Genomic DNA, 57034 nt, shown 5'->3' with positions numbered 1-57034 from the left:
CCATGAAAAACACCCCAATCGTTGGATGAGTGTCCAACTTTTGGGGTGCAGTTCACAAGGCGGGGTTCTTGATGACGTTAGGCGTCAGAGCGGTAGGCTCAGGGGTGCATCACATCATGCCGCCCATGCCACCCATTCCGCCCATGCCACCCATGTCTGGAGTGGCTTCTTTCTCTTCCGGATCGTCAGCGATCATGCACTCGGTGGTGATCATCAGACCGGCAACAGAACCCGCAGACTGCAGCGCAGTACGCGTTACTTTAGCTGGGTCAAGAACACCCATCTCGAACAGGTCGCCATACTCACCCGTTTGAGCGTTGTAGCCGAAGTTGCCTTCGCCGTCTTTGACGCGGTTGATCACAACAGCGGCTTCTTCACCAGCGTTGGTAACGATCTGACGCAGCGGTGACTGCATAGCGCGCAGTGCCATGTTGATACCGTGGTTCTGATCTTCGTTATCGCCAGTCAGGCCTTGCACTTTGGCCATGACGCGAACCAGAGCGGTACCGCCGCCAGGTACAACACCTTCTTCTACGGCAGCGCGAGTAGAGTGCAGCGCGTCTTCAACGCGAGCTTTCTTCTCTTTCATCTCTACTTCGGTAGCAGCACCAACGCGGATAACGGCAACACCGCCTGCCAGTTTGGCAACGCGCTCTTGCAGCTTCTCTTTGTCGTAATCAGAAGAGGTGTCTTCGATTTGCGCGCGGATCTGGTTAACGCGTGCTTCGATATCGTTTTCTGCACCAGCGCCATCGATGATGGTGGTGTTCTCTTTGGACATGGTCATGCGCTTGGCGGTACCCAGGTGATCCAGGGTCGCTTGCTCAAGTGTCAGGCCAACTTCTTCAGAGATAACGGTACCGTTGGTCAGGATAGCGATATCCTGCAGCATGGCTTTACGACGGTCGCCGAAGCCTGGCGCTTTTGCAGCGGCTACTTTAACGATGCCGCGCATGTTGTTCACGACCAACGTTGCCAGCGCTTCGCCTTCGATATCTTCAGCGATGATGGCCAGCGGCTTGCCTTGCTTGGCAACGGCTTCCAGTACCGGTAGCAGCTCGCGAATGTTGGAGATCTTCTTATCCACTAGCAGGATGTAAGGATCTTCAAGTTCAACTGCCATGGTGTCCTGGTTGGTAACGAAGTAGGGCGAGAGGTAGCCGCGGTCAAACTGCATACCTTCTACGACTTCCAGCTCGTCTTCGAAACCACGGCCTTCATCGACAGTGATAACGCCTTCTTTACCGACTTTTTCCATCGCTTCAGCGATGATTTCACCGATGCGCTTGTCGCCGTTGGCAGAAATAGTACCGACCTGAGCGATAGACTTGGTGTCGGTGCAGGGCACAGACATTGCCTGGATTTCTTTAACCGCTGCAGTAACCGCTTGGTCGATGCCGCGCTTAAGGTCCATCGGATTCATGCCAGCAGTGACGCCTTTCAGGCCTTCTGCAACAATGGCTTGAGCCAGTACGGTAGCTGTCGTAGTACCGTCGCCTGCAGCGTCAGAAGTTTTAGAAGCAACTTCTTTCACCATTTGTGCGCCCATGTTCTCGAACTTGTCTTTCAGTTCGATCTCTTTGGCAACCGATACACCGTCTTTAGTGACGGTCGGCGCACCAAAGGATTTGTCGAGCACAACGTTACGGCCTTTCGGGCCCAGAGTAACTTTTACCGCGTTGGCCAGAACGTCAATACCATGCGCCATACGCTTGCGTGCGTCATCAGAAAACTTAACTTGTTTAGCTGCCATGTTCGTTACTTCCTAGAATCGAATTATAAAAGGTGAAAGTAAGTAGTCGAGGCGATGATTAGCCTTCAACGACCGCCAGGATGTCGGCTTCGCTCATAATCAAGACTTCTTCGCCGTCGATTTTTTGCTTCTCAACGCCGAAACCATCTTTGAAAATTACGTTGTCGCCAACTTTAACGTCTAGCGGACGTACTTCGCCGTTATCGAGAATGCGACCATTGCCTACTGCAAGAACTTCGCCACGTGTGGGCTTTTCTTGTGCATTGCCTGGCAGAACGATGCCACCAGCAGTTTTCTGTTCTTCTTCCACGCGGCGAACTACGACGCGATCGTGCAAAGGACGGATTTTCATGCTCACGTTCTCCTGAGTATCGTCAAGGCCCGTATAGGGCAGATAGCTAAAACAAGGTTCTCGAGGAAATCCCATCGAGAAATGAAGGTTCGCGACCTTCGTTGTTAATGGTGGCAATGTCACCATCGCCACCGAATTTGTATGCTGGTTCAAAAGTGGGGGCTTCAGTAGCCCTTTCAAGGGGGTGGCAGTGAAAAAAGTGTCTTTTGTTGGATTTTTTCTTGCTAATGCAGGCTAGCGTCGCCGGGTAGTTTCATCACGGCTAATAAAATCGCCTTCCAGGGGAGCTTCTTTATGCGAGGTATTAGCATTGGAGTGGCTATTTTCATGATAAGCCGTGCCTTGATGACGATGCGTTTTGGTAGATTCGCCTTGCTCGCTATTCACACTGGTTTTTAAACCCAGCCACATTAATGCGTTGTACATAAGCTGTCGGGCAGTGGGGAGCAAGCAAGCGATGCCCAGCAGGTCGGAGAGAAAGCCGGGCGCCATCAGTAAAGCACCGCCGAATATAAGTGCCGCGCCTGTTAGAAGCTCACTGGAAGGTAGCTCCCCTGCTTGCATGCGCTGGCGGGCACGGGAAAAGGTAGCCACACCCTCTTTACGAATAAGATGAAGGCCGATAACACCGGTTGCCAACACGAGCAGTAGGGTGGTTAATAAGCCTATTTGACTGCCAATCGAAAATAGCAAAATAAAGTCGAGTAAGGTAAATAAGGAAATAAAGACAAGAATAGGCATGGCGGGCTCCGTAACAGGCGTAATCGCTCATTATTGTGTCAAATATGCAAAAAACAAGCGGCAGAGGATCTTTGCTGGAAAGCCCTTTGCTGATAAGGGTGCAAACTTGGATAAACTCGAATTTTGAATGCGCGCTTACTATGCTGCAGTGCAGAATGGTGGGGTAGTGAAAGGTCTTCGCAGCAATGAGCAGGACTTGGAAGTAGAGCATGAACTCAAGACAGAAGGTTCGTCATCGAAAAATCAGTTATTGAACAACAGTGCTTCTGAAGGAGTAACGGATGCAGTTAACCGATAAAGTCATTGCAGTAACGGGCGGGGCGCGGGGATTAGGCTATGCCATCGCAGAGCGTTTGGGTCAGCAAGGTGCCGCGCTTGCACTGCTTGATAGGAGTGCTGAAGCGTTGGACCAAGCGGCCTCAACCCTTAAGTCACAAGGCATTCACGCCGAAGCGTTTGTTGTCAATGTTGCCGATGAGTCGTCAGTCATCACGGCGTTTGATGATATTGTGAAACGCATGGGTGCCATTAGCGGTTGCGTTAATAATGCGGGTATTACCGAAGATGCCTTGCTGGTAAAAGCACGTGATGGCCAGGTCGAAAAGCGCATGTCGCTAGAGAGTTGGCAGAAAGTCCTCAATGTTAATCTAACCGGCGTATTTCTATGCGGCCGTGAAGCGGCGACGCAGATAATCAAGGCCGGACATGAAGGGGTTATTGTCAATATTTCGAGTATTTCCCGGGCTGGCAATGCAGGGCAAAGCAACTATGCCGCCGCCAAGGCGGGCGTTCATGCGTTAACCGTCACTTGGGGTAAAGAGCTTGCGCGCTATGGTATCCGCACTGGCACCGTGGCACCGTGGCACCTGGGTTTATTGCGACTGAAATGACGGCGTCCATGCGCCCTGATATGTTAGAGCGGATCTCTTCAAGCGTGCCGTTAAAGCACTTGGGGGAGCCTGATGATATTGCCAAAAGTGTCGCGTTTATATTTGATAACGACTATTTTAGTGCGCGTATTATTGAGTGCGATGGCGGCTTGCGGCTTTAGTATCACCTGAGCTATTACCTGGCCTTTTGCATCATCCTCTATTGCCTGCCCAGTGGCGTCCTGGCGACTGCCCAGCTATCAATGCGCGTGGCACCTGCTTGTTGGGCAGCGTTCGCTAATGCATTGATGGTCGCACCGGTAGTGATTACATCATCAATCAGCGTTATATGTGCTGGAAGTGGTGCTTTGATTGAGAAGGCTCCGTGCAAATTAGCCGCCCGCTCGTGTCGGTTTAAGCTACGCTGGGAAGCGACCAGCTTATTGCATTGAGCTTCCAGCACGACAAGGCCTGTGCGCTTTGCCAGTTGCTCCGCCAGCCATTGCGCTTGATTGAACCCACGCTCACGTGCTCGCTTGCGATGCATGGGGACTGCTACCAAGGCGGTGCCAGGGTCGTCGGGTATGCTCGCCAGCATAAGCTCTATCAGCAGCATCCCAGCACGAGGAGACGCCTTAAATTTAAAATCATGCAGCAGCTCTTTAATCGAAGCTTGAAAAAGCAGGCCGACGTGAGTGTGAGTAATCAGTGGCGGATCAAGTAAGCAGTACCCACACAGTCGCTGTTCAGCGTGATCCAGGGGCTCGGCACATTGTTCGCAACCTGAAACGTTCCAGGGTAATTCAGCAAAACAAGCTTGGCACCACCCTAGGCCTTGATCGGCAGGCATTAGGCAGAAAGCGCAGTAGCCCGGTAATGCCTTTTGTAACTCTTTATGGGCAGCCTGCTGCCATGTTGGCTTTAAGCGCATACAGCTCCTGCACGAATGCTTTGTGATAATTATAGTGCTTGTTGGCGTTGACTTTTGATCAGTATATATATAATATACGTCTCGTCTTCTGCGGATGTGGTGGAATTGGTAGACACGCTAGATTTAGGTTCTAGTGCCGTAAGGTGTGGGAGTTCGAGTCTCCCCATCCGCACCAATTACTTGTTATCTCATAGTTTTTGCTTAAATATCAATCGGCCAGCATCTGCTTGCCGATTTTTTTGTGTCTATTTTCCGCTGCCCTCTTTCCTGCCCCGCCTGGCTTTTGTTCGCTGTTGCGCTAACTTGGCATTTCATTATTGCTTTGAGATGGATCTCAATCATGGAAATGAATACGCACAAGTAGTTTCCGCTACTGCCAGTATTCTTACCCTGTTTGTTTGGGCTTTCTATGCCCAACTTCTTGCATCAGAACGCCGCGGTGCAATAGTTGATAAGATAGGCGCCCCGTTATGCAGGAGCGATCAATGTCACATCCTTTCAGTGCGCTTTCGCCCGACACGGTTATGTCGGCGGCCGAATCGGTTGATATTTGGCCCGCAGGCGAGCCTTTTGCGCTCAACAGTTATGAAAACCGTGTATTGATGTTTCGTGATGATGATGCCCGTAACTGGGTAATCAAGTTTTACCGTCCCGAGCGCTGGTCGGATGCTGCGATTCAAGAGGAGCATGATTTTTTAAAGGAATTAAGAGAGGCCGGAGTGTCGGTTGTCGCACCTTGGCGTAATAGCGCAGGGCAGTCATTGCATCATTACGCAGCGTTTCGCTTTGCTCTTTTCCCCCAGTGTGCAGGCCAGGCGCCTGAGCTTGATAATCCTGAACACCTCTTTGCGCTGGGCGAAGTGTTAGGTCAGCTGCATAAAGTGTCGCAGCGCAAGGCATTTCAACACCGCCCGCGCTTGGAGCTGGAAAGCGGTATAGAAGAGGCACGACAGCGAGTTGTGGGCAGCCAATGGCTCGACAAGTTTCAGCTTCGGGCGTATGACGCGGTGATTCAAAAGCTGCAGCATCGGTTGGCGCCCAAGGCGTTGGACCCAGCATCGTTAATACGTTGCCACGGTGATTGTCATTTAGGGAACGTACTGGGCCGAGATGAGCATTTTTCCCTTGTCGATTTTGATGACTGTGCGATGGCGCCCGCCATACAGGATATATGGATGTTGCTGCCCACTGATGAGCCGGATAGCTGGCGGGCGCAGCTAAGTGAGATTAGTGAAGGCTATGAGGAGTCACTAGCGTTTCCTCATGAGCAGATGTCGCTCATTGAGCCGCTAAGGGCTTATCGCTTGATTCGGCATAGCGCCTGGTTGGTTTCGCGCTGGGACGATCCGGCGTTTCCGCGTGCTTTTCCCTGGATGGCAGATAGCGGCTACTGGGATCAGCATATCCGTCAGTTAGAACAGCAGTGTTTACAGCTTGAGCGTCCTGTTTGGTTGGCTTAATAGATCTTTTGTAGTGGCATAGTGAATTTGACCCCTCTGTTGTCGTAAAAATTATACGTTGAGCGCCTTAAAAGTCGTTGCGACGCTGCCACCGAGTGGTCAGGTACGTTAAAATAAGCGCATAAATCGCCTTTGGTACGTTTAGTGGTTTCTGTATGCTTGGGCATTGTTTTGTAAGGTTGTTTTGCTTGCGTGCTGGTTACTTGATAAAGCAATAACGAGCGAGTGAGCGGGCACCGCTTTAATGAGAATGACTATGACCGACGATATCGCCCAGCACTATCGCCAAATTATTACCGCCCTTGGCGAAAACCCGGACCGCGAAGGGCTACGGGATACACCAAAGCGTGCAGCAAAAGCTATGCAGTTTTTGAACGCAGGCTATCAACAGTCGCTGGAAGAAATTATCAACGGCGCGGTGTTTGAATCGAAGACCGATGAAATGGTGTTAGTAAAAAACATTGAGCTTTACTCAATGTGTGAGCATCACTTATTGCCGTTTATTGGGAAGTGTCATATTGCCTACTTACCCGATGGCAAGGTGTTAGGGCTTTCCAAATTTGCGCGTATCGTTGATATGTATGCGCGGCGTATGCAAATTCAGGAAAACCTGACCCGTGAAATTGCCGATGCCGTCCAGCAGGTAACCGGTGCGAAAGGAGTGGCGGTTGTCGTTGAGGCGCGCCATTTATGCATGATGATGCGCGGTGTTGAGAAGCAGAATTCGAGTATGTCTTCATCGGTAATGCTGGGTGGATTCCGGGACAACCCCGCGACGCGCCAGGAATTTCTAACACTTATTAACTAAACGAGTTTCTCCACGGGCAGGGTGACCATATTTGCCAAACACTTGGTTAAATACGTCGTTTCGTCTTAGCATGAAAGCGTAAATATGAGCCCACAGGGCCATCATTTGGCCAGGAGTCTGTCATGGAAGCGCTAAAAGAGACACAGCTGTATTGCCCCTTTGCCTATATCGACGGCAGTTGGGTAGCCGCTGAAAGTGGAGAACAAATTAACGTTATTAACCCCGCCACAGGTAAACCGGTGGGGGATATGCCGCGATTAGGTAAAGCTGAAACTGAGCGTGCCATTGACGCGGCCGATGCCGCTTTGCCTGCCTGGCGGTCATTGACCGCTCAAGAGCGGGCTGACATGTTGCTTAAATGGCATGATCTGATGCTTGAGCATCAGCACGACCTTGCCCTGCTGATGACCTATGAGCAGGGCAAGCCGGTTAAAGAGGCTGAGGGCGAAATTGCTTACGCCGCCAGCTTTCTGCGTTGGTTTGCCGAAGAGGCGCGGCGTGTATACGGCGAAACCATTCCTGCAGCAAAAGCCAACCAGCGTATTATTGTAACCAAGCAGCCAGTGGGCGTTGTAGGAGCGATTACTCCGTGGAATTTCCCCGCAGCGATGATTACGCGTAAAGCAGGTGCAGCGCTAGCAGCAGGTTGTACCATTATCGTTAAGCCCGCTAGCCAAACGCCTTTCTCGGCAACGGCGCTGGCGCTATTGGCTGAGCGAGCAGGAATACCCCGCGGCGTCTTTAATGTGGTGCCTGGCAGCGCCGCTGAAATTGCTGAAACGCTAACCCAGTCGCCCAAGGTGCGCAAAATTACCTTTACCGGCTCCACTGAAGTAGGTCGGACGCTGATGGAAAAAGCGGCGAAGCATGTGCAAAAAATATCGCTTGAGCTGGGCGGAAACGCGCCGTTTATCGTGTTTGAAGATGCTGACCTTGATGCCGCCGTTGAGGGCGCGATGGCAGCCAAGTTCCGCAATGCAGGCCAAACGTGCATTTGCACCAATCGGTTTTTAGTTCAGTCCAGTGTGATTAACGCGTTTTGCGAAAAGCTCGCGGTTGCCATGAACAGTGAGCTGCATGTTGGCGATGGTGCTCAGCCAGGCAACAATATTGGCCCGCTCATTGATGAAAATGGGGTCAAGAAAGTCAGCGAACACGTTCAGGACGCTATTGATAAAGGTGCTGAGTTGCTGCTGGGCGGTCATCCGCATCCGTTAGGCGGTAACTTCTTCACACCTACGTTAATCAGCTTTGCCGATGCCAGCATGAAGGTTGCTCAGGAAGAGACGTTTGGCCCGCTAGCGGCGGTATTTCCTTTCGACGACGAAGAGACCGCTATCGAAATGGCCAATGATACGCAGTATGGGCTGGCGTCCTATTTCTACTCCCGTGATCTCTCTCGTGTATGGCGTGTGGCTGATGCGCTTGAATACGGCATGGTGGGCATTAATACCGGGGCTATTTCCAATGCGTCGGCGCCGTTTGGCGGTGTCAAGGCATCAGGGCTTGGCCGTGAAGGTGGTCATCAGGGGCTGGAGGAGTATCTGGAAACCAAGTATTTATGTATTGACCTTGGCTAGTGCCGGCTAAGGTATTCTGAGTGTTATGCTCATAAAAAACCTCGCAAGCAGTGCTTGCGAGGTTTTTATGGTTCTAGCGCTAAAGCACTGCTTAGTGACGGAAGTGACGCATTCCGGTGAAGACCATGGCAATGCCCGCTTCGTTGGCAGCATCAATCACTTCCTGGTCGCGCATGGAACCACCAGGCTGAATAACGGCGGTAATGCCCGCAGCGGCGGCGGCGTCAATGCCATCACGGAAGGGGAAGAAGGCATCAGACGCCATAACGGAACCGGGTACAGAAAGGTTTTCGTCGGCCGCCTTGATGCCCGCAATTTTAGCGGAGTACACGCGACTCATTTGGCCTGCGCCCACGCCAATCGTTTGACCTGATTTGGCATACACAATGGCGTTGGATTTAACGAATTTGGCGACGCGCCATGCGAACGCCAAATCGCGCAGCTCCTGTTCTGAAGGGGCACGCTCGCTGACCACAGTAAGCTCGTTGCGAGTCACCATGCCTTGGTCGCGCTCTTGTACCAGCAAACCTCCGTTAACCCGCTTGAAATCAAAGGCGGGCTGGGGTTTGCCTGGCCAATGAGCGCTGACATCCAGCAGGCGGACGTTTTTCTTTTCAGCGATAATCGCAACGGCCTCATCGCTTACCCTGGGTGCAATAATGACCTCAACAAACTGACGGTCAACAATTGCTCGCGCGGTATCGGCTTCAAGCGGCGTGTTGAAGGCAATAATACCGCCGAAAGCACTGGTAGGGTCGGTTGCAAACGCTTTGTCATAAGCCTCAAGCGCCGTAGCGCCGATGGCAACGCCACAGGGGTTAGCGTGTTTGACAATCACGCACGCCGTTTCATCAAACGCCTTGACGCACTCAAAAGCCGCATCGGTATCGGCAACATTGTTAAACGAAAGCGGTTTGCCTTGCAGCATAGTGGCTGTCGCAACACCGGGTTCAGACGCCGCAGGGTCAACGTAAAAGGCGGCCTGCTGATGCGGATTTTCGCCGTAGCGCATGTCCTGCTTTTTATGCAACTGAAGATTAAATGTACGCGCGAAGGTGGCATCGCTCTCGCTGACTTTACGACCCAAGTACTCGGCAATAGCGCCGTCGTAGCTCGCGGTATGCTCAAACGCTTTAACCGCAAGGTCAAAGCGTGTAGCGGTGCTCACCTGGCCATTATTGGCGGCGAGTTCTTCAAGCACGCGAGTGTAGTCGTCGGCGTTAACCACGATGGTGGTGTACGCGTGGTTTTTAGCGCAGGCACGGACCATAGTGGGGCCGCCGATATCGATATTTTCGATGGCGTCTTCCAGGCTGCAGTCCGGTTTGGCAACGGTGGCTGCAAACGGGTAGAGATTAACCACGACCATATCAATCGGGGTGATATCGTTGTCAGCCATTACCGCGTCATCCTGACCACGGCGCGCCAGGATGCCGCCGTGAATTTTAGGATGCAGCGTTTTCACTCGGCCATCCATGATCTCTGGGAAGCCCGTATGCTCGGATACTTCGGTGACCGGGATGGCGTTTTCCTGTAGCAAGCGGAAGGTGCCGCCCGTGGACAGTAGCTCAATGCCGCGCTCGGTAAGGCTGCGGGCAAACTCAACAATACCCGTTTTATCGGACACGCTTAACAGCGCGCGGCGAACAGGAGTAGCGGTACTATCAACCATGAATAAGCTCGTGTGCAGAGTGGAACAATAAAAACAACAACGCCCCATGGTTATGGGGCGTCACCTTCGATAAGACCGTAAATCTTGAGTTTCTTGCGCAGCGTACCGCGGTTTAATCCCAGTACATCAGCGGCGCGTGTCTGGTTGCCTTCGGTATGCTCCAACACGCAGGCCAGCAGCGGTGCTTCTACTTCGGCCATCACCATGGCGTACAGGTCGGTGGCCTGACTGCCATCGAGATGCTCGAAGTAGCGGCGCATGGCAGACTCCACGGCCTCTCTTAACGGCTGCGGCGGGGCGCTTGCCGCTGGGTCAGCGAGCGTACCCGCTAGTCGCGAGGGTAACTCGCTAGAAAGAAGATCGCGTTCGTTCATGCAGCATGGGTTCCTTTGGCTAATAGACGCTTGTCTGCGTCAAACGCCATGGCGTTGTTAATCCAATCAAATTGTGTTTCAGGTGATGCCAACGCATTGAATTGCTGTTTTAGCTCGCGGCGCTTTGCATCGCAAAAGCGCAGATCACTTTCGAGATACCAACCAATATGCTTGCGCGCAATGCGTACACCCATCGTGTCGCCATAAAAGGCGTGCAGCGCCGCTACATGCCCGGCCAGCACGTGAAGGCGCTCCTCCAGACTTGGCAAAGCCAGCTGCTCGCCATGCTGTAGATAATGGGTTATTTGCTTGAAAATCCAAGGATTACCCTGGGCGCCACGTCCAATCATTACCGCATTCGCGCCGGTATAGCGTAGGACGTCGGCTGCTTTTTCAGGACTTGTAATATCACCATTGGCAATCACTGGGATGGACAGACACGATTTGATATTGGCGATCGTGTCGTACTCCGCCCAACCAGTATAGCGCTGTTCGCGATGTCGGCCATGAACGGCCAGTGCCTGAATGCCTGCATCTTCTGCCAACCGAGCAATTCTCACGCCATTGTTGGATTCGGCGCACCAGCCGGTACGGATTTTCAAGGTAACCGGCACATCCACCGCCTTGACCACCGCATCTAGAATGTCGGCTACCAAGACCTCATCGCGCAGCAGCGCTGAGCCAGCCGCCTTGTTGCAGACCTTTTTTGCCGGGCAGCCCATATTGATATCGATAATCTGGGCGCCCAGTTCGACGTTAAGCCGTGCCGCCTGGGCAAGCATCTGGGCATCACCACCGGCAATTTGCACGACCCGTGGGTCGGGCTCACCCGTATGGTCCATCCGCAGTTGGGACTTTCGGGTATGCCACAGGCTGGGGTCTGAGGTGACCATTTCGCCTACTACCCAGCCAGCGCCCAGCCGCCGGCAAAGCTGGCGAAAAGGGCGGTCGGTCACGCCTGCCATCGGAGCCAGTATGACCTGATTGGGCAAGGTGTAAGGGCCGATAGATGTCGATTGTTGCGTGGCTAATGTCATGGAGTTTGCGCTGCTGGAGAAGCGAGTAGGCGGTTCAAGGGGGCGTATGATACGCCTACTCGGAAGCGGAATGAAGGCTGTTTCGAAGATTAACCGGGTCGATGGCCCGTAAGTCGTACCCAGCCTTCACGAATGACAGGCTCATCCATCATCATACCTTCTGCTTCGTAGGCCTTAAGTACGTCCTGGGCCTGATTGGCAAGAATACCTGACAGCGCAAGAAGCCCCTTCGGCGCGACATGTCCCGCAATCGTCGGCGCCAACTCCACCAGGGGGCCGGCTAAAATATTCGCAGTGACAATCGGGTAAGGGCCGCCCGTTAACTGCTCCGGATAATAGAGCGCGAGATTTTGCTCTGCAATATGATTGCGTTCGGCGTTATCGCGGCTAGCCTGCAGCGCCTGAGGGTCAATATCCGTGCCATCGGCGTGCTGGGCACCCAGCTTAAGCGCTGCAATGGCGAGAATGCCCGAGCCGCAGCCAATATCCAGCACGTTCTTGTTGCCAAGCGTGCCATCAACCGCTAACTGATCAAGCCATTCAAGGCACAGCGCAGTCGTGGGATGAGTGCCAGTGCCGAAGGCTAAGCCGGGGTCTAAAATTAGATTGACCGCGTCTGCTTCAGGCGGCGCATGCCAGCTAGGAACAATCCATAAGCGCTGGCCCATCTGGAGCGGTTTGAAGTCATCCATCCACTCGCGTTCCCAGTCGCGGTCGGCCAGTAGTTCATAGGCAATGGTGGGGCAGGGTTCATCGGGCAGTTGTTGTGCCCAAGCGCTTTCGATGCGGGCTAGCATACCTTCCACGCCCTCTAAATCGTCGTACAGGCCGGTCAGAATGGTGTCCTGCCAAAGCGGCGTGGTGCCGCGTTCTGGCTCAAAAACGGGGTCATCATGGGCATCCTGAAGCCCAATGGCGGTAGCTCCCTCTTCAAGCAGCAGCTCTTCCAGAAGTTCAGCCTGTTCAGGCGCTACGTGGGCTTTGAGTTGAAGCCAAGGCATGGGGAGTCTCCGCGGTAGGCATAATCGATAACGGGGTGGGCTTGGCCACCCCGTTGGGTATTACTCGGCAACACTATTAGACGCTTGCTTGGCACATGGAGCGCTTAACCGGCAAGTTTCTTTTCTAGATAGTGAATGTTGACACCGCCCTGGCGGAATTGGCTATCGCGCACCAGGTCTTTCTGTAGGTCAATGTTGGTTTTGATACCTTCGACCAGCAGCTCATCCAGTGCGTTACGCATGCGCGTTAACGCGATCTCACGATCCGCCCCCCAAGTGATCAGCTTGCCAATCAGTGAGTCGTAGTGTGGCGGAACGGTATAGCCTGTATACAGGTGAGAATCCATGCGCACGCCTAAGCCGCCTGGGGCGTGATACAGCGTCACTTTGCCTGGTGATGGCATAAACGTGCGTGAGTCTTCCGCATTGATCCGACATTCAAACGCGTGGCCGTTAAGCTTAACGTCTTCCTGGCGAATCGACAGTGGCAAGCCTGACGCAATACGCAGCTGTTCTTTGACGATATCCACGCCGGTGACCATTTCCGTTACCGGATGCTCCACCTGAACACGTGTGTTCATCTCGATAAAGAAGAACTTGCCATCTTCGTACAGGAACTCGAACGTACCGGCGCCGCGGTAGTTAATTTCAATACAGGCCTGGCGGCAGGCTTCCAGTACGTCTGCACGTGCTTTCGGGTCGAGGCCGGGGGCAGGTGCTTCTTCCAGTACTTTTTGATGGCGGCGTTGCAAAGAGCAGTCGCGGTCATATAGATGAATCGCATTGCCCTGACCATCGGCAAGTACCTGTACTTCCACATGGCGCGGCTTCTCAAGGAATTTTTCCATGTAAACCGTGCCATCGCCAAACGCTGCCTGGGCTTCGTTTTGGGTAATGCTAATTGCTTCAAGCAATTGGTCTTCTGAATGCACGACCCGCATGCCACGACCACCGCCACCAGCCGCTGCCTTGATAATGACGGGATAGCCTACACGCACGCCAGCCGCCAGGCTTGCGGCTTCATCATCGCCCAAGGGGCCATCAGAGCCAGGTACGGTGGGTACGCCCGCCTTCTTCATGGCTTCAATGGCGCTCACTTTGTCGCCCATTAAGCGAATGGTTTCAGCGCGCGGACCAATAAAGGTAAAGCCGGAGCGCTCAACCTGCTCGGCAAAATTGGCATTTTCAGACAAAAAGCCATAGCCGGGATGAATGGCGCTTGAATCGGTTACTTCCGCAGCGCTAATCAGCGCGGGAATATTCAAATATGACTGGGCCGAAGAGGCCGGGCCAATGCACACCGCCTCATCCGCTAGGCGTACGTGCATCAGTTCGCGGTCGGCCTTGGAGTGTACGGCGACGGTTTTGATACCCAGCTCTTTACAGGCCCGTAGAATACGTAGGGCTATCTCGCCGCGGTTCGCGATAAGTACCTTGTCCAGCATGGGAGAGTCCACCCGTGTTGATGTGAAAGATTAAGCGAGGACGATCATGGGTTGATCAAATTCCACCGGCTCACCATCTTCCACCAGGATGGCTTCAACCACGCCGTCGCGATCAGCTTCAATCTGGTTCATCATTTTCATCGCTTCAACGATACATACAGTGTCGCCTTGCTTAACGGTGTCGCCTACTTCAACAAACGATTTTGCACCCGGTGCCGGGCTGCGGTAGAAGGTGCCCACCATCGGAGAGTTAACGGCTTCACCGCGGAAGCTTGCACCAGCGGGCTCTACGTCAACACCAGGTGCTGCAGGTGCGGCAGCAGCAGGCGGCGCATAAGGCTGGGCATATTGAGGCATTGGCTGGGGCTGCCAGGTAGCGCCGTTAGGATGACGGCTAATGCGTACTGACTCTTCGCCTTCCTGAATTTCAATTTCGCTAATGTTGGATTCTTCGAGCAGTTCGATCAGTTTTTTTACTTTGCGAATATCCATATTGGGCCCCGTAGATAGGTGAAGGTTGCTGTCTAACACGCTAGTGATAACGCTGTAATATCGCAATATTTAGCGCGCAGTAAACCAAGTTAAAAAAAGAAGAGAACGCTGCATGATGGCGAACGTTACCCCTCTAACAGCTTAATAAGCGAGCATTTAACTAATATGGGGGCGGAGTTTGCCGAAAAAACAGGAACATGTCCAGCGCTAGTCCAGTGCAGGGCCTAGGCATAAAACGCGGTATGCCTTGATGGCTATCTTTACCGTTTAGCGAAGAGCACGCTGTTATCGGTACTCAACAATTGCCCCCAGGGTGCAAATAAGGTTCAGGCTTTTAGCTTAATAGCCACTGTTTTAAGGATGAAAGATGCGCTGCAAGCGCGTTGGCTGTGACTTCCCCTTGGATCCGCGCTGGGCGTATTTCTGCGCCTTGATCAAAGAACAGCAGGCTGGGCGGCCCAAAAAGCTGGTACTGGTTAAGTAGCTGCCTACTTTCAGGGGTCGTATCGGTTACATCGACGGCAATTAGCGTGAAGCCTTTCAACGCCTCAATAACACGTGGGTCTGGATAAACTTCACGCTCCATCACTTTGCATGAAATACACCAGTCAGCGGTGAAGTGGACAAAGGCGGGTTGGTGGGCACTGTCTGCCTGAGCAAGAGCTGAACGTAGTTCATCCAGGCTATCCACGGTTGCAAAATCAAGCGCCGTTTCTTGAGTGGGTGTAGCACTATGGGAAAAGTGTAGTGGTTGAAGCGGGTTATTATTGCCTTGAGCTGCACCCAAAACGAGGGCGACCCCCCAGGCAAGCAGCATCAATCCCAGTGTTTGTCGTGCACGCGACCAACCTAACGGTGGGTTTAGACGTAACGCGCCCAGCAGCAGCGCGCTGCCTATCGCCAGTGCTGCCCAGAGCAAGAGACCTACAGGCCCGGCTACAAGACGCTCAATCATCCAAATGGCCACACCCAGCAGCAATAAACCAAAGCCGGTCTTAACGCCGTTCATCCAGGCGCCTGTTCGCGGTAGCAGGGTAACGCCCAGCGTGCCTACCAGTAGCAGCGGCAACCCCATGCCAAGACCCAGCGCAAAAAGAACCGCGCCCCCGATAGCAGCGTCGCCGGTAGAGGAAATAAAGACCAATGCGCCGGCAAGCGGTGCGGTAACGCAGGGCGATACCACCAGTACCGAAAGCGCGCCTGCCAGGGCGAGCCCGCCCGGGCCACTGCGTTGTGCCCGAGCTTGCCACGCCTCGATGCGGTTGGTCATGCGTGACGAGAAACGTAACTCGAATGCGCCAAACATGGCGAGCGCAAATAGCGCGAAAAGTAATCCAAACGCTATTAATACAGGCGCCGACTGAAGGCGGGCCTGCAAGTTTAGGCCTGCCCCAAAGAGTCCCATTAAGACACCGACAACGGCGTAGGTCGTTGCCATGCCCAATACGTAGCTTGCCGAAAGAACAAACGCACGCGGTTTAGTCGGATTCTGACCAACGATGATAGAGGAAAGAATGGGAATCATGGGTAAAACGCAGGGCGTAAATGTTAAACCCAGCCCGGCAATAAAGAAAAGCCCCAAGGCCAGCGGCAGGCTTGCCTCGCTTAGTAAGGCGCTAAAGCGGCTGTCGGCACTTTGCGGCGTGCTCAGCGCCTGACGAGAAGTGTTGAGGTTTTCGGGCTCAGCGCTGCTCGCTGCTTGGGCAGGCGTGGCAATGTCGGTTGATGGGTGGCTGTTTTCGGCTAACCATTGGGCATATTGAGCAGGCGGCTGTGACTCAGCGGCCTGTAGCGGTACCTGTTCAGGTGGGTAGCAAAGCCCGGCATCGGCGCAGCCTTGAAAGGTAAGCTCAATGTCAATGGGGCCTGAATAAACATGCTCAAGCGGTGTTTCAAACACCAGCATGTCGCGAAAGGTGTAGACATCGCCCATAAATTCGTCATTGGTAAAGGTGCCTTCCGGTAGAACAGGGCTACCCAATGTCACAGAAGGCGTTTGGCTTTTAACGTCAAACTGATGTCGGTAAAGGTAATAGCCTTCGGCACTTTGAATGCCGATATAAAGTGTTTCGCCATCGTGCCAAGCGGTAGGCTGAAATGCCTCCATTACGGGCAGAAACTGATCGTTGCTGCTGGATGAAAACCATTGTGCGTGGGCCAATAACGGTAGCCAGCAGAGTAGCCAGAATAAACCTAATCGTTTGACGGATAACACGATACATCCTTAACGGCGATATGGCTGAAAAGCACCCGCATTAACATGGCGCATAATATGGAGCGAGCGCTTGGTAGCACTTGTGAAAGATCCACGCGCAGTGATAAAAAAATGGCTAGTGGGTGTAAATAAGAAGGCCGCCTATTGGCGGCCTTCTTAATAGAGACAAAACAGCGCGTTTAGTTCACTTACGCCTTTTGGTAAGCAGCCGCTGATTTTTCAATAGCTTTACGCGCTGCTTCAACGCCTTCCCAAGACTCAACTTTTACCCACTTGCCTTTTTCAAGGTCTTTGTAGTTTTCAAAGAAGTGAGCGATTTGCTGACGCAGAAGCTCGGGCAGGTCGGTAACTTCCTGTACGTCATCATAAAGCGTGCTGAGTTTGGGGTGCGGTACGCATACCAGCTTGGCATCTTCACCTGCTTCATCGGTCATGTTCAGGATGCCGATGGGGCGCGCACGAATAATGCTGCCAGGCGCTACCGGGTGCGGTGTTACTACTAAGGCATCGAGTGCATCGCCATCATCAGCCAGCGTATGGGGAATAAAGCCGTAGTTGGCGGGGTAGAACATCGGGGTCGCCATAAAACGATCAACCAGTAGTGCGCCCATGTCCTTATCAATTTCGTATTTGATAGGCGAGTGGTTCGCAGGAATCTCGATCGCCACGTAAATATCGTTCGGCAAATCCTTTCCAGCTGGGATGTTATCGAAGTTCATCGTTGAGTCCTTAGAAGTTCTTGGGTGTTGCAGTGGCTAAGCAATTGATGCGTTGCACGAATAGTCGGGAATTATACGAAGATGGCCGGGCGATTGCCAATGCAACATGGGCGCAGCGCCGACGCTATCGCTTAATGGTAGCGGCAATTTGCTTTTATCGCAGTGGTCGCGACGTTTGGTGGGCATCGCATTAAAGCCGTTGCGTGTATTATAGCGGCCATGAAGTTCTGTCATGAAGTTATGTTGAGCGGTTCGCCAAGGAGGATGAGTGGGGCATGCCCAGTTGCTGATCAGTTATGGTCAAGCGTTTGTTGCGCCTGACCGACGTTTGCATCGCAGCTCCATGTCGGTGCGTTTTCCTGATGCACCGCTATTAAAGGTCAAAGGGGGCTGCGCCGTTATCAGCGACTCTGTGTCACGCAATACACTGGCCAAACAGGCGGGTGATTTAAGTGTGCGTGGCTTTTTGGCGGATTACTTTTCTACGCCTGACCATTGGGATACTAAAACGTCAGCAACACGCGTGCTTCGTGCGCTCAATAGCTGGTGTTACAGCCAAAGCCAGCATGTAAAAGAGGGTGGCTTTGTCTCTTCCATGTCGGTGGTTGTCTTTCGTAAGCGCGAAGCGCACCTGTTTCATATGGGAGATACGCTGGTGTTTCGCTTGCGAGGCGCTGAGTTTGAACAGCTGACGCGAGACCATGTGACCGATATTGGCGGTTACCACTATCCTTCCCGGGCGCTGGGGATGGATGGCAGTGTGGACATCGACTATACCCATCTGGGCCTTAAACAGGGCGATATCTTCCTGTTCACCACGCGTGGCGTGCGCGGTACGCTGTTGCCTTCCGACTACGTACGCTTGATTCGCCAGGATGCCAGTGATCTGGATGCCGCCTGCGAACGCCTAGCCAGTGAAGCCAAGCAGCGCGCCCAAGAGCGGGGTTATGGAGGTGATCAATTTTGCTTTCAATTGGTGCGTATTGATGAGTTACCGGAAGAGTCGCCGGACGACCCAGGGCTGATTTACGGTGATTTGCCGATTCCGCCTGAGCTTGCGCCAGGCGAACGGCTTGATGGGTTGGAAGTTATAGAAGTGCTGTCGCGTAATGCACAGTCTCGTGTCTATCGGGTAAGAGACGTGCATACCGAGCGTGAAATGGCAATGAAGGCGCCAAGCCCTGAGCTATCGCTTCGTAATGCCTATCTGGAGCATTTCCTGCTTCAGCAGTGGATCGTCGAGCGGGTTAATTCACCTTTTATCGTTAAGGTCGTAAAGCCCTCAAGACCACGCCGCTATCTTTACTACTTGATGCAGCATGTTGAAGGGGAAACGTTGCGCCAGTGGGCCGAGCGGCATCCTCAAGCCAGCCTTGTCCAGCGCTTGGATATCGCAAACCAGTTGGGTAAGGCCGTGCAGGCGCTGCATCACCGCGACATTATTCATCAGCAGATCATGCCGGATAATATTTTAATTGATAGCCACGGTAAGCTGATGCTCAACGATTTTAGCGCGTGCCATATGCGTGAGGTGGACGGTCACCGGCATTCAGGTGAGTTGTTGCGCCAAATTGGTTTTAACGAACACACCGCGCCTGAGTATGCATTGGAAGATAGCATTGGCCGCCGCAGCGATCAGTACTCCCTCGCTTCAACTGTCTACTGGCTGTTAACCGGAGAGCTACCTTACCAACTTACCCCGAACAAGTTGCGCAGTCATACGGATTTAGAAGAACTTAGCTATCGCAGCTCGCGAACTCATAACCCGGAAATTACCCAAGAGCTGGATGATGCCTTGCGGCGTGCATTGGACCCACAGCGTGCGCTGCGCTTTAGGCGTCAGTCAGAGTTTCTGCATGCACTGCGTGTCCCGCTAGGCCGTTTGCCTGCCCAAGAGGGCACTCGCCAGGAGCCACGTCGTCATTTCTGGCAGGGCGTCGCCGGAGTGTTGCTGCTGCTATTGGTACTTTCGTGGCTATTAAGATGATGTGCTAGCGCGTTAAGCAATGTATATCTGCTAAAAAACGGGCGATGAGATAATCATCGCCCGTTTTGGTTGCCGCCGTTGACAAGCCCGAAAGGGCGGCGCCTTATAGCGTAAACGTGGGGAGTTTTTGGTCCACTTTGGCAAGTTTTAGCTTAGCCACTTTGGGCAAGCCGTTCTCAAAGGGCGGGAAGTCTTCGCCTTGAATCAACGGTGAGAGGTAATCACGGCACGCCTGGGTGATCGCAAAGCCGCTTTCGCTGATAAAGTCACGCGGCATGAACTTTTCCTGGTTGGCAATCTGGGCCAACGGTGCGGAAATGACATCCCACTGATAGGGTGATTGAGAAATACGGCGAATCGCGGGCATCATCGAGTTCTTGCCTGCCAGCGCGAGCGTCACGGCTTCACGGCCAACCGCATAGGCTTGTTCAACGTCTGTTTTCGAGGCCAAGTGGCGAGCTGCACGCTGTAAGTAGTCAGCGACGGCCCAGTGATACTTGTAGCCCAGGTCTTGCTTGATCATGCCTGCAAGCGTAGGCGCAACACCACCCAACTGGCGATGGCCAAAAGCATCGGTATTGCCCGCATCGGCCAGGAAGGTGCCGTCTTCATAACGCGCGCCTTCTGATACCACGATGACGCAGTAGCCGTTCTGTTTCACGCTTTCCTCAACCCGCGCCATGACGGCTTTACGGTTGAAGGCGATCTCGGGGAAAATAATCAAGTGAGGCGGTTCACCTTCGCCTTCACCGGCTAATCCGCCAGCCGCTGCAATCCAGCCGGCATGGCGCCCCATCACTTCAAGCACGAAGACTTTGGTAGATGTTGCGCACATGGAGGCGATATCGAGAGAGGCTTCACGGGTAGAGGTGGCAATATATTTGGCAACGCTACCAAAACCTGGGCTGTTATCGGTAATCGGTAGGTCATTATCCACGGTTTTAGGCACGTGAATAGCGGTTAGCGGGTAGCCCAGCTTTTCTGAAAGTTGAGAGATCTTCAGGCAAGTGTCGGCACTGTCGCCACCACCGTTATAGAAGAAGTAGCGAATATTGTGTGCCTTAAATACCTCAATTAAACGCTCGTACTGAGTGCGATGGGTATCGATATCTTTTAGCTTATAGCGGCAAGAACCGAATGCACCGCCGGGCGTATAGCGTAATGCGGCAATAGCTTCGTCGCTTTCCTGAGTAACATCAATGAGGTCTTCGGTTAATGCGCCAATAATGCCGTTATGGCCCGCGTATACCTTGCCAATTTGTTCGGGAGCTTGTCGGCATGCTTCGATAACGCCGCAGGCGCTGGCGTTAATAACGGCGGTAACGCCGCCTGACTGGGCGTAAAAGGCATTATACTGAGCCATTGAAACGTCTCATCTTTTGAAAAGCGAAAAAGTAAAGCACACAGAAAGCGTTGAACGCTTTCATCAACGGTGCATGAAAGTGGCGAAGTTTAGCGTAAAGCCCACGTCACTGCATCCAGCCAGCGGGTTATTCACCGTCGTCCATGTCCTGCTCTCGTTGGGCCAAGCGCCATCCACCCAGGTCTTTATAACGGTTAACCATGGCGCAGAATAACTCCGCCGTGCGTTCGGTATCGTAGCGTGCTGAGTGTGCTGCCTTATTGTCAAATTCGATACCGGCTGCACGGCAGGCTCGGGCCAGTACGGTCTGGCCGTAAACAAGGCCTGCCAGTGTCGCGGTGTCAAAACTTGAGAAAGGGTGGAACGGGTTGCGTTTAACGTTGCAACGATTAGCGGCAGCGTTAAGAAAACCCTGATCAAACGCAGCATTATGGCCGACTAAAATGGCGCGCGAACATCCGTGGGCTTTTATAGATTTGCGTATAGGGCGGAAAATTTCACCCAGCGCTTCTGTTTCGCTGAGCGCTACTTGGCGGCGTAGCGGGTCATCCAGATTGATACCGGTAAAGTCCAGCGCTGACTGTTCAACATTGGCCCCTTCAAAGGGTTGAATGTGATAAGCGTAGGTCGCATCAGGCAGCAGATTTCCTTCTGGGTCCATGGTGAGCGTGACGGCTGCAATTTCAAGCACGGCATCACTTTGGGCATTGAAGCCACCCGTTTCTAAATCAATGACAACCGGCAGATAACTGCGAAAACGTTGGGCCATTAATTCGCGGGCAATTGCCTCGCTCATGCAGCTCTCCTTAAGTACAGCGAGTAATCGTCAAAAATGGGCGGTAGGCCGCCTCCTGGATGGTGTGATTCTAGCAGCTTTCTGTATAAGGCGTCGCTGACGGTATTCGCTAGCCATAGAGAACGCTATACTTGGCGTTTACTTTAATATGTTGTGCGCTTAAAGGCGCCGTATTCGCTGGTGAGCGTAGTTTCATACACGTGGTTTTTATAAACGGTTTTATATACAAGGAGCAAAGAATGTCCGATGTCAAAAAGGTTGTGCTGGCATATTCAGGCGGCCTGGACACCTCTGTAATCGTTAAGTGGTTGCAAGAAACTTACAACTGCGAGGTAGTGACCTTTACTGCCGACATCGGTCAAGGCGAAGAAGTCGAGCCGGCTCGCGCGAAGGCACAGGCACTAGGTGTTAAAGAAATTTACATTGAAGATTTGCGCGAAGAGTTTGTACGCGACTATGTCTTCCCCATGTTCCGTGCCAATACCGTTTATGAAGGCGAGTATTTGCTGGGCACCTCAATTGCACGCCCGCTAATCGCCAAGCGGTTGATCGAAATCGCCAATGAAACCGGCGCCGATGCTATCTCTCACGGTGCAACCGGTAAAGGTAACGACCAGGTGCGCTTTGAGCTGGGCGGTTACGCACTGAAACCTGGCGTTAAAGTGATTGCGCCGTGGCGCGAGTGGGATCTGACGTCTCGTGAAAAGCTGATGGCTTACTGCGAAGAGCACAATATCCCGGTCGACTTCTCCAGCAAGAAGAAGAAATCGCCGTACTCCATGGACGCCAACCTGCTGCATATCTCGTACGAAGGCGGCATTTTGGAAGATCCGTGGGCCGAAGCTGAGGACGATATGTGGCGTTGGAGCGTATCGCCTGAAGCCGCCCCGGATCAGCCTACGTATGTAGAGTTGACGTTCGAGAAAGGCGATATCGTTGCCATCGACGGCGAAGCGCACAAGCCTCACGAAGTGCTTGAGAAGCTCAATAAAGTAGGTGGCGATAACGGCATTGGCCGTCTGGATATTGTAGAGAACCGTTACGTGGGCATGAAGTCGCGTGGCTGCTACGAAACACCTGGCGGCACCATCATGCTTCGCGCCCACCGTGCCATTGAATCGCTGACGCTTGATCGTGAAGAAGCCCACCTCAAAGATCAGCTAATGCCGAAATACGCAGAAGTGATCTACAACGGCTACTGGTGGAGTCCTGAGCGCCGCATGCTGCAAGCCGCTATCGATGAGACGCAGAAAAACGTCTCGGGCGTTGTGCGCATGAAGCTCTATAAAGGTAACGCCACCGTAGTAGGACGTAAGTCCGAGCAGTCATTGTTCGACGAGTCCATCGCAACGTTTGAAGATGACGCCGGTGCTTACAACCAGAAAGACGCGGAAGGCTTTATCAAGCTGAATGCATTACGCTTACGGATCGCCGCTGGCAAAGGTCGTCAGCAGAGCTAATTCCGATCAAAAGCGGCAGGTTTTCCTGCCGCTTTTTTTCTAACGCCAGGAGCCAGTATGTTTAAAAAGCTCTTTTCAGGACTGTTGGGTGGCGAAAGTAAGTCGGCCACTAAGGCGGTCACCAATGCCTCGGAACCGGTGGAATACAAAGGCTATTCGATCGTTTCTCAGCCCGATCAACAAAGCGGTCAATACCGCGTCAGCGGTTGGATTAGCAAGGCTGACAGCAATGGTGAGCCGCGTGAACTTCGCTTTGAGCGTTCCGATATGCTCCCTGGCCGCGATGCCTGCGACGCCATGATGGTGACCAAGGCCCAGCGTTTTATTGATGAAGTGGGCGATGAAATGTTTAAGCCCGACCCTCGTCATGCGGGCAGTGAGCCAACAATGACGGATAACCAGCAAACGCCAAGCGCCTAAGGAGCAGGATTGCCTTTGTTAGGTTCTGCTTCTGGTAGCGTCAACACAAAACATGCACCCTTGAGCACTTGGGCATCCTCTACCCAAAGCCTGCCACCCAAGTGAACAGCAATTGCCCGGCTGATAGGCAAGCCTAAACCACTGCCTTTAGGGCGACCACCGGTGGACGTATCACCCGGCTGTAGCTGGTGGAATTTCTCGAATACATGTTCACGTGCGCTTGGCTCAATGCCTGCGCCATTATCTTCGACGCATAAATAAATATGTTGATTCTGTTTATACAAGCGCAGCAAGACGTGTGGATCTGCCGGGTCGGCAAATTTGCTCGCGTTATCCAGCAAATTGATAATAATTTGTTCCAGCCGGTCCGGGTCGCCAATAACGTTGGCGGGTCGTTCTAAAATAGTGACCTCAAGGTGGACATTACGTTGCTCTTGTAGTCGCGCAATCGCTTCAAGGCTATGGTCGGTAAGCGCTGCTAGATCCAGCGTTTTTGCATCAAACGTCATACGGCCACTCTCCAGGCGGGCGAGATCAAGAATTTCATCGATCAGCCGTGAAAGGCGCTGGCTCTCAAGTACCATGACGTGCAAAAAGTGCTGTCGCTTTTCCTCGGGGACGGCCTGAGAACCTGACAGGATTTCTGCAAACGCGCGAATGGAGGTGAGCGGGGTGCGCAGCTCATGACTCACCATCGCTACAAACTCATCCTTTAAACGATCCAATTCACGGAGTCGATCATTGGCGCTTTGTAAGTCCTTGCCGATTCGCGTCAGCTCATCCGATTTCTGTTTTAAACGACGGTTGTACTCCAGCGTTTGCGTGGTGATATCCAGCATGTTGAGCAATGACTCAATATCGAGTGCCTCACCGCGAACCACCGAGTTGATCAATACGCGCGCTGACGCATTACCTAGTGAGCCTGCCAAGGCCTGTTCTGCGCGCATGATAAGTTCATCGGCGGCCGGTTGGTCTTTTTGAAAAGTGCTAAGGGTTTGGGTGCGCGTTGAGAAAACCTGCTGTGCCGCTTTTAGCCCTAAGTAGCGCGCTAACAGCTCATGCAGCGCACCCTGAGTCGTTTGGCCACGTCGATGCGAAGTGGTAGGCAAGTTGGGGTGCAGCGCCTCGGTAAACAGGGCCGCCTGGGTTTGTTCAAGCAGAGTGGGGCGTGTAAACAGTGAAATGCCTACCAACAAGCCCACATTGATGAACATGCTCCAGAGAAGGGAATGAGTATAAATATCCCACCCCTCCAACCCAAAAAGCGCATAAGGCGTTAGCCAGCCAATACCCCACGGGCCTTCGATGAGTAGTGCGCTATCCAGCCATCCGGACTGAGCAAAACCTGGTAGAAGCAGGGTGTAACTCCACATGAAAAATCCGCCGATTAATCCATACACTGCCCCCAGCCGGGTAGCGCCACGCCAATAAAGGCCAATAATCAGGGCCGGTGCGAACTGTGCCGCTCCGACGAAAGATACCAGGCCGATAGTGACTAAACTGTAGGAGTCGCCGATGAGCGCGTGGTAGAGATAGCCGAGTAGCAAGATAAGTACGATGGCGACCCGGCGTATTCTTAAAAGCCACCGGGCAAGCCCACCTTTACTGTCTGTATGCAGCGCCTTAAAACGTAACAAGAGCGGCATGATCAGTTGGTTGCTGACCATAGTTGAGAGCGCAATGGTTTCAACAATGACCATGCCCGTCGCCGCAGAAAGCCCGCCAATAAAGACCAGCAGGGGAAGCCCTTCAAGCCCCGCGGAAAGCGGCAAGGTCAGCACAAAGCTGTCTGGGTCTCCTGCATCGAGTAGTAAACCGGCCAGTGCAATGGGGATCACAAATAGATTGATCAGGAGTAAATACAGGGGAAATAACCAACTGGCCCTAGCCAGATGGCGCTCATCGATATTTTCAACCACCAGCACCTGGAACTGACGTGGTAGGGTTAGAAACGCCAGAAAGGCAAGGATCAACATTCCTACCCAGCCGGTTGCTCCACCCGGAACGCTTTCCAGGTGCATTAATTGGCTTAAGGCAGGCGTTTGGGCAACCTGAGTAAACAGCGCACCTGGCCCCTCAAACAGGATAAAAACAACAAAAAGCCCCACCGCTAGAAAAGCCACTAGTTTGACAATAGACTCCAGCGCAATAGCCGCTACCATGCCTTCATGACGCTCGCTGGCATCCAGGTGGCGTGTGCCGAATAAAATAATAAAAACGGCCAGTACCAAAGCAACCCACAAGGACCGGTCCATCCAGAAACGCTCGTTATAGAGAATTGACTCAGCGCTTTGTGGGTAGCTAATGAGTACCGCATGGCTCACTGTAATGGCCTTTAGCTGTAGGGCTATATACGGCGTAATGGTAATCAGCGATATGAGCGCCACCAGCGCGCCAAGACCGGCGCTTTTGCCATAGCGGGCGCTAATAAAGTCAGCAATGGAGGTGAGCCGCTGGCGTGCGGCAATGCGCACCATTTTGCGGATGATAAAAGGCGATAGCATCATCGCAAGCGTGGGCCCTAAATAGATAAGTAAAAAACTTGGGCCAAACTGCGCCGCGCGCCCGACGCTGCCGTAGAACGTCCATGCCGTACAGTAAACGGCAATAGAAAGCGCATACACCGTTGGCGAGTTAATAATGGAGCGGCCTTGCGCCGCCCGACGATCGCCCCAGGCCGCTACTAGAAAAAGCAGGCCTAAATAGCCGAACACCGCACTTAGTATCAGCGCATCCGTTCGCATGATTATCGCCTTTTAGTAGGTTCCATCAGCCACGCGGTCAGGCCAATGATGAACGCCCAGCTGCAGAAAAGATAAAGGGGTAGCCAACCCATACTCACCGAGGGCAGGCGATCAATCACTAGAAGCAGTGGCGGACAGAAAAGCATCAGCGCCAGGGTGACCAGCCCAAGTAAGCGTTCTCGGTAGCGTGAATTTGAAGGCATCATGAGGCGCTGGCATCCTCTTTATCAAACGCACTGGCTTGTAAGGCGAGTAGCTGCTCAAGTGTGGTAATTCCGCGTGCTTCCAAACGAGGTAATAATGCAAGCCAGAGTTCGCCGGTTACGCGAGCATCGCCCAGCGCCGTGTGGCGAAGACCAGGTGGAAGGGTCAAGCCATACCGCTTCACCAAGCTGTCCAGGTCATGGCCATCCAGTCCTTCATCAAGTGCGCGGGAGATTAATAACGTATCCAGTACGGGCATATCGAATAGCACACCTTTCTGGCTAATCGCGAGCATATCAAACGAAGCGTTGTGGGCGAGCAGGACAGCTTCTCCAATATAATCACGAAAGTGCGTTAACACCTGTTCCAGGCGCGGGGCTTCGTTAACGTCGCTATCGGTGATGCCATGAATCGCGGTGCTGGCGGCAGGAATCGGCTTGTGTGGGTTAACGTAGTGATCAAACACATCGCTGGCTAATAAGCGCCCATTCACAATACGACAGGCGCCGAGGCTAATCACCGTATCGCCTCTGCGCAGCTCAAGCCCGGTTGTTTCAGTATCAAAAATTACTAGCTCCAGGCTACGCAAAGGGCAGCTGGCGAGCGTGGTATCGGGAGAGGGTAGGTCTGCGATACCAAAATCATGAAATTCTGGCCGAGGTGGCGCAGAGCGGGGAGCCGCATTTTGCGCCACGCCAAGAAGCGGTAGCCGCAAGCGTGCGTGCTGGCCGTCGGTGTCTTGCGTGCTCCAGGCATCGCTGGAATGCTGGCGTAATACATCCGCCGCACTTGGACTCAAGGGGAGCGTGTTCAGAGGGTGCATCAGCCACTTGGTAAGCTCGCTCTCGGGTATCGGTTTGCCCTTCCATACAAGGTCGAGGTAGGTGTGTTTAGGGCTAAGCGACACTTCGCCTTCAAATACACTACCCGTAATGTAATCACTCAGGTGTTTAACCAGCGATCCAAAAAGAGCCATCAACGCAGGGGCATCGCCTTTAAACCAGACCGGCATCCCAATGGGGGTGATCAGGCGGTGGGCAGGGTCCAGGTAATCATCCAGCATCTGCCAAAAGTCATTGGACCATATTGAGGTAAGCCGCTCACCCTGTTGCTGCATGGCTTCAACAAGTTCACTGACGTTGGCGACTGTTTCACCAAGGGCGCTACTCTCTTCACGCACTACTTGCTCCAGCCGCTGAGCAAGCGAGCCACTTTCATGCGCTGATTGACGCAGTTGGCTTAGTGCATCCGTAGCTGTTACCAGGCTTGCAGTATGTTGGCGCAGAGGTGTGAGCATTCGTGCAAGATCGGCCCGCTCACCCCGTTCACTGGCCCAGGCCGCCGTGGCATCGCTGCAGGTTATCAGTGTTTCACCTTGGCTTTCAGGCACCCGACGGATAATGACTTTTAACCAGCGCTGATCACACGGCACCAAAAGCTCACGCGGAGTGCCATTAGCGGGCAGTTGCTCAAGGAGTTGTTGCAAGCTTGCAAGCGGCAATAGGGCTTCCAGACGCTTACCCAAGCCCAGACCTTGCGTATTCACAAAAAAGCGCTCAGCCGCTTGGTTAAACAGCATTAAACGGCGGTGCTTATCGTAAAGCAGAAGCGGCGTTTCCAGTACCTGCAGCAGCGCCTCAAGCGCTTTACGGATACGGGTTGCGCTTTGGGCGCCCTCGGCACGGGCCTTATGCAATGAATGACGGTCCGAGCGCCAACTCTCTTGCACCCGGCGTAGATCAGGTGCCAAGCCCTTCAGCCAGCCTTGCGGGGGCCAGGTGTCTTCGGTATCAGGGTTGGCGGCCAGTCGGGCAAGCTGTGCTTGCAGGCTGCGTAGCGGCGTAAAAAGCAGACGTTCAAGCAGCAAGCCCACTAAGAAAAGTGTGATGCCGCCTGAAAAGCAACCTGCCCAGAGGATAAGCCGGTAGCCACCATGCACGTTCAACTGGCTTTCCAGCCAAGCAGCAAATAAAGCCCCTCCCAAGAGGCTCAAGCCGCTAAGCAGTAGCCAGGCACCCACCAAACGCTGCCGTTTAGGCAGTGCCTTTGGCGTCATGAGGTTTCCTCACCCAGCAGGGTTTGCACTTTCTCAACTAGCGCCTGTGTTGAAAATGGTTTGGTAATATAGGCGTTAGCGCCCAGCGCAAAGCCCTTTTCACGCTCCGCTTCACGGCCATGGGCGGTGAGCATAATTACCGGCAGCTGTACCGTCGCGGTATGGCTGCGTAGTGCTTCCAATACATCAAACCCGCTAATCCCGGGAAGGCTAATATCCAGTAACACAACATCTGGTTCGTTGGCCGCCACACACTCAAGGGCTTGTTCGCCATCCAGCGCGCTGATGACGTCAAACCCTGCCTGCTCCATTAAAAATTCAATCGACAGGACGATGTTCGGTTCATCATCGACCACTAGCACTTTTGTCATGGAGCCCACCGACTGGTTGTTATTTAAAAACGGTTATCTCACTCACTACGAGTGTAGGTAGCGATGCAAGGCAGGCCAAGACGACCTTGGCCGAATAGAAAGCGAGTGCCAGTTTACAACTTTAGGGTGAATAATCGGTGTCAAAGAGATTTAGACATAGACGTAATCAAGAAGCCGTACCAACATATAAACAGAAACACCTAACCTATACGTGCCTTGGTTTTAATAATAAAGAACAATCTTGCCAAAGGAGCCGCGCATATGAGTGCTGTTATCTTGCTGTTAATCGGACTTGGGGCAATGGCGTTAGGATACGTGTTGTATTCTAAATTTATTGCTCAAAAGATCTATCAGTTAGACCCCGATTTCAAAACCCCTGCCCACGAGTTTGAGGATGGCATCGACTATGTGCCGACCAACCGTTTTGTGCTCTGGGGGCATCATTTTACTTCAGTAGCGGGAGCGGCACCCATAGTAGGCCCTGCCATTGCGGTGATATGGGGCTGGGCACCCGCTTTTTTATGGGTGGTGTTCGGTACCATCTTTTTTGCCGGTGTACACGATTTTGGCGCTATATGGGCCAGCGTACGCAATAAGGCTAAATCGGTAGGCGCCTTAACGGGCGATGTAGTCGGCAAGCGGGCACGCAGCATTTTTATGATCGTTATTTTCCTTGTGCTGCTCATGGTTAATGCCGTGTTTGCCGTGGTGATTGCCGGATTAATGATGAACTTTCCTAGTGCAGTGGTACCGGTTTGGGGAGCGATTTTTGTGGCACTGATCATTGGCCAACTGATCTACCGGCGGATAATGAGTCTAACCGTGGTATCGGTATTAGGCGTTATTGCTCTTTATGCGCTTATTGGTATTGGCCCGATGGTGCCTGTTCAAATGCCTGCTGAAGTCGCTGGGCTGTCGGGTAACGCTATCTGGATTGTGATTTTGTTTGGCTATGCAGCCATTGCTTCGCTATTGCCCGTATGGATGCTGCTGCAGCCACGAGACTATATCAATGGTTTGCAGCTATTTATCGGCCTGCTGATTCTTTATGGAGCGCTGGTGCTGCTGAACCCAACGCTGGTCGCGCCAGCCTTTAACAGCAATGTGCCTGCCGGTACACCTTCGATGATTCCGCTGCTTTTTGTAACGATTGCCTGTGGGGCAATATCGGGTTTCCACGGGCTGGTATCTTCAGGTACTACGTCCAAACAGCTTGATAAAGAAACCGATGCGCGGTTCGTGGGCTACTTTGGGGCGGTAGGCGAGGGGATGCTAGCGCTAGCGGCTATTTTGGCCGCGACGGCAGGGTTTGCGACATTTGGCGATTGGCAGACAATGTACAGCGCCTTTGGCCAGGGCGGCGTTAACGCCTTTGTGGAAGGGGGCGCATTTATTATTCATAACGGTATTGGACTGCCTGAGGCTACTGCCGCGACGCTGTTAACGGTAATGGCCGCGCTTTTTGCAGGTACCACCATGGATACTGGCTTACGCTTGCAGCGCTATATTTTCCAGGAGTGGGGGGATATTTATAACCAGCCGTGGATGAAAAAACCGGCACTTGCGACAGGGCTGGCGGTGGGAACCTGCTTGTTGTTGGCATTCGGGGCTGGCGGCGCGGATGGTTCTGGCGGTTTGATTATTTGGCCGCTTTTTGGCACCACCAACCAGTTGCTTGCCGGGTTAACGCTGTTGATTATTACCGTCATGCTGGTACGTCTGCGGCGGCCCATGTGGTACACCCTGGCGCCCCTGTGCTTTTTGCTGGTAATGACCATATTGGCATTACTCATTCAGCTTCGCACTTTCTGGGACCAAGGCAACATGTTCCTGCTGGTGATGGATATTGTGGTGCTAATGGCAGCCGTTCTAGTCGCGATGGAGTGTGCCGCGGCGCTTAAACGCTCACGCGCCGAAATGGCAGCCCAAGGTGACTAAATAAGAGGGCATCATAATGTCATCCAAACGTGATACGTTGCGGGCCTGGCTAGGGCAGGCCCGCTTCTTTACCGAAGAGGTCTATAGCGCGCGCTATCGTGGGGCGATTGCGCGGGCGCGCCGTGATGAAGATGACCTGTTCATGCTGCTGGTTTTTTCAGAAATGATGGGAGTACCCAACCCCGCCGCCTATTACACGCTGGAGCTTCAGCCGCTGCTGCTTGAGCGTTTTCATGACTGGCATACGCGAATGGGCATGGAGCATTCGCCGCTGGACCATTTTCGCTGTTGCTAGCCCCCTAAACAAGCCCATGGACAGGTAGCCTATGCAATCAGTTCTCAACCGCCGCCTGCTGTGGGTAGGTGGTAAAGGCGGCGTAGGTAAAACAACCGTCGCGGCCTCTTTGGCAATTCTTGCAGCCAGGCGTAACAAGCGCGTACTGGTGGTTTCAACTGACCCCGCCCATAGCCTGGGCGATGTGTTCGATAGAACGTTAGGCGATACGCCGCGTCGCTTGCTGCCTAATCTGGATGCCATGGAGATTGATCCTGATAGTGAGGTTGAAGCGCATTTAAATAGAGTCACCCAACAAATGCGCCGCTTCGCCGCGCCTGAAATGATGCAGGAGCTAGAGCGGCAAATGCGCCTGACGCGTCAATCACCTGGCACTCAGGAAGCGGCCCTGCTTGAGCGGCTGGCGCGGCTGATTCTGGATGACGATGCACCTTATGACTTGGTGATTATCGATACGGCGCCCACTGGACATACGCTGCGCCTTCTAACCCTGCCCGAAGCCATGGCGGCCTGGACGGATGGACTGCTGGCACATAATCGGAAATCGGCTGAATTGAGCGGTGTGCTTAAGCATCTCACTCCATCACGTGGGCAGGATGTGGCCACTCCCTTTGATAACCCCACAGAAGATGCGCTTTCCGGTCTGGATGAGCGTACCCGCGAGGTGGCGGAAACGCTGATCAACCGTCGGCGGCTGTTTCACCAAGCACGGCGTCGTATAGAGGATGCCAAGGCGTGCAGCTTTTTATTCGTCATGACGCCGGAGCGACTGCCTATCCTTGAGACACAGCGAGCCGTCAGCGTCTTGGAAGAGGTTAATATCAACGTGGCGGGCGTACTGGTTAACCGGGTGATACCTAAAGAAGCGGACGGTGCCTTTTTGCAGGCACGACGCGCGCAAGAGGCCACTTATCTTGAACGCATTGATACGCTGTTTAAACACCTTTCCCGGCCCACGCTGCCGTGGTTAGCGACCGATGTACAAGGGATCGACGTGTTAGAATCGCTGGCTGATAAGCTGGAGCACCAGGGTTTTTAATACCAGAGCTTTTAAAACAAGGGTTTTAATGCGCGTTCTACTACTTTCGGCGTACGAAGCGGTGAGCCACCGTTACTGGGCAGACAGTTTAATGGCCAATCTCCCTGAGATAACATGGCAAACATTAAATTTACCGCCGCGTCACTTTGCTTGGCGAATTCGCGGAAACCCGCTTAGCTGGTGGCTAAAAGAGCATGACACACTTAGCCAATCCTATGATGTCGTGTTGGCAACGTCGATGGTGGATCTGGCGACGCTTCTGGGGCTTTTTCCTCATTTGGGCCAAGCCAGAAAAATTGTCTATTTTCACGAAAACCAGTTTGCCTATCCGGAATCGAGCGACCAGATGCCTCAGGTAGAGGCAAAAATGGTGAATCTCTATGCAGCGCTTGCCGCCGATACCGTTGTTTTTAACACTGCCTATAACCGCGATTCGTTTTTTACCGGCGTGCGGGCATTCTTAAAGAAAATGCCCGAAAACCTGCCCGCGGCCAAGCCGCTTGAGGCATTACGCTCACGTGCTCGCGTGCTGCCCGTACCGATTTCACCGCTGGCCGCAACGCATACGGATGGCCGGGTTTCACGGCGTATTGTGTGGAACCATCGCTGGGAGTATGACAAGAACCCGGATGACTTTTTCAATACGTTAATAGCGCTAAGCGAGCAGGGCATTGAGTTTGAGTTAGCCGTATTGGGTCAGCGTTTTCGGCAAACACCGCCTATTTTTGATGTCGCCCAGGAGAAACTAGCCGCGCATAGTGTGGCCTGGGGCCCGCAGCCGGAACCGCAATACCGCGAGCTGTTAGCGACCGCCGGGATTGTAGTCTCGACGACCTGGCATGAGTTTCAGGGCTTGGCCATTATGGAAGCTGCCCAGCGCGGAGCCTTGCCGCTAGTGCCCGATAGGCTCTGTTTTCCTGAGCTATATCCGGATGCTTACCGTTATGATGGTACGCCAGACGGCCTTTATGAGCGTTTGCATGCGTGGCTTAGCACGCCCGATTCGCGGCCAGGGGAGATAAACACGCAGGCCTGGGAATGGCCCGCCTGGCGCGATGCGTACCGCGCACTATTACAGCCAGGCTTATCGCTACCGCGTTAGTCCAGGGAATCCAGCCGTCGGGTTGGCCAGTGAACGACAGCCGTATGGCGGCGCATTTTTTGGGCAAGGTGCGGATGCTCCCGCCGAATGACCTGCTCGGCGAACTCGGATAAAAAACGCGACTTCAGCATCGCCCGGGCACGATCCACACCGCTATGCTGATACGGCGTTGAGGCAAGCAGCATAAAACCATCATCGGGGATCTTGCCGGCCTGCATATTGGCTTCAATAATCGTGGCGGCAGTACCAATCGGTTCAGCCAGGTCGGGCCCGTAAGGCCCAATAATCAGTGCGGTATTAGGCAAGTGCAAAAAGTCGAACCCACGGCCAATACAGATCGCCCACTCGCGATGCTCGATATCCAGTTCGCGTTCAACGCCCTGAAGGTCATTGACATGCGCCAGGTTACCTTTCAATAAAGGCAGTAAATCCCGGCGTATGTCCGCAGGCATATCAGGGAAAATAGCCTGTAGGTGCGCGGTGAGTGCTTCTGTGGGCTGCCCACCCCATTCGCGTACATCCAATACTGCGTTGTCCTGACCGTGAAGGATGAGGGCGTCGCTATCCGTTTCAAAGCCACACACCAACGGGTATACCTGCTGATGATCTTCCCCAAATAGCTGACCGGCTTGGCGGGCAATCGCATACGCGTGCGCTTTGGCGGCTTGGGTGTCGCAATCGAACCCAGCGCATCCACGCGCCGGGTTGCCCTCGGAAAAGTGGTAGGTAATCAATAAAAGCGTGGCTCGCCCAGCGTTCGCGGCTTCAATAACGGTATCGGTGAGTAGCTCACCCAAATATGGCCAACCCAAATCGAAAATCCCGCCAAGGTTACGAAACGGGGTAATGATGCCGAGCGGTGTGCGGGTAGCGTGTGGGATATGGATACGCCCATCCATACATTTCATGACCACAATCGACGTAGGGTGTTGCGCCAGGTAGCGTTGGCGTGAAAGCCAGGCACCTGCACTGCCAAAGTGGTCCGCGTGCTGACGGGAGAGCGCAAATAGCGCGTCAATACGCTGCTCAATGGGTTGGTCATGTAGCAAAGTGGCAGGCATCGGCATAGGAGTCTCCTGTTAACGTAAGCTAGGCGAGTTCGATTTTGTCGGGGTACTCACACAGGTCTTCGATAATACAGCTTCCGCAACGCGGTTTGCGCGCAATGCAGGTATATCGACCGTGGAGAATCAACCAGTGGTGAGCATCCTGTTTAAACTCCCTGGGCACATGGCGTATTAACTTCTGCTCGACTTCAACTACATTTTTGCCTTTGGCGATGCCGGTACGGTTCGATACACGAAAGATATGCGTATCTACGGCAATAGTGGGCTGCCCGAACGCTGTATTCAGAATTACATTGGCGGTTTTACGCCCAACCCCCGGCAGTGCTTCTAACGCACTGCGCGTGTCGGGCACGACGCCGCCGTGTTGGTTGACCAGAATATGGCAGGTCTTCATCAAGTTCTCTGCTTTGGTGTTATACAGGCCGATGGTCTTGATATGCGTTTTAAGCTGATCAATCCCCAAGTCAATAATAGCCTGAGGCGTATTGGCAACGGGGTAGAGCCGTGCGGTGGCTTTATTGACGCCGACATCGGTGGCTTGTGCGGAAAGTAAAACCGCCGCAAGCAGCTCAAAAGAGGTAGTCCAGTTGAGCTCTGTTGTCGGGTGCGGGTCTGCTGCCTGAAGGCGAGCAAAAATTTCATGACGCTTTTGGGCATTCATAGCGTGTCTCTACGGTTACTTGATGATGCCGGTGACCCGGACGCGGCGCTCTGTTCGTGGGGTGGCCGCTGAAGACAAGGCGCGTGCGGCGCGTCGTTGGTCTATCACGTTTTTTAGCGCGATCAGCATCCCGGCCACAAAAAATGCGCCAGGTGGCAGCACGAAAAACAGAAATTGATAGTCGTCTACCAGGGTAAGTTGCCAATTGGCCGCGATAGGACCAAGCAGCAACGCCATATCACTAAATAGCGTGCCTTGGCCCAATAGCTCACGCAGCCCGCCAAGCAGCACTAAAACGCTACCGAAACCAACGCCCATCATCAGGCCATCAAGCGCTGCAAGCCCGACCGGTTGGCGGGAGGCAAACGCATCGGCACGCCCTAAAATGGCGCAGTTGGTGACGATTAGCGGAATAAAAATACCCAGCAGTTGATAGAGCGGATAGGCATAGGCGGCCATCAATAGTTCAGCACAGGTAACAAACGCCGCGATGATCATGACAAAGGCCGGTAGCCGAACGGCATTCGGAACCCGGTGACGTACCAGCGATACGGCGGTGCTGGCGCCTACCATGACAAACAGCGTGGCGATGGCTAACCCTAGCGAGTTAACCACGGTTGTGCTGACGGCCAGCAGTGGACACAGCCCCAGCAACTGGACTAATGCCGGATTATTGCTCCAAAGCCCGTCACGGGTCAGCGCTTGCCATTGGCTCATCGAATCGGCTCCTCAATGTTACCCGGTAGCGGTGTATTGGCGGCGTACTCTAAAGCGTTATGAACGGCCTCAATAACGGCGCGAGGTGTAATGGTTGCGCCGGTAAAACCATCAAACTGGCCGCCCTCTTTTTTAACGGCCCAGGCATTTGGTGGCAGTTCATCAAGGCTTAATCCGTTAAAGCGGGTAATCCAGTCGCTGCGCTGGCGCTCAATCTTATCACCGAGGCCAGGGGTTTCCTGATGGTAGGTCACGCGTACACCGCTAATACGCTGCTGCTCATCTATCCCTAGCAGTAAACCAATTTCTCCGCTGTAACCCTTGCGTGTAATCACTGGCAGAATAGTAACGCGGTGATCCCCACGGCTGATTTGCCAACCTGTCACTGGCGTTCGGTGTCCCAGGGCGGCGGCATTGGGCAAGTTAAAGGCGCTGTCCAGCACTTGATCCGTCGGTGTATTGGCTAATGCTTGGGGCAGTACCGCTTGCAGCTGGCGGAGCTGGTAGGTCTGCTGATGCTGGGTAATACGTTCAGAGGTCAAGGCCCGGGTAACCGCGACGCTACCTGCCGTCACGAGCGCGAAGATACCCAGCGTTAAAGCGCCACGCCGCATGGCGATAATGGGCGTCATCGTAATGCTCCTGGCGCGCCTTTTGAGTGGCCTTGAGGGCGTGGCACGGTGTACAGGTCAATCAATGGGACGCACAGATTCATCAACAAAACGGCAAAGGCCACCGCATCTGGGTAACCGCCCAGGTTACGAATCACAATTATCAGCACCCCAATGCCCATGCCATACAGCAATTTGCCGCGCTGGCTGGTCGCCGCGGATACCGGATCGGTGGCAATAAAGAAAGCCCCAAACAGCGCCGCACCGGTTAGCAGGTGAAAAAGAGGCGATGCAAAGCAGTTAGGGTCAAGTAGATGAAACAGCGTTGCCAGCGCTACCAGGCTACCTAACAGGGCGATGGGGATGTGCCAACTAATAATCCGTTTAAACAGCAGCAGTACCCCGCCCGCAAGCCAAGCCAGGCTGATACTGTACCAGGCAGCAAGCGTTTGTTCGGGTAGCGGTGCGCTTAACCAGAACTGCTCGGCAGAGAGCCCTTCGGCTTTATGTTTGAACGCATCCAATGGCGTTGCGCCGCTAAGCGCATCAAGCTGTGACGTAGGCAGTGTCCCAAGAATTTGCGCCCAAAGCGTATCGCTAATGAGAGGCTGAGGTGGCGCCCATAGCGTCATGTACGTAGGGAATGAGACCAGCAATAGCGCATAGCCTGCCATGGCCGGATTAAATGGATTATGCCCCAAGCCACCATACAGCTGCTTGGCAATCACCACCGCGGCTATCATACCGACCCCAATTAGCCACCACGGGCTTGCCGGGGGGAGCGAGGCACCCAGCAGTACGCCGGTAAGTAGAGCGCTGGTATCCGTTAAGGCTGGTGCGATGGGGCGGTTGCGAAGACGCAGCATGCCCGCCTCCAGAAGAGCTCCCATAATGGTCGCCAGGGCGATATTGCTGAGCACGCCCAAGCCAAAGTAATACGTCATGGCCAACACGCCAGGCAGCGTGGCAATCACCACCCAGCGCATTAATGACGCCGTTGCTGGTGTTGTTGACTTGGCAGAGGAGGCGCTTACTTGTGATGCGTGAAACATGCTCATGGGGTGTCCTCCGCGGTCGGTGCTTTAGCGCTTTCACGCGCTTGCGCCAGCTGAAAATCGGCGGCCTTAAGGTTTTCCTGGGCGGTTGCCAGCAGCGTTTCCAAGTCTTCATGAGGTTGCTGTGGCTCTTGCTGCGCTGCCCGCGCGAGCACTTTTTCCGCTTTTCTAACCGCTGCCTTGGCCGCCGTTTGGGCTATGCGAAGGCTACGCAAGTCGGCTGGAGGCGCGCTGGTGCTTTCGTTACTGGCGTTGCCGTCGGTGGGCTTGTTGTGCGCTAGCCGAGCCTGGCGGCGCGCCTGTTTTTCTGCTTCTTCCCGGGCCAAGCGTGCCTGGCGAAACTCGAAGCGATGCTTGGCATGTTCGGCCTTGGCTGCTTCAATTTGTTGGTAGCGAAGGCGACGTTTGGCGTCGCGGTAATCATCGACCAGCGGAATATGGCTGGGGCAAACATAGCTGCAGGCGCCACATTCGATGCAGTCAAAAAGGTGATGGCTCGTTAGCTTATCGTCGTCCTGGGCGCGGGCGTACCAGTGCAACTGCTGAGGAAGAAGCTGGGCGGGGCATACACTTTCACACGCTCCGCAGCGGATACAGGGTGATTCCACCGGCGCAGGCGGCAGTTCGTCAGGCGTTGCCGCAATCAGGCAGTTGGTGGTCTTTTTGACGGGCGTATTAAGCGTTTCAAGTGAGGTGCCCATCATCGGCCCACCCAGAATTACGCGGCTGAGCCGGGCGTTATCAAGCCCTGCATGGGATAAAAGCGTTTCAATAGACGTCCCCAAACGCACCCAGTAGTTACCCGGTTGAGTAATGGCTTCCCCGGTTAGCGTCACCATCCGCTCGACCAGCGGTTGGCCATCACGCACCGCGTAAAGTGCTGCCAGTAGCGTGCCGGGGTTGTGGCAAAGCACTCCAACATCTGCCGGTAGGCCTTGGCTGGGTACTGTTCGGTTCAACAGCTTTTTAATTAACTGTCGCTCGCTGCCACTTGGATAACGAGTAGGGATAACGGCCAGCGTCACGCGGGCGGGCTGGCTGTCTGGAAGAGTATGCTCCAAGGCGGCAATGGCCTCGGGCTTATTATCTTCAATGCCGATGATGATCTGCTGGGCACCGCATAAGGCAGCGATGAGCTGTGCGCCTTCCAGCACGTCGTTTGGATAATTCCGTAATGTGAGGTCATCGGCCGTAATGTAAGGCTCGCATTCGGCGGCGTTAATCACCAGCGTGTCGATAGCATGCCACTCAATCACGCGAGCCTTGATATGGGTCGGGAACCCAGCACCACCTAACCCGACCACACCGCTCTCATCCAGCCGCATAAGCAGCGTAGGCGCATCCGTCGTGCGCCAATCAAGCGGGGGCAGGTATTGCCGGGTATCCTGACCATCGCTGTCTATGTGAATAGCGTCGCTATCAACATGACCAACCGTGCCACTCACTGTCGCGTGAACATCTGCGGATATCAAACCATCGCGCTTGGCGATCAGGCTGCCAACGCGAACATGATCGCCCCGGGCCACGCAGGGGGTGGCGGGGCGGCCGCTATGCTGGCACAGAGGAAGGATGACCTGCGACGGTAACGGGGCACGTCGCAACGGTGATAGCGTTGAACGGTCCTTTCGCTCCGGTGGGTAGATGCCGCCTGGGAAATCAAATGGGTGTAACATCTGGCCCCCTTGTTGCTGGTGTACGGTCGCTTGCAATGACGCCAGTGGGTAAAACAACGGGCTGCCACTGGCCAAGCGGCGTGCTCCGGGGCAGCATGTCGATACAGTCTACCGGGCATGGGTCAACGCATAAGTCACAGCCTGTGCACTCATCCTCAATCACGGTGTGCATCTGCTTGGCCGCGCCAATAATGGCATCCACTGGACACGCCTGAATGCACTTGGTGCAGCCAATGCACTCAGCCTCGCGGATATACGCCACATTGGCTTCGCTGGGCGCCTCGCCATCGAGTGGCTCAGGCTCACGGCCTAGTAGATCTGCCAAGGCATGAATGGTTGCCTCGCCACCGGGCGGGCACTTGTTGAGTGCGTCGCCCTCATTAACCGCTTCGGCGTAAGGGCGGCAGCCTGGGTAACCGCATTGGCCGCACTGAGTTTGGGGGAGCAGCGCATCAATCTGATCGACAAGCGGGTGCTCATCGCCCTTGAAGCGCTCGCTAACAGCCCCTAAAAGGGCGCCGAAGCCGACCCCCAGGCCAGTGAGTATGCCAATGGCGCTGACAATACCCCAGAGAGAAAACGTATCGCTCATGGTATTGAATTACCCTTGGGTTAAACCGGAAAAACCGAGAAAGGCGAGTGACATCAAGCTGGCAGTGATCATGGCAATAGCCGCACCCTTGAACGGTTTGGGAATATCCGCCCCGGCCAAACGCTCACGCATGGCGGCAAACAGCACCAGAATCAATGAAAAACCGAGTGCCGCCCCAAGCCCATAAAGCGTAGTATGGAAAAAGCTTAACTCGCGGTTGAGCGAGAGCAGGGCAACACCCAACACCGCACAGTTGGTCGTGATCAAGGGCAGAAAGATGCCCAGCACTTGATGCAGCAGCGGGCTTAAATGGCGCACCATAATCTCGGTGAACTGGACAACCGCAGCAATCACTACAATAAAGCTGATGGTGCGCAAATAGGTTACATCCAGCGGCACCAACAAGCCGTAATAGACAACGTAGCTGGCAGCAGAGGCGAGTGTTAACACGAAGGTGGTTGCCAGCGACATGCCCATGGCAGATTCCAGCTTATTGGAAACCCCCATAAACGGACAGAGCCCCAAAAACTGCACCAAGACAAAATTATTGACCAGCGCGGTGCTGATCAAAATGATGAATAACTCACTCATAGCGACGTATCGTGGCTGACAACAGAAAAATCAGCGTTAGGCAGTGTGAATATCTTGACCTGATGATGTCCTGCCGTTTTGGCATTAGAAAGCACTTGATCGGCGATGCTCATCATGACTAACGAGCATAGTGCGAGCAAGAGCACACCACTCAACGCTACTAACAATTGAAAACGCAGTGATTGAGAGAAGTGCCGATGCATAATCAGGCCTAAACGGAGAGTCTTTTAAAAGGTTTATTAAGCAATACACGTAAGAAGGGGGTAGAACTTGGTCGTCTCTACCCCCCGGAAGTGCTTGAAGGTCGGCTACATTACACGTTGGCCGGGTTCGGCACCAGCGTCAGGTGAAAGCAGATAAATGCCGTCTTTATTGGCGGAGGCAAGCACCATGCCTTCGGAAAGACCAAAACGCATTTTACGCGGCGCAAGGTTGGCTGCCATGACGGTAAGACGTCCCTCAAGCGCCTCAGGCGCATAGGCGCTGCGAATGCCGGAGAAAACGTTGCGGGTTTCACCGCCTAAATCCAGCGTTAATTGCAGCAGCTTGTCCGCGCCCTCTACGTACTGTGCCTTAGTAATCCGGGCAATGCGCAGATCTACCTTGGCAAAGTCGTCAAAGCTAATTTCGGCGGCAATGGGGTCGTCTGCTAGAGGCCCTTTGGGAGCTTCTTTAAGCTTTTGCTCTTCCACCAGATCCTCCTTGGAGGCTTCAATCATGGCGTCAATTTTGTCACGCTCTACGCGGGTCATAAGAGGTTTGAATTTCTCCACCTCATGATTAACCAGCACATTATGACGGCTTTCCCAGTTAAGTGAATCAAGCTTCAAGAAGACTTGTGCCTGAGCGGCCATGGTGGGTACCACGGGGGCTAAGTACACCATCAGCTGGCGGAAGAGGTTGATGCCGACGGAACAAATCTCGAGCACTTCTTGGGCACGGCCATCTTGCTTAGCGAGCGCCCAAGGCTCTTTCTCAGCAATGTAGGTATTGGCTTCATCCGCCAGCTCCATGATTTTACGCATGGCGCGGCTAAATTCGCGTGCTTCAAAATCTTCAGCGATCTCATCGCCCGCGGCAATAAATCGAGCGACCATCTGAGGTTCGGCGCAGTGCGCTGAAAGGGTGCCGCCACCTAACTTTTTAACGAACCCGGCGCAGCGGCTGGCAATGTTAACCACTTTACCCACGAGGTCTGAGTTAACCCGTGCGGCAAAATCATCCAGGTTGAGGTCCAGGTCATCCACTTTGGACGTCAGCTTTGCAGCGAAGTAATAGCGCAAGTACTCGGGATTCAAGTAATCGGCATAGGTCGCAGCCTTGATAAAGGTGCCGCGCGACTTCGACATTTTGGCACCATCTACGGTCAAAAAGCCGTGGCAATTTACCGCAGTGGGCGTGCGTAAATCAGCGCCATGCAGCATGGCTGGCCAGAAAAGCGCGTGGAAATAGACAATGTCTTTCCCAATAAAGTGGTAGACCTCGGCGTTGGAGTCTTTATTCCAGTAGCTATCGAAATCAATGCCGTCACGATCACACAAATTCTTGAAGCTGGCTAAGTAACCGATAGGGGCATCAAGCCATACATAAAAGTATTTGCCCGGCGCGTCGGGGATTTCAAACCCGAAATAGGGCGCATCACGGGAGATATCCCATTCGTTAAAGCCTGATTCAAACCACTCCATCAGCTTGTTACGAATCTGTGGCTGCACGTGGCCATCGTTGATCCAACGCTGCAGGAACTCGGCAAAGTCCGGCAATTTAAAGAAGTAATGGGTTGAAGAGCGTACTTCCGGAGTTGCGCCGGAAATGGCGGATACTGGATTGATCAAATCAGCGGGGGTGTAAGTGGCACCACACTTTTCGCAATTATCACCGTACTGGTCGTCAGTGCCACATTTTGGACAGGTGCCTTTGATGAAACGGTCCGCCAGGAACAGGCCTTTTTGCGGGTCGTACATCTGCTCTATATCGCGGGTGGCGATATGGCCTTTATCACGCAGACGCTTATAGATAACCTCACTGAGGTGCCGGTTCTCTTCCGAATGCGTGGAATGGTAGTTATCAAAGTCAACGTTGAAGCGAGCGAAGTCTTCCTGGTGATCGCGTGAGACGCGGTCAATCAAGGCTTCAGGCGTAATGCCTTCCTGCTCGGCACGCAGCATGATGGCCGTACCATGAGCGTCGTCGGCGCAAACGTAGTAGCACTGCTGGCCACGGCTTTTCTGAAAACGTACCCAGATATCGGTTTGGATATATTCAAGTAAGTGACCGAGGTGGATCGCTCCGTTAGCGTAGGGGAGCGCGCTGGTCACCAGAATATTGCGCGTGGCAGAGTTAGACATGGTGAATGATAATTCCGGTTAGGCGATAACAATAAAACGGCGAAGTTAGCCGGCAGATGGCCGGTAACAAGGTACGATGCAGGCGTTTAAATTGACGTTAAAGCGCGTGCAGTCTTGATGTCGGGTTGTTAGTAAAGTGCTTGCTCTTCTTGAACGACCTCTTTTAAAAGCTCTAAAAACAGTTTGTCAGCCTCTGAGTGCTCGGCAGGATCTTCCGGAATATGGACACTGGTAGTGCCAGATATCTCATTGGCGATTCGCGCCATTACTGCCGGGCTGCTGCCTTCGCTTAATTGCTGGCGCGCGATTACCAGCGACTGACCAAGAATGTCAGGATCTTGAAGCAGTTTGCGTATGAAACCGCGCAGTTCATTAATAATACGTGTTTTTTGAATTTCTGATGCAGACATAAGAGTCTCCTTAACGCGGCGCTTGAGCTGATTATCAAGCGAAGCCAGTCCATGCATTGACCATAGCATTTTTAGTGCAGCGAGTATGGCTTGTCTACGTTTAGGCCAGTGATTTAGCCTACTACTTTAACGTTAAACGGCCTGCTTTGTGTTTTACCGGATTGGCATACTGAGCTAGCCAGTAAGGACGCAGATTCTCAGGCACCGCTGCCATTCGCGCCTGGAAACGTTCGCGGTCCTGGCGAGTGATGGTTTTACGGGCAACCAGCTCCGGCGCCTCACCGAGTGCTTCCAGGGCTAAATAGTGGCTTGGGAAGAGGCGGTAGCCACCGATAACCTGACGATCAATCTCTGCGGCTACTTCATCGGGAGTCGCCATGTCGGCGCCTACCGGGGAGCCAAAACGCAGCTGTACTCTGCCTTTATCACCGGTAATGCCAGCAACGATAGAGCGAATATCTTCAAATTCACTTTTAGCATAGCTACCTTCTGTTGCCACGTCGTGTAGCTCCTGCGCTTTTTGCACGTCGCAAGGGTCATATTCATAGCTAATCGAGACAGGCACCAGCTTGAGTTCGGCTACCGCTTCACCAAACACCATATCTCGCTCGGCATTACGCTTGGCCATGGTCAGCATCTTGATAATAGCGGGGTCGGTGCGGTCAATGCCGTTTTTGGCGCGGCCTTCACGCTGAGCCATCCAGATGGAGTGCTGGTCATCGGTAATTGAGTAACGAATATAAGCAGAAAGCTGTTGGTACGCTGCCAGCATGGCACGCTTTCCGCGCGCACTTCTGGGGACGATAAAGCTTTTATTGAGCCGCATTAGATCAGTGACATACGGCTTTTTAAGTAGGTTGTCGCCAATGGCAATGCGCACCGTATCGCGGCCCGCCTGATAGAGTGCATAGTTAACGAACGCGGGGTCGAGTGAAATATCCCGGTGATTGCCAATAAAGAGATAAGCACTATTTGGATCGAGCTTATCCAGGCCTGCAACTTCAAACGCATCGGTGGTGGTGCGGATCATGCGATCCATGTAGCTTGCGATGCGCATTTGAAAATCACGTACCGTTGCTACGCCTTTTACTTCACGCTGTATCGCGTGGCTTGCAAGCTTTCGGGCAAGCGGCGGAACCCAGCGCGCCATGCGGGGAAGGCGAAAGCGAGTAAGCGCATCAAGAAGCTCGCTATCGCGGGCCAGGCGCGCGAGAACATCGGCTACTTCGTTGTCCGTATAAGGGCGTATATCCGCCCATGGGTCAGCGGCGTTCAGTGCGTTGGGTGCGTCGTTGTGATGAGTCATGCGATCCGTAGGATGATAGACAATAAAGAACAATTCATAGCAGCTCGATCAACCCTTTAGTTACCTAACGGGGCAGCAGGTTCCTGCTTGTTTTCACCACCCAGCCACTCTATCAGACGAACAACGTCATTGGATAACGCTTGGGCCATCAAAATAAAGTCGGTTTCAAGCCGGGCCAGAGCGTCATCGCCGTCGTCAGCATGGTCAGCCTCTTCAATCAAGGCATCACCAAAACGCAACGATTTCAGAGCCAGGTCATCATGCAGAACGAAGCTCAATCGGCCTTCAAGACTCATGGCGAGCTTACTGGCTTGACGTCCGCTCTCTAGTAGTTGTTGGATCTCATCGCTATCCAGGTCGACCTGGATAGCGCGGAGAACGCCATCGTCGCCTTTGGCTTTAAGTTCCACCTGGTCACCCAGCTGTAAATCTGCTGGGCGGCTAGCGGGGTCGCCAAGCCATGTCGTCATCGCACGAATAGGCAGTGTTTGGGATGACAAGGGCGTTGCCTTGAGGCTGCCTAAGGTTTCTCGCAATAGGTCTAGTAAGTCTTCAGCACGGGTACGAGAGCTGGCATTGATACCGATCAAGTGGCGTCGTGTGTCCCACCAAAGGTCAATTTTTTGGCTGCGTACAAAGGCACGAGGCAGAAGTGCTTCCGTCACCTGCTCTTTAAGCGCGGTTTTCTCTTTGCGCGTCACCTTGCGACCTTCGCGCGCCTCTATATCAGCGACCTGGTCGTCGACTTCCTCTTTGACAACAGAGGCAGGTAGCAGGCGTTCTTGACGCAGCACGGATAATAGCCGGTGGCCCTGAATTTCATGTAGCAGTTGACCGCCGCCAAGGCGGCCTGCTGGTGCTGTCCAGCCTAGTCGGCGAGCATCCGCATTGCCGAGCGGTTTGGCCGCATGCGCTTGTAATGCGTCGGCAAGCGTTGAACTGTCGAGTTCAGGGGCGCCATGTAGGCGATATAAATGCAGGTGCTTAAACCACATGTCACCAGTCCTATCCAAAAGGTGGCACATTATGTCGAAAGAGGGGCGTTCCTGCCAGCACCTTGCCGCTTAGGTATAAGTTGTATGTGTTTTAAACCTGTGTTTGATTGAGGTGGTGGCTAATGGGCCTGTTATCTTGAGCTTGGAAAAGGAGTTGTTATGACGGTATCACCTTCTCGCGCTCAGTTGCGTGTACGTGGCTACCACTTGGACGGCTATGGGCATGTCAATAATGCCCGCTATCTAGAGTTTATGGAGGAAGGGCGCTGGGCGTTTTTTGATGAGTACCCAGCGATGATTGGCGAACTCCATCAGGCGGGGCGGGCGTTTGTGGTGGTAAATCTTAACATTGACTACCGCGCCGCCGCCGTTCAGGGCGATGACCTGACTATTCTGACGGGTATTGTAGAGGTAGGTGAGCGCCGTGCGCTGTGTCATCACCGCATCTATCGAAGCGATGGTGTATTAGTAGCGCAGGCCGATCTTACGTTTGTTCTTCTCGATATGCGGGCGAATAAAGCCTCGGTGATTGAAAATGAGCTTGCCGAGCGGCTGAATGCATTACTACTTACCAAAGAGCAGTTTACGCCTTAATAATCAAGGGGAGTGTCCTGGCTGCCCTTGGTGCGGATGCAGTGGTATGATGTAGCAGTATCTGCGCATCGTCTTTTTAAAGGCGGTACTTTTAGCGCTTTCAACTCTCGCAGTGCCAATGCAGTGCAAAGGATCTGACTTTCATGGGTGACATCGCCAGAGAAATCTTGCCCGTCAATATTGAAGACGAGCTCAAACAGTCGTATCTCGACTATGCGATGAGTGTCATTATCGGCCGCGCGCTACCCGATGTGCGTGACGGTTTGAAACCTGTTCATAGGCGTGTGCTCTTCGCCATGCATGAACTGGGTAATGACTGGAATAAACCGTACAAGAAATCGGCGCGTGTTGTCGGCGATGTCATCGGTAAATATCACCCGCATGGTGATAGTGCGGTTTACGACACTATCGTACGTATGGCGCAGCACTTCTCAATGCGCCACGTTCTGGTCGATGGCCAGGGTAACTTCGGTTCTATCGATGGTGATAACGCTGCTGCCATGCGTTATACCGAAGTGCGCATGTCGCGTCTGTCGCATGAGCTGCTTGCCGATCTTGAGAAAGATACCGTCGATTGGGTCGATAACTACGACGGCACCGAACGCATTCCTGCCGTTTTGCCTACTAAAGTCCCCAACCTGCTGATTAACGGCTCGTCGGGCATTGCCGTGGGCATGGCAACCAATATTCCGCCGCATAATATGCGTGAAGTGATTGACGGCTGTTTAGCGCTGATTGATGACTACACGCTGTCGATTGATGACTTGATGGCGTACATCCCTGGCCCTGATTTCCCCACAGCGGGGATTATCAACGGCCGTGCTGGCATTTTAGATGCGTATCGCACCGGGCGTGGCCGCATCCACGTGCGCGCTAGCCATACGATTGAGCATCATGATAAAACCGGCCGTGACCACATCATCATTACCGAGCTGCCTTATCAGGTGAACAAGGCACGCTTGATTGAAAAAATCGCCGAACTAGTCAAAGAGAAGAAAATAGAAGGTATTGCTGAGCTACGCGACGAGTCGGACAAGGACGGCTTGCGCGTGGTCATTGAGATTAAGCGTGGCGAATCGGGTGAAGTCGTCGTTAATAATCTCTTTGCTCAGACACAGCTTCAGAACGTATTTGGTATCAACATGGTGGCGCTGGAGAATGGCCAGCCACGCACGTTGAACCTAAAAGAGATGCTGGAGGCGTTTATCCGTCACCGCCGTGAGGTAGTGACGCGCCGGACACTCTTTGAACTTAAAAAAGCCCGTGAGCGTGGTCATCTTCTTGAAGGTCTGGCGGTGGCTATCTCGAACATTGACGACATTATCGAGATGATCAAAGCCTCGCCCAGTGCAGCCGAGGCGAAAGAGAAGCTACTGGCGAAAACATGGCAGCCGGGGCAGGTCACCGGCATGCTTGAGCGGGCGGGTGCTACCTCGTGCAAGCCGGAAGAGCTGGATGAAAGCTTTGGTCTTAACCCTTCCGCGACCGAATATCGCCTGTCGCCTGCTCAAGCGCAGGCCATCCTTGAGCTGCGCCTACATCGTCTGACCGGTCTTGAGACCGAGAAGCTGCTCAATGAGTACCTCTCTATTCTTGAGAAAATTGCAGAACTCACCGAAATTCTTGCCTCGGCCGACCGGCTAATGGAAGTGATTCGTGAAGAGCTGCATGCCGTGCGCGACCAGTATGGTAATGATCGTCGTACAGAAATTCAGGCAAGCCATCTGGATCTCTCGATCGAAGATTTGATCGCCGAAGAAGACATGGTGGTCACCGTGTCGCGTTCGGGCTATGCCAAAACTCAGCCGCTTTCGGATTACCAAGCGCAGCGGCGTGGTGGGCGCGGTAAGTCGGCAACATCGATGAAAGATGAGGATGTGATTGAGCATCTACTCGTTGCTTCGACCCATGACACCGTTCTGCTGTTCTCCAACCGCGGTAAAGTGTATTGGCTGAAAGTGTACGAGATGCCATCCGCCAGTCGCGGTTCGCGGGGTAAACCGCTGGTCAATATGCTGCCGCTTGAAGAGGGTGAATCGGTTAACGCCATCTTGCCGGTGCGTGACTACGACCCCGAGCACTATATTTTCTTTGCGACCGCCAATGGTACGGTGAAACGTACCAGCCTGGAGCAGTTCTCGCGTCCGCGCAGCGTTGGTTTGATCGCCATTGATCTTGAAGAGGGCGACCGCCTGGTGGGTGCTGTTATTACGTCAGGCTCTGATCACGCCATGATGCTCTCTTCTAACGGTAAAGCGATCCGTTTTGAAGAGGGTAATGTTCGCGCAATGGGCCGCACCGCTCGCGGCGTGCGTGGCATGCGCTTGGCAGAGGGTGCTGAGGTTATCAGCCTGATCATTCCCAAGAGCCAGCAGATTGATGCTGAGGCGGATACGGATGTTGATGGTGCAGACGAAACGGTTGCCGAAAGCACACAAGCAGAAGGCCAGATTTACATTCTAACGGCCAGCGAAAATGGTTATGGCAAGCGCACACGCCTGGAAGAGTTCCCGCTACGCGGTCGTGGTGGTCAGGGTGTTATCGCCATGCAGACCAGCGAGCGTAACGGCTCCCTTGTGGCGGCCATGCAGGTTTATGACAGCGATGAGATGATGCTGATTACGGACCGTGGAACGCTGGTACGTACGCGTGTGGAAGAGGTGTCTACCACCTCACGCAACACCCAGGGCGTTATGCTAATCCGTCTGGGTAAAGAAGAAAAACTGGTTAAAACTGTTCGTGTTGATGAACCTGGTGACAGTGAGCTGGAAGCACTGGATGAAGAGGGTGAGCAAGACAACGCGGGCGACAGCGCACAGGACACGGCGACTGATGACACGTCACTATAACTTTTGTGCAGGGCCAGCGGCCCTGCCTGTTGCGGTGCTCGAAAGGGCCCGCAACGAGCTGGTAGATTACCAAGGGCGTGGCTTATCCGTTATGGAGATGAGCCATCGCAGCGATGAGTTTATAGCCATTGCAGAGCAGGCGGAAGCCGATTTCCGCCAACTGCTAAGTGTGCCCGACAACTATAAAGTGCTGTTCCTGCAGGGGGGCGCCAGCATGCAGTTTGCTATGCTGCCGATGAACCTGCTGGGCCAAGGCGGTAGTGCCAACTTTATCCAAACGGGCATTTGGGGCAAAAAAGCCATTAGTGAAGTCAAGCGACTTGGCTATGCGTGCCACTTGGCTGGAAACAGTGAGGCTGGTGGGTATGTGGCTGTACCTTCCCAGGATTCGTTGACGCTAAGTGCGGATGCGGCCTATCTGCACTACACCTCCAATGAGACGATTGGCGGGTTGGAATTTGACTATACGCCGCAAGTTGTGCGCGAAGATGGCCAGCATGTGCCGTTGGTCTGCGATATGTCATCCAATATTATGTCCAAGCCCATTAATGTCGCAGACTTTGGCGTTATCTTTGCTGGGGCACAAAAAAATATTGGGCCGGCAGGTTTAACCCTTGCCGTAGTGCGTGATGATTTGCTCGGCCGGGCGGTCCCCAATACTCCTTCGCTGTTTGATTACCAAATGCTCGCAGACGCTGGGTCGATGGTGAATACGCCGCCAACCTATGCGTGGTACCTGGCAGGGCTTGTATTCCAGTGGTTACGTGATGATGTCGGTGGCTTGGTGGCTATGGATGCCATTAATCAGCGTAAAGCGGAAAAGCTTTATAGCGCCATTGATGCCAGCGATTTCTATAGCAACCCCATTGCAGTGGCTAATCGCTCGCGTATGAACGTGCCGTTTGTGCTGGCTGATTCGGCTCTTGATAAAGCGTTCTTACAAGAGGCCGACCAAGCGGGACTACTGAATCTAAAGGGGCACCGTAGCGTGGGCGGCATGCGTGCTAGCTTGTATAACGCAGTGCCCGAAGAAGCCGTTGATGCGCTGGTTGCTTTTATGGCTGATTTTGAACAGCGAAGAGGCTAATGATCATGTCCGACTTGTCGATCAATCTGGACGACCTGCGCCAACGTATCGATCAACTTGATGGCGATATACTACGCCTGATTAGTGAGCGTGCTGACTGTGCTCAAAAAGTGGCGCATGTAAAGCTGGCTCACGATAAGGATGCGGTGTTTTACCGGCCTGAGCGTGAAGCGCAAGTGCTGCGGCGTATTATGTCGCTTAACAAGGGGCCGCTGGATTCCGAAGAAATGGCGCGGCTGTTTCGAGAAATCATGTCGGCTTGTTTGGCGCTTGAGCAGCCGATCAAAGTAGCTTATCTGGGGCCTGAAGGGACGTTTACTCAGCAGGCGGCGCTGAAGCACTTTGGTGAAAGCGCCATTAGCCTACCCATGGCAGCTATCGATGAAGTATTTCGTGAAGTAGAAGCGGGTGCCGTTAACTATGGCGTAGTGCCTGTTGAAAATTCAACAGAAGGCGTTGTGAATCATACCCTCGATACGTTTATGGATTCGTCTATCCATATTTGTGGCGAGGTGGTGCTACGCATTCACCATCACCTGCTGATTAGTGATACGACGCGTCGCGATAAAATCTCCCGCATTTATTCGCATCCCCAGTCGTTTGGCCAATGCCGGAAGTGGCTGGATGCGCATTACCCGCACGCCGAACGGGTTCCTGTTTCCTCGAATGCAGAGGCTGCCAAGCTGGTCAAAACTGAATGGCACAGTGCGGCCATTGCAGGTGATATGGCGGCTAAACTGTATGGGCTTGAGCGCGTAGCTGACAAAATTGAAGATCGCCCGGATAACTCGACCCGGTTTTTGATTATTGGTAGTGAGCGTGTGCCAATGGCAGGGGATGATAAAACCTCAATTGTCGTGGCCATGCGTAACCAACCTGGCGCACTGCACGACCTGCTTGAGCCTTTCCATCGGCATCATATTGATTTAACGCGCATCGAGACGCGCCCATCACGTACGGGCGTATGGAACTATGTATTCTTTATCGATTTTAAGGGCCACGCTGACGAACCGCGCGTTGCTGCCGTGTTGGAAGAGGTAAGGTTACACGCCTCGGAGCTTCGCGTTTTAGGTTCCTATCCGCAGGGCGTGCTGTGACCGCTATGGCATCATCGGTCGTTGAAACACCTTCCTGTAATGAACAGCGGCTATTGATCGTTGGTCTCGGCTTGATTGGTGGGTCACTCGCAGCAGCGCTGCGCGCCTCAGGGTTTAATGGCGTGATTGTGGCTTGCGATCCAAGCGAAGATGAAATCGCTCGCGGTGTCGAGATGGGGTTAATCGATACGGGGGGCGTCACTCTCGCTGACCAAGTGGCAGGCGCTACCATGATCGTCCTCGCGGTGCCCGTGCTTGCCATGGAGTCGGTGATGGCATCGTTGGCAGGCGTACTTTCGCAAGCGGCAGCCAATGTGGTGCTAACCGATGTGGGAAGTACCAAAGCCACCATTCGCGACTGCGCAGAGCGTGTGTTTGGTGCTGTGCCGGCCAACATGGTGCTAGGTCATCCTATTGCGGGGTCAGAAAAGAGCGGTGTGGCGGCGGCTAATCCACGGCTTTTTGCTGATCACAACGTTATTTTGACGCCTGAACCAGGGGTCGATCCTGATGCGGTGGCGCGCGTGCGTGCGTTGTGGCAGGCCTGCGGCGCCAATGTGTTAGAGATGGACGTTGAACGCCATGATCAGGTCCTTGCGCGGACTAGTCATTTACCTCACTTACTGGCTTTTTCTCTGGTGGATACGCTAGCTCGTCAGGATGAGCGGCTTGAGATTTTCCGTTATGCCGCCGGTGGTTTTCGCGACTTTACGCGTATCGCGGGCAGCGACCCGGTCATGTGGCGGGATATTTTTACGGCTAACCGTGAGGCTGTTCTGGCATCTTTAGATGATTTTGAAGAAGGACTGGCTCAGTTACGTCACGCGATTGAGCGAGGCGATAGCGATGCCCTTATTGCGACCTTTGATCGTGCCAGCCACGCACGCCATTACTTTGATACGTTATTGAATAAAACCAGCTACCAAGCGGAATACAATATGCAACCACAAGGCAAGGTAACCTACCGAGTTCGGCCCGGCGGCCAGGCGAAAGGCCATTTGCGCGTACCGGGTGACAAGTCGATGTCACACCGCTCTATTATGCTAGGAGCGCTGGCTCAAGGCGTCACCGAGGTCAAAGGGTTTCTTGAAGGTGAAGATAGCCTGGCGACACTACAAGCGTTTCGTGAGATGGGTGTTGCGATTGAGGGGCCTCACCAAGGGCGTGTCACTATCCATGGCGTGGGAATGAAGGGGCTTAAGGCTCCGGCCGGGCCGCTCTATGTGGGCAACTCAGGAACGGCGATGCGCCTGTTCTCGGGGCTTTTAGCCGGGCAGGCATTTGATAGCGAGCTTACCGGCGATGAGTCGCTAACCAAACGCCCCATGGGACGCGTGGCGGACCCGTTGCGGTTGATGGGTGCCTCCATTGAGACGGCTGAAGGTGGTCGGCCGCCGCTTAAAATTAAAGGTGGCGCGGCGCTCAAAGGCATTTTCTACGATATGCCTATGGCAAGTGCTCAAGTGAAATCATGCCTGCTGTTGGCGGGGCTTTATGCTGAAGGCGAGACACGGGTGCGTGAGCCGGCACCAACGCGTGACCATACCGAGCGTATGCTTAATGGTTTTGGTTATTCTGTGTCACGCGAAGGGGACACCTGTTGGTTGCAAGGTGGCGGCGCCTTGAGCGCTGGCCCAATTGACGTTCCTTCTGATATTTCATCGGCAACGTTCTTTATGGTGGCGGCTGCAATAACGCCAGGTGCTGATATCACCCTGGAGCATGTCGGTATAAACCCGACTCGCATTGGTGTTATTAATATTCTTACGTTAATGGGCGCCAACCTTGAGCTTCTTAACGAAGCTGAAGTGGGTGGCGAGCCGGTTGCTGATATTCGTATCCGCTATGCACCCTTGAAAGGTATTGATATCCCGGTTGATCAAGTGCCCTTAGCGATTGACGAGTTCCCTGCGCTGTTTATCGCGGCGGCAAACGCTGCTGGCACCACGCGTCTTCGTGGTGCAGAAGAGCTACGTGTCAAAGAGTCCGACCGTATTCAGGCCATGGCTGACGGGTTGGCAATTTTGGGCGTTGAACATACCGTGGTTGACGATGGAATCGATATTGTCGGTAACGCCAATGCCGAAGTTGCAAGCTATGGTGGTGGGCGCGTTGATAGTTTAGGCGACCATCGTATCGCTATGGCCTTTGCCATTGCCGCACTACGCGCAAGTGATGACATTATTATTGATGACTGCGCCAATGTTGCTACGTCGTTCCCCACCTTCGTTGAGCTTGCCAATAAAATTGGCATGGGGGTTAACGTGGAGGGCGAGAATGACTAAGCCAATCCCTGTTCTGACCATTGACGGGCCAGGTGGGGCAGGTAAGGGAACCATCAGCAGTTTGGTTGCCGAGCGTTTAGGCTGGCATTTACTCGACAGCGGAGCGCTATACAGGCTAACCGCCACCGCGGCGGTTAAGCATGGTATTGCGCTTGATGACGAAGCGGCTGTTGCTGCATTGGCTGAATCGCTGGATGTGGCATTTCCCATCGAAAATGGTAAGCCCCGCACGCTGCTTGAAGGTGATGATGTAAGCCAGGCAATCCGGACTGAGCAAACTGGAGAGTTGGCTTCTCAAGTGGCAGCGCTTCCCGCTGTGCGCGCGGCTCTGCTTCAGCGGCAAAGAGATTTTCAGAAGGCGCCAGGCCTTGTCGCAGATGGCCGTGATATGGGTACCGTCGTATTTGTAGACGCGCCGCTAAAGATATTTCTAACTGCTAGTGCTGAGGAACGAGCGCGTCGCCGCCATCTTCAGTTGCAGGAAGCGGGCATGAATGCTAGTCTTTCGAGTCTTTTGAAGGAAATTCAGGCACGCGATGCACGCGACACGCAACGCAGCGTGGCACCTCTCAAGCCGGCAGATGATGCCATTACGCTTGATACCACGCGTCTGAGCATACCGGAAGTGGTTGAACGGTTGGCGGAATTACTTGCCCAGAAAGGGTTAGCATCCGGCACCTGATTCTCCCTTGCGGCGTTTTTGGAAAGGTGTCACGACGTGGCAGGGCGGCAGTTCATATGATCGTTCATATCAGAGAGCCCGGTCAGGTCTAACCAGCGTTAACACCTCCAAAGGCAGAGTGACATTAGGCCCGTACTCGCTGGTGGTACGGAGAAGGCATTTATGCCTCAACAACGTTGATCACGTAGGAAAACCATGAGCGAAAGCTTTGCTGAACTGTTTGAACAGTCCCTTAACGACATTAACATGGAGCCAGGCGCTATCGTCGCGGCTCAAGTTGTCGACATCGATGGCGACTGGGTTACTGTCAATGCTGGTCTGAAATCTGAAGGCCAGATCCCAGCGGCACAATTCCGCGATGAAAATGGCGAGTTAAACATCGCTATCGGTGACGACGTTCACGTTGCACTGGAAGCCGTAGAAGATGGCTTCGGTGAAACGCGTCTGTCCCGTGAAAAAGCCAAGCGCGCAGAGGCTTGGAAGATTCTGGAAGCCGCCTTCGAGAAAGACGAAATCATCAAAGGCGTGATCAACGGTAAAGTCAAAGGCGGCTTCACTGTCGACGTCGACTCTATCCGTGCCTTCCTGCCGGGTTCTTTGGTCGACGTACGTCCGGTTCGCGATACTGCGCATTTGGAAAATAAAGAGCTGGACTTTAAAGTCATCAAGCTTGATCCGAAGCGTAATAACGTTGTTGTTTCTCGTCGTGCTGTCCTTGAAGCTGAAAACAGTGCCGAGCGCGAAGCGCTGCTGGCAACGCTGCAAGAAGGCCAGCAGATCAAAGGTATCGTTAAGAACCTGACAGACTACGGCGCGTTCGTAGATCTGGGTGGTGTTGACGGCCTGTTGCATATCACTGATATGGCGTGGAAACGCATCAAGCATCCGTCTGAAATCGTTGCTGTTGGTGACGAGATCAACGTTAAAGTGCTTAAGTTTGACCGTGAGCGCAACCGCGTTTCACTGGGTCTGAAGCAATTGGGCGAAGATCCGTGGGTCAACATTAAACAGCGCTACCCGGAAGGCACCAAAGTACATGCTGTGGTCACTAATCTGACCGATTATGGCTGCTTTGCTGAGCTGGAAGAGGGCGTTGAAGGTCTGGTTCACGTTTCTGAAATGGATTGGACCAACAAAAACATCCATCCGTCTAAAGTTGTCCAAGTGGGCGACGATGTTGACGTCATGGTATTGGATATCGACGAAGAGCGCCGTCGTATTTCTCTGGGTATCAAGCAGTGTACTGCTAACCCGTGGGAAACGTTCAACGCTGAATACAACAAGGGCGACCGTGTTTCAGGTACCATCAAGTCAATCACTGACTTCGGTATCTTCATCGGCCTTGAAGGCGGTATCGATGGTCTGGTTCACCTGTCTGACATTTCCTGGACAGAGACTGGAGAAGAAGCGGTTCGTAACTTCAAGAAAGGTGATGAAGCCGAAGCCGTTATTCTGTCTATCGATCCTGAGCGTGAGCGCATCTCTTTAGGTGTCAAGCAAATGGATTCCGATCCTGTTGCTGAATACCTGTCTGTTAACGATAAGGGCAGCATTGTGACTGGCCGTATTGTTGAAGTAGACGCTAAAGAAGCACACGTTGAGCTGGCAACTGATGTTATTGCCATCCTCAAAGCCTCTGAAATCAGTGCTGACCGTGTTGAAGACGCGCGCAATGTACTGAATGAAGGCGACAGCGTTGAAGCGCGTATCATCAATGTCGATCGTAAGAGCCGTCAGATCAATCTGTCGATCAAAGCGAAAGAGCAGGACGATACTCGTCAGAACCTCAAGAAAATGCGTGATCAAGAACCCGAAGCTGGTGGTCCGACCACCATCGGTGACCTGATCAAGCAGCAGATGGGCCAAGACTAAGCTATTTAGTCGCTGGTTCTAAGAAGCGTCGCCCTATGGGCGGCGCTTTTTTGCTTATTAATAGGCTGTTTTCTAAGCAAGTTAGTTGTATTAAATTAGATTTACCAACCTGCTTAAAACATTTTAAATGTACGCTATTCGCTTAAAAAACTCTTAGTAATTGAATGAAAGTACACTAGGCTATTGTCAATTAGTGGTTTTGAAGTAATAATGAGCGCGCATTCTGAACTAATGGATATGATGAGTGTCAATTCAATATCCAGAAGATAAATCTGAAGTATAAGGACTCCCCATGTCACTTCTAAACGAATATATCCAAAAAGAGCAGCAACTTAAGCAGTTGCAAGAAGACTTGCAGCGTCTTGAAGGAGACCAGCGTTTAAAAAGCGAGTTGGAATTCAAAGCTAAGCTTGAAGCGCTAATGAATGAATTTGGTAAGCGCCCTGCAGATGTTATCGCCCTGTTGGATCCGACAAACGATCAACGTGGCACCAAAGCATCTACCAGTAATAATCCTAATCGACGTAAGCGTCGTCTAAAAACTTACAGAAACCCCAAGACGGGCGAAATTATCGAAACCCGTGGTGGTAACCATAAAGGTTTGCGTAGTTGGAAGGATGAATACGGTGACGAAACTGTTGAGTCCTGGCTGGAAAGCATGGAAGATTAATTAGCAATTACCGGCACTTCTTTTAAGAAATGCCGGTTTTGCTTTAACAGGGGCGGGTTTCCGGTGCGCGGCTCAGAATAGGCCCGATAGCTATTCAATATTAAAAAAAATACCTCCCGTTAGCTTAGCGCCGCAAAAGTTAGTGCTGCATTCTTTGCCAGCTTGAAATTTATTTAGTGTGTTTGGTAATCGTGTCGTTGCTGTGACATGGCTTGCAGGAAGGGATGGTTTCGCTATAGGCATGCATGACGCTTGGCGAGGCTATAAGTGCCTTCATGGGCTATCTGATGCAGCATGCGGTGGAGGTGCCATTGCTATTTCCGGGTATACGCCCAATACTGGTGTTGAGTCCATCGCCTCGCCTTTCTGGCAATACGGTTTTTTAAGAACATGTTAAGTAGCCTGTAGTCGTTCCTTGTCTAGCTCAGTGGCATATTCAACTGCTTCTATCAGCTCGGCAGTAGACTGATCTCGCTGCTGTTTTGTGCTGGTAAGAGCAAAGGGGTGGAGAGTATTCCGTTTGTACACTACGCTCTTTTATGGTTTATTAAAAATAGGCTTGGCCTGATTTGATATCACTATAGAAAGGCTGGCGCTGTCCGGGAATATTGAGTTACTGTCTGGCATACATGGTTCGCTTGTGCATATAGC

At 53.3% G+C, this 57034-nt stretch carries 48 protein-coding genes, 1 tRNA gene and 1 pseudogene; 20 read left to right on the top strand and 30 right to left on the bottom strand.

Annotated features, from left to right (window positions below; genetic code table 11):
- Positions 1–109 precede the first annotated feature (109 nt).
- The 3 genes from groL to CZ787_RS01580 all read right to left on the bottom strand — a co-directional run bounded on the left by groL (position 110) and on the right by CZ787_RS01580 (position 2846).
- The gene (gene groL, locus CZ787_RS01590; RefSeq protein ID WP_087105571.1) at positions 110–1753 is read right to left on the bottom strand and encodes a chaperonin GroEL; all 1644 of its coding nucleotides are present in this window, start codon (positions 1751–1753) and stop codon (positions 110–112) included.
- Positions 1754–1811: 58 nt separating this feature from the next.
- Positions 1812–2105, bottom strand: a complete 294-nt coding sequence (locus tag CZ787_RS01585; RefSeq protein ID WP_087105570.1) for a co-chaperone GroES — start codon at positions 2103–2105, stop codon at positions 1812–1814.
- A 234-nt stretch (positions 2106–2339) separates the two neighbouring features.
- Positions 2340–2846, bottom strand: a complete 507-nt coding sequence (locus tag CZ787_RS01580) for an FxsA family protein (protein ID WP_087105569.1) — start codon at positions 2844–2846, stop codon at positions 2340–2342.
- 281 nt (positions 2847–3127) lie between these two features.
- On the opposite strand from CZ787_RS01580, the pseudogene CZ787_RS01575 reads away from it, so the two are divergent.
- A pseudogene (locus CZ787_RS01575) lies at positions 3128–3897 on the top strand (SDR family NAD(P)-dependent oxidoreductase).
- Positions 3898–3935: 38 nt separating this feature from the next.
- Here CZ787_RS01575 and CZ787_RS01570 read toward each other — a convergent pair.
- Positions 3936–4646: a ComF family protein gene (locus CZ787_RS01570; protein ID WP_254908526.1), complete on the bottom strand. Its 711-nt coding sequence runs from the start codon at positions 4644–4646 to the stop codon at positions 3936–3938.
- Positions 4647–4736: 90 nt separating this feature from the next.
- On the opposite strand from CZ787_RS01570, the gene CZ787_RS01565 reads away from it, so the two are divergent.
- The 4 genes from CZ787_RS01565 to CZ787_RS01550 all read left to right on the top strand — a co-directional run bounded on the left by CZ787_RS01565 (position 4737) and on the right by CZ787_RS01550 (position 8494).
- Positions 4737–4821 (top strand) — tRNA-Leu (locus CZ787_RS01565).
- 310 nt (positions 4822–5131) lie between these two features.
- On the top strand, positions 5132–6106 hold the full coding sequence (locus CZ787_RS01560; RefSeq protein WP_087105568.1) for a serine/threonine protein kinase: 975 nt from the start codon (positions 5132–5134) through the stop codon (positions 6104–6106).
- Positions 6107–6362: 256 nt separating this feature from the next.
- Complete coding sequence (gene folE, locus CZ787_RS01555) at positions 6363–6914, top strand: GTP cyclohydrolase I FolE (protein WP_087105567.1); 552 nt, start codon at positions 6363–6365, stop codon at positions 6912–6914.
- 122 nt (positions 6915–7036) lie between these two features.
- Complete coding sequence (locus tag CZ787_RS01550) at positions 7037–8494, top strand: NAD-dependent succinate-semialdehyde dehydrogenase (protein WP_087105566.1); 1458 nt, start codon at positions 7037–7039, stop codon at positions 8492–8494.
- 91 nt (positions 8495–8585) lie between these two features.
- Here the strand turns inward: CZ787_RS01550 and purH are convergent, their stop codons facing one another.
- From purH to ppa, 8 genes are all read right to left on the bottom strand, one after another.
- Entirely contained in the window at positions 8586–10166 is a 1581-nt protein-coding gene (gene purH, locus CZ787_RS01545) for a bifunctional phosphoribosylaminoimidazolecarboxamide formyltransferase/IMP cyclohydrolase (RefSeq protein WP_087105565.1), read from the bottom strand.
- Between the two features lie 50 nt (positions 10167–10216).
- Complete coding sequence (gene fis, locus CZ787_RS01540) at positions 10217–10540, bottom strand: DNA-binding transcriptional regulator Fis (RefSeq protein WP_087105564.1); 324 nt, start codon at positions 10538–10540, stop codon at positions 10217–10219.
- On the bottom strand, positions 10537–11577 hold the full coding sequence (dusB, locus tag CZ787_RS01535; RefSeq protein WP_087105563.1) for a tRNA dihydrouridine synthase DusB: 1041 nt from the start codon (positions 11575–11577) through the stop codon (positions 10537–10539). The genes fis and dusB overlap by 4 nt, the downstream gene beginning before the upstream one ends.
- Before the next feature lie 89 nt (positions 11578–11666).
- Positions 11667–12578, bottom strand: a complete 912-nt coding sequence (prmA, locus tag CZ787_RS01530) for a 50S ribosomal protein L11 methyltransferase (protein WP_087105562.1) — start codon at positions 12576–12578, stop codon at positions 11667–11669.
- A 104-nt stretch (positions 12579–12682) separates the two neighbouring features.
- Positions 12683–14023 (bottom strand): acetyl-CoA carboxylase biotin carboxylase subunit, encoded by a 1341-nt coding sequence (gene accC / locus CZ787_RS01525; RefSeq protein ID WP_087105561.1) that lies wholly within the window; start codon positions 14021–14023, stop codon positions 12683–12685.
- 30 nt (positions 14024–14053) lie between these two features.
- Positions 14054–14515 (bottom strand): acetyl-CoA carboxylase biotin carboxyl carrier protein, encoded by a 462-nt coding sequence (gene accB, locus CZ787_RS01520; RefSeq protein ID WP_087105560.1) that lies wholly within the window; start codon positions 14513–14515, stop codon positions 14054–14056.
- A 334-nt stretch (positions 14516–14849) separates the two neighbouring features.
- Positions 14850–16730, bottom strand: a complete 1881-nt coding sequence (gene dsbD, locus CZ787_RS01515) for a protein-disulfide reductase DsbD (RefSeq protein WP_087105559.1) — start codon at positions 16728–16730, stop codon at positions 14850–14852.
- Positions 16731–16918: 188 nt separating this feature from the next.
- Complete coding sequence (gene ppa / locus CZ787_RS01510) at positions 16919–17449, bottom strand: inorganic diphosphatase (protein WP_087105558.1); 531 nt, start codon at positions 17447–17449, stop codon at positions 16919–16921.
- A gap of 268 nt (positions 17450–17717) precedes the next feature.
- On the opposite strand from ppa, the gene CZ787_RS01500 reads away from it, so the two are divergent.
- A complete protein-coding gene (locus tag CZ787_RS01500; RefSeq protein ID WP_087105556.1) occupies positions 17718–19436 on the top strand; it encodes a bifunctional protein-serine/threonine kinase/phosphatase in 1719 nt (572 codons plus the stop codon).
- A 103-nt stretch (positions 19437–19539) separates the two neighbouring features.
- On the opposite strand, the gene CZ787_RS01495 is transcribed toward CZ787_RS01500, so the two are convergent.
- Together CZ787_RS01495 and rnt are read right to left on the bottom strand one after the other, a co-directional pair.
- The gene (locus CZ787_RS01495) at positions 19540–20799 is read right to left on the bottom strand and encodes a 6-phosphofructokinase (RefSeq protein ID WP_087105555.1); all 1260 of its coding nucleotides are present in this window, start codon (positions 20797–20799) and stop codon (positions 19540–19542) included.
- A 127-nt stretch (positions 20800–20926) separates the two neighbouring features.
- Positions 20927–21595 (bottom strand): ribonuclease T, encoded by a 669-nt coding sequence (rnt, locus tag CZ787_RS01490; RefSeq protein ID WP_087105554.1) that lies wholly within the window; start codon positions 21593–21595, stop codon positions 20927–20929.
- A gap of 239 nt (positions 21596–21834) precedes the next feature.
- On the opposite strand from rnt, the gene CZ787_RS01485 reads away from it, so the two are divergent.
- The gene (locus CZ787_RS01485; protein ID WP_087105553.1) at positions 21835–23055 is read left to right on the top strand and encodes an argininosuccinate synthase; all 1221 of its coding nucleotides are present in this window, start codon (positions 21835–21837) and stop codon (positions 23053–23055) included.
- 57 nt (positions 23056–23112) lie between these two features.
- Complete coding sequence (locus CZ787_RS01480) at positions 23113–23475, top strand: HlyU family transcriptional regulator (protein WP_087105552.1); 363 nt, start codon at positions 23113–23115, stop codon at positions 23473–23475.
- On the opposite strand, the gene CZ787_RS01475 is transcribed toward CZ787_RS01480, so the two are convergent.
- The 4 genes from CZ787_RS01475 to CZ787_RS01460 are packed head-to-tail and all read right to left on the bottom strand — an operon-like array spanning position 23472 to position 28850.
- Positions 23472–26219: a sensor histidine kinase gene (locus CZ787_RS01475; RefSeq protein ID WP_087105551.1), complete on the bottom strand. Its 2748-nt coding sequence runs from the start codon at positions 26217–26219 to the stop codon at positions 23472–23474. The two genes, CZ787_RS01480 and CZ787_RS01475, sit on opposite strands and share 4 nt — an antisense overlap.
- Before the next feature lie 2 nt (positions 26220–26221).
- Positions 26222–26425 carry a hypothetical protein gene (locus tag CZ787_RS01470; RefSeq protein ID WP_087105550.1) on the bottom strand — a complete coding sequence of 68 codons (204 nt, stop codon included), beginning with the start codon at positions 26423–26425 and terminating at the stop codon, positions 26222–26224.
- Positions 26422–28479, bottom strand: coding sequence for a 3'-5' exonuclease (locus CZ787_RS01465; RefSeq protein WP_087105549.1), 2058 nt, complete (start codon positions 28477–28479; stop codon positions 26422–26424). Before CZ787_RS01465 ends, CZ787_RS01470 begins: the two co-directional genes overlap by 4 nt.
- On the bottom strand, positions 28476–28850 hold the full coding sequence (locus CZ787_RS01460; RefSeq protein WP_087105548.1) for a response regulator transcription factor: 375 nt from the start codon (positions 28848–28850) through the stop codon (positions 28476–28478). The genes CZ787_RS01465 and CZ787_RS01460 overlap by 4 nt, the downstream gene beginning before the upstream one ends.
- A 261-nt stretch (positions 28851–29111) precedes the next feature.
- Between CZ787_RS01460 and CZ787_RS01455 the strand changes: the two genes are divergently transcribed.
- From CZ787_RS01455 to CZ787_RS01440, 4 genes are read left to right on the top strand one after another with little or no spacing between them, the layout of a single operon-like run.
- Positions 29112–30788 (top strand): carbon starvation protein A, encoded by a 1677-nt coding sequence (locus tag CZ787_RS01455; RefSeq protein WP_087105547.1) that lies wholly within the window; start codon positions 29112–29114, stop codon positions 30786–30788.
- Positions 30789–30804: 16 nt separating this feature from the next.
- Positions 30805–31083, top strand: a complete 279-nt coding sequence (locus CZ787_RS01450) for a cory-CC-star protein (protein WP_087105546.1) — start codon at positions 30805–30807, stop codon at positions 31081–31083.
- Between the two features lie 31 nt (positions 31084–31114).
- Positions 31115–32122, top strand: a complete 1008-nt coding sequence (locus tag CZ787_RS01445) for an ArsA family ATPase (protein WP_087105545.1) — start codon at positions 31115–31117, stop codon at positions 32120–32122.
- 28 nt (positions 32123–32150) lie between these two features.
- Positions 32151–33224, top strand: a complete 1074-nt coding sequence (locus CZ787_RS01440) for a tRNA-queuosine alpha-mannosyltransferase domain-containing protein (protein ID WP_087105544.1) — start codon at positions 32151–32153, stop codon at positions 33222–33224.
- Here the strand turns inward: CZ787_RS01440 and CZ787_RS01435 are convergent.
- From CZ787_RS01435 to CZ787_RS01375, 12 genes are all read right to left on the bottom strand, one after another.
- A complete protein-coding gene (locus CZ787_RS01435; RefSeq protein ID WP_087105543.1) occupies positions 33221–34291 on the bottom strand; it encodes a hypothetical protein in 1071 nt (356 codons plus the stop codon). The genes CZ787_RS01440 and CZ787_RS01435 overlap by 4 nt on opposite strands.
- 22 nt (positions 34292–34313) lie before the next feature.
- Positions 34314–34952 (bottom strand): endonuclease III, encoded by a 639-nt coding sequence (gene nth / locus CZ787_RS01430; RefSeq protein WP_087105542.1) that lies wholly within the window; start codon positions 34950–34952, stop codon positions 34314–34316.
- Between the two features lie 15 nt (positions 34953–34967).
- Entirely contained in the window at positions 34968–35669 is a 702-nt protein-coding gene (locus tag CZ787_RS01425; RefSeq protein ID WP_087105541.1) for an electron transport complex subunit E, read from the bottom strand.
- Positions 35666–36301: an electron transport complex subunit RsxG gene (rsxG, locus tag CZ787_RS01420; protein WP_087105540.1), complete on the bottom strand. Its 636-nt coding sequence runs from the start codon at positions 36299–36301 to the stop codon at positions 35666–35668. The genes CZ787_RS01425 and rsxG overlap by 4 nt, the downstream gene beginning before the upstream one ends.
- Positions 36298–37338, bottom strand: coding sequence for an RnfABCDGE type electron transport complex subunit D (locus CZ787_RS01415; RefSeq protein WP_087105539.1), 1041 nt, complete (start codon positions 37336–37338; stop codon positions 36298–36300). The genes rsxG and CZ787_RS01415 overlap by 4 nt, the downstream gene beginning before the upstream one ends.
- Positions 37335–39008 (bottom strand): electron transport complex subunit RsxC, encoded by a 1674-nt coding sequence (gene rsxC / locus CZ787_RS01410; protein WP_087105538.1) that lies wholly within the window; start codon positions 39006–39008, stop codon positions 37335–37337. The genes CZ787_RS01415 and rsxC overlap by 4 nt, the downstream gene beginning before the upstream one ends.
- Entirely contained in the window at positions 38992–39600 is a 609-nt protein-coding gene (rsxB, locus tag CZ787_RS01405) for an electron transport complex subunit RsxB (RefSeq protein WP_087105537.1), read from the bottom strand. Before rsxB ends, rsxC begins: the two co-directional genes overlap by 17 nt.
- Before the next feature lie 9 nt (positions 39601–39609).
- On the bottom strand, positions 39610–40191 hold the full coding sequence (gene rsxA / locus CZ787_RS01400; RefSeq protein ID WP_087105536.1) for an electron transport complex subunit RsxA: 582 nt from the start codon (positions 40189–40191) through the stop codon (positions 39610–39612).
- A 308-nt stretch (positions 40192–40499) separates the two neighbouring features.
- Entirely contained in the window at positions 40500–42536 is a 2037-nt protein-coding gene (metG, locus tag CZ787_RS01390) for a methionine--tRNA ligase (protein ID WP_087105534.1), read from the bottom strand.
- A gap of 128 nt (positions 42537–42664) precedes the next feature.
- Entirely contained in the window at positions 42665–42946 is a 282-nt protein-coding gene (locus CZ787_RS01385) for a hypothetical protein (RefSeq protein WP_087105533.1), read from the bottom strand.
- Positions 42947–43067: 121 nt separating this feature from the next.
- Complete coding sequence (locus CZ787_RS01380) at positions 43068–44252, bottom strand: 1-acyl-sn-glycerol-3-phosphate acyltransferase (RefSeq protein WP_087105532.1); 1185 nt, start codon at positions 44250–44252, stop codon at positions 43068–43070.
- A gap of 56 nt (positions 44253–44308) precedes the next feature.
- On the bottom strand, positions 44309–45247 hold the full coding sequence (locus tag CZ787_RS01375) for a recombination-associated protein RdgC (RefSeq protein WP_087105531.1): 939 nt from the start codon (positions 45245–45247) through the stop codon (positions 44309–44311).
- A gap of 159 nt (positions 45248–45406) precedes the next feature.
- Between CZ787_RS01375 and CZ787_RS01370 the strand changes: the two genes are divergently transcribed.
- The 8 genes from CZ787_RS01370 to CZ787_RS01335 all read left to right on the top strand — a co-directional run bounded on the left by CZ787_RS01370 (position 45407) and on the right by CZ787_RS01335 (position 56383).
- A complete protein-coding gene (locus tag CZ787_RS01370) occupies positions 45407–45841 on the top strand; it encodes an acyl-CoA thioesterase (RefSeq protein WP_087105530.1) in 435 nt (144 codons plus the stop codon).
- Positions 45842–45984: 143 nt separating this feature from the next.
- Positions 45985–48690, top strand: a complete 2706-nt coding sequence (gene gyrA, locus CZ787_RS01365; protein ID WP_087105529.1) for a DNA gyrase subunit A — start codon at positions 45985–45987, stop codon at positions 48688–48690.
- Complete coding sequence (gene serC / locus CZ787_RS01360; RefSeq protein ID WP_087105528.1) at positions 48674–49777, top strand: 3-phosphoserine/phosphohydroxythreonine transaminase; 1104 nt, start codon at positions 48674–48676, stop codon at positions 49775–49777. The genes gyrA and serC overlap by 17 nt, the downstream gene beginning before the upstream one ends.
- Positions 49778–49782: 5 nt before the next feature.
- Positions 49783–50874 (top strand): prephenate dehydratase, encoded by a 1092-nt coding sequence (gene pheA / locus CZ787_RS01355; protein ID WP_087105584.1) that lies wholly within the window; start codon positions 49783–49785, stop codon positions 50872–50874.
- Between the two features lie 5 nt (positions 50875–50879).
- A complete protein-coding gene (locus CZ787_RS01350; protein ID WP_087105583.1) occupies positions 50880–53159 on the top strand; it encodes a bifunctional prephenate dehydrogenase/3-phosphoshikimate 1-carboxyvinyltransferase in 2280 nt (759 codons plus the stop codon).
- The gene (cmk, locus tag CZ787_RS01345) at positions 53152–53841 is read left to right on the top strand and encodes a (d)CMP kinase (RefSeq protein ID WP_087105527.1); all 690 of its coding nucleotides are present in this window, start codon (positions 53152–53154) and stop codon (positions 53839–53841) included. Before CZ787_RS01350 ends, cmk begins: the two co-directional genes overlap by 8 nt.
- A 195-nt stretch (positions 53842–54036) precedes the next feature.
- Positions 54037–55713: a 30S ribosomal protein S1 gene (gene rpsA / locus CZ787_RS01340; RefSeq protein WP_087105526.1), complete on the top strand. Its 1677-nt coding sequence runs from the start codon at positions 54037–54039 to the stop codon at positions 55711–55713.
- Positions 55714–56005: 292 nt separating this feature from the next.
- The gene (locus tag CZ787_RS01335) at positions 56006–56383 is read left to right on the top strand and encodes a histone-like nucleoid-structuring protein, MvaT/MvaU family (protein WP_087105525.1); all 378 of its coding nucleotides are present in this window, start codon (positions 56006–56008) and stop codon (positions 56381–56383) included.
- The last annotated feature ends 651 nt before the right edge of the window (positions 56384–57034 follow it).

This window comes from Halomonas citrativorans (assembly GCF_900163645.1).
GTDB lineage: Bacteria > Pseudomonadota > Gammaproteobacteria > Pseudomonadales > Halomonadaceae > Vreelandella > Vreelandella citrativorans.
This window is presented reverse-complemented; position numbering and strand designations above follow the sequence as displayed.

What these genes read in the sequence shown, in the direction of transcription:
- rsxB (WP_087105537.1), bottom strand. Translation starts at nt 39,600, where the DNA reads ATGAGCGATACGTTTTCTCTCTGGGGTATTGTCAGCGCCATTGGCATA.
- rsxG (WP_087105540.1), bottom strand. Translation starts at nt 36,301, where the DNA reads ATGACGCCCATTATCGCCATGCGGCGTGGCGCTTTAACGCTGGGTATC.
- serC (WP_087105528.1), top strand. Translation starts at nt 48,674, where the DNA reads ATGACACGTCACTATAACTTTTGTGCAGGGCCAGCGGCCCTGCCTGTT.
- CZ787_RS01370 (WP_087105530.1), top strand. Translation starts at nt 45,407, where the DNA reads ATGACGGTATCACCTTCTCGCGCTCAGTTGCGTGTACGTGGCTACCAC.
- CZ787_RS01470 (WP_087105550.1), bottom strand. Translation starts at nt 26,425, where the DNA reads ATGATGCCTTCAAATTCACGCTACCGAGAACGCTTACTTGGGCTGGTC.
- CZ787_RS01415 (WP_087105539.1), bottom strand. Translation starts at nt 37,338, where the DNA reads ATGAGCATGTTTCACGCATCACAAGTAAGCGCCTCCTCTGCCAAGTCA.
- CZ787_RS01495 (WP_087105555.1), bottom strand. Translation starts at nt 20,799, where the DNA reads ATGGCTCAGTATAATGCCTTTTACGCCCAGTCAGGCGGCGTTACCGCC.
- rnt (WP_087105554.1), bottom strand. Translation starts at nt 21,595, where the DNA reads ATGAGCGAGGCAATTGCCCGCGAATTAATGGCCCAACGTTTTCGCAGT.
- groL (WP_087105571.1), bottom strand. Translation starts at nt 1,753, where the DNA reads ATGGCAGCTAAACAAGTTAAGTTTTCTGATGACGCACGCAAGCGTATG.
- CZ787_RS01335 (WP_087105525.1), top strand. Translation starts at nt 56,006, where the DNA reads ATGTCACTTCTAAACGAATATATCCAAAAAGAGCAGCAACTTAAGCAG.
- CZ787_RS01380 (WP_087105532.1), bottom strand. Translation starts at nt 44,252, where the DNA reads ATGACTCATCACAACGACGCACCCAACGCACTGAACGCCGCTGACCCA.
- CZ787_RS01475 (WP_087105551.1), bottom strand. Translation starts at nt 26,219, where the DNA reads ATGCGAACGGATGCGCTGATACTAAGTGCGGTGTTCGGCTATTTAGGC.
- rpsA (WP_087105526.1), top strand. Translation starts at nt 54,037, where the DNA reads ATGAGCGAAAGCTTTGCTGAACTGTTTGAACAGTCCCTTAACGACATT.
- CZ787_RS01460 (WP_087105548.1), bottom strand. Translation starts at nt 28,850, where the DNA reads ATGACAAAAGTGCTAGTGGTCGATGATGAACCGAACATCGTCCTGTCG.
- CZ787_RS01480 (WP_087105552.1), top strand. Translation starts at nt 23,113, where the DNA reads ATGTTTAAAAAGCTCTTTTCAGGACTGTTGGGTGGCGAAAGTAAGTCG.
- ppa (WP_087105558.1), bottom strand. Translation starts at nt 17,449, where the DNA reads ATGAACTTCGATAACATCCCAGCTGGAAAGGATTTGCCGAACGATATT.
- nth (WP_087105542.1), bottom strand. Translation starts at nt 34,952, where the DNA reads ATGAATGCCCAAAAGCGTCATGAAATTTTTGCTCGCCTTCAGGCAGCA.
- accB (WP_087105560.1), bottom strand. Translation starts at nt 14,515, where the DNA reads ATGGATATTCGCAAAGTAAAAAAACTGATCGAACTGCTCGAAGAATCC.
- fis (WP_087105564.1), bottom strand. Translation starts at nt 10,540, where the DNA reads ATGAACGAACGCGATCTTCTTTCTAGCGAGTTACCCTCGCGACTAGCG.
- CZ787_RS01570 (WP_254908526.1), bottom strand. Translation starts at nt 4,646, where the DNA reads ATGCGCTTAAAGCCAACATGGCAGCAGGCTGCCCATAAAGAGTTACAA.
- CZ787_RS01485 (WP_087105553.1), top strand. Translation starts at nt 21,835, where the DNA reads ATGTCCGATGTCAAAAAGGTTGTGCTGGCATATTCAGGCGGCCTGGAC.
- folE (WP_087105567.1), top strand. Translation starts at nt 6,363, where the DNA reads ATGACCGACGATATCGCCCAGCACTATCGCCAAATTATTACCGCCCTT.
- dusB (WP_087105563.1), bottom strand. Translation starts at nt 11,577, where the DNA reads ATGACATTAGCCACGCAACAATCGACATCTATCGGCCCTTACACCTTG.
- CZ787_RS01465 (WP_087105549.1), bottom strand. Translation starts at nt 28,479, where the DNA reads ATGACGCCAAAGGCACTGCCTAAACGGCAGCGTTTGGTGGGTGCCTGG.
- CZ787_RS01375 (WP_087105531.1), bottom strand. Translation starts at nt 45,247, where the DNA reads ATGTGGTTTAAGCACCTGCATTTATATCGCCTACATGGCGCCCCTGAA.
- CZ787_RS01585 (WP_087105570.1), bottom strand. Translation starts at nt 2,105, where the DNA reads ATGAAAATCCGTCCTTTGCACGATCGCGTCGTAGTTCGCCGCGTGGAA.
- CZ787_RS01450 (WP_087105546.1), top strand. Translation starts at nt 30,805, where the DNA reads ATGTCATCCAAACGTGATACGTTGCGGGCCTGGCTAGGGCAGGCCCGC.
- pheA (WP_087105584.1), top strand. Translation starts at nt 49,783, where the DNA reads ATGTCCGACTTGTCGATCAATCTGGACGACCTGCGCCAACGTATCGAT.
- CZ787_RS01435 (WP_087105543.1), bottom strand. Translation starts at nt 34,291, where the DNA reads ATGCCGATGCCTGCCACTTTGCTACATGACCAACCCATTGAGCAGCGT.
- CZ787_RS01560 (WP_087105568.1), top strand. Translation starts at nt 5,132, where the DNA reads ATGTCACATCCTTTCAGTGCGCTTTCGCCCGACACGGTTATGTCGGCG.
- rsxA (WP_087105536.1), bottom strand. Translation starts at nt 40,191, where the DNA reads ATGAGTGAGTTATTCATCATTTTGATCAGCACCGCGCTGGTCAATAAT.
- rsxC (WP_087105538.1), bottom strand. Translation starts at nt 39,008, where the DNA reads ATGTTACACCCATTTGATTTCCCAGGCGGCATCTACCCACCGGAGCGA.
- CZ787_RS01440 (WP_087105544.1), top strand. Translation starts at nt 32,151, where the DNA reads ATGCGCGTTCTACTACTTTCGGCGTACGAAGCGGTGAGCCACCGTTAC.
- purH (WP_087105565.1), bottom strand. Translation starts at nt 10,166, where the DNA reads ATGGTTGATAGTACCGCTACTCCTGTTCGCCGCGCGCTGTTAAGCGTG.
- accC (WP_087105561.1), bottom strand. Translation starts at nt 14,023, where the DNA reads ATGCTGGACAAGGTACTTATCGCGAACCGCGGCGAGATAGCCCTACGT.
- CZ787_RS01445 (WP_087105545.1), top strand. Translation starts at nt 31,115, where the DNA reads ATGCAATCAGTTCTCAACCGCCGCCTGCTGTGGGTAGGTGGTAAAGGC.
- prmA (WP_087105562.1), bottom strand. Translation starts at nt 12,578, where the DNA reads ATGCCTTGGCTTCAACTCAAAGCCCACGTAGCGCCTGAACAGGCTGAA.
- metG (WP_087105534.1), bottom strand. Translation starts at nt 42,536, where the DNA reads ATGTCTAACTCTGCCACGCGCAATATTCTGGTGACCAGCGCGCTCCCC.
- CZ787_RS01455 (WP_087105547.1), top strand. Translation starts at nt 29,112, where the DNA reads ATGAGTGCTGTTATCTTGCTGTTAATCGGACTTGGGGCAATGGCGTTA.
- CZ787_RS01580 (WP_087105569.1), bottom strand. Translation starts at nt 2,846, where the DNA reads ATGCCTATTCTTGTCTTTATTTCCTTATTTACCTTACTCGACTTTATT.
- CZ787_RS01385 (WP_087105533.1), bottom strand. Translation starts at nt 42,946, where the DNA reads ATGTCTGCATCAGAAATTCAAAAAACACGTATTATTAATGAACTGCGC.
- CZ787_RS01350 (WP_087105583.1), top strand. Translation starts at nt 50,880, where the DNA reads ATGGCATCATCGGTCGTTGAAACACCTTCCTGTAATGAACAGCGGCTA.
- CZ787_RS01425 (WP_087105541.1), bottom strand. Translation starts at nt 35,669, where the DNA reads ATGAGCCAATGGCAAGCGCTGACCCGTGACGGGCTTTGGAGCAATAAT.
- cmk (WP_087105527.1), top strand. Translation starts at nt 53,152, where the DNA reads ATGACTAAGCCAATCCCTGTTCTGACCATTGACGGGCCAGGTGGGGCA.
- CZ787_RS01550 (WP_087105566.1), top strand. Translation starts at nt 7,037, where the DNA reads ATGGAAGCGCTAAAAGAGACACAGCTGTATTGCCCCTTTGCCTATATC.
- gyrA (WP_087105529.1), top strand. Translation starts at nt 45,985, where the DNA reads ATGGGTGACATCGCCAGAGAAATCTTGCCCGTCAATATTGAAGACGAG.